33 protein-coding genes (2 of these 33 cut by a window edge) are annotated in these 57,671 nt (G+C 35.3%); 17 read left to right on the top strand and 16 right to left on the bottom strand.

The genetic code is table 11. The features are described from left to right. The 3 genes from C245_RS0111075 to C245_RS0111065 form a co-directional block, all read left to right on the top strand. Window positions 1-551, top strand: partial view of a cation:dicarboxylate symporter family transporter gene (locus C245_RS0111075; protein WP_017496667.1) — the end only. Its footprint begins 700 nt before the window's first position; 551 of the gene's 1,251 nt are visible here — the last part of the coding sequence; its start codon lies beyond the left edge, outside the window; its stop codon occupies window positions 549-551. Between the two features lie 127 nt (window positions 552-678). After that, the gene (locus C245_RS0111070) at window positions 679-1,596 is read left to right on the top strand and encodes a ketopantoate reductase family protein (RefSeq protein ID WP_017496666.1); all 918 of its coding nucleotides are present in this window, start codon (window positions 679-681) and stop codon (window positions 1,594-1,596) included. A gap of 135 nt (window positions 1,597-1,731) precedes the next feature. Next, complete coding sequence (locus tag C245_RS0111065) at window positions 1,732-2,277, top strand: DUF3575 domain-containing protein (RefSeq protein ID WP_017496665.1); 546 nt, start codon at window positions 1,732-1,734, stop codon at window positions 2,275-2,277. 30 nt (window positions 2,278-2,307) lie between these two features. Here C245_RS0111065 and C245_RS0111060 read toward each other — a convergent pair whose 3' ends face one another. After that, the gene (locus tag C245_RS0111060; protein WP_017496664.1) at window positions 2,308-2,997 is read right to left on the bottom strand and encodes a response regulator transcription factor; all 690 of its coding nucleotides are present in this window, start codon (window positions 2,995-2,997) and stop codon (window positions 2,308-2,310) included. A gap of 10 nt (window positions 2,998-3,007) precedes the next feature. Continuing rightward, window positions 3,008-4,366 (bottom strand): sensor histidine kinase KdpD, encoded by a 1,359-nt coding sequence (locus C245_RS0111055; protein ID WP_017496663.1) that lies wholly within the window; start codon window positions 4,364-4,366, stop codon window positions 3,008-3,010. 383 nt (window positions 4,367-4,749) lie between these two features. Between C245_RS0111055 and C245_RS0111050 the strand changes: the two genes are divergently transcribed. Continuing rightward, complete coding sequence (locus C245_RS0111050) at window positions 4,750-6,864, top strand: TonB-dependent receptor domain-containing protein (RefSeq protein ID WP_017496662.1); 2,115 nt, start codon at window positions 4,750-4,752, stop codon at window positions 6,862-6,864. Between the two features lie 89 nt (window positions 6,865-6,953). On the opposite strand, the gene C245_RS0111045 is transcribed toward C245_RS0111050, so the two are convergent. Further along, the gene (locus C245_RS0111045; protein ID WP_017496661.1) at window positions 6,954-7,559 is read right to left on the bottom strand and encodes an RsmD family RNA methyltransferase; all 606 of its coding nucleotides are present in this window, start codon (window positions 7,557-7,559) and stop codon (window positions 6,954-6,956) included. Further along, window positions 7,556-8,377 (bottom strand): DUF3822 family protein, encoded by an 822-nt coding sequence (locus C245_RS0111040; protein ID WP_017496660.1) that lies wholly within the window; start codon window positions 8,375-8,377, stop codon window positions 7,556-7,558. The genes C245_RS0111045 and C245_RS0111040 overlap by 4 nt, the downstream gene beginning before the upstream one ends. A gap of 245 nt (window positions 8,378-8,622) precedes the next feature. Here C245_RS0111040 and C245_RS0111035 point away from each other — a divergent pair, with 245 nt between their 5' ends. Together C245_RS0111035 and ygiD are read left to right on the top strand one after the other, a co-directional pair. Continuing rightward, window positions 8,623-10,047 (top strand): ATP-dependent RecD-like DNA helicase, encoded by a 1,425-nt coding sequence (locus C245_RS0111035; RefSeq protein WP_017496659.1) that lies wholly within the window; start codon window positions 8,623-8,625, stop codon window positions 10,045-10,047. Between the two features lie 82 nt (window positions 10,048-10,129). Beyond that, the gene (gene ygiD, locus C245_RS0111030; RefSeq protein WP_017496658.1) at window positions 10,130-10,960 is read left to right on the top strand and encodes a 4,5-DOPA dioxygenase extradiol; all 831 of its coding nucleotides are present in this window, start codon (window positions 10,130-10,132) and stop codon (window positions 10,958-10,960) included. A 275-nt stretch (window positions 10,961-11,235) separates the two neighbouring features. Here ygiD and C245_RS0111025 read toward each other — a convergent pair whose 3' ends face one another. Continuing rightward, window positions 11,236-12,573, bottom strand: a complete 1,338-nt coding sequence (locus tag C245_RS0111025; protein WP_017496657.1) for a PQQ-binding-like beta-propeller repeat protein — start codon at window positions 12,571-12,573, stop codon at window positions 11,236-11,238. A gap of 140 nt (window positions 12,574-12,713) precedes the next feature. Between C245_RS0111025 and kdsB the strand changes: the two genes are divergently transcribed. Next, complete coding sequence (kdsB, locus tag C245_RS0111020; protein WP_017496656.1) at window positions 12,714-13,448, top strand: 3-deoxy-manno-octulosonate cytidylyltransferase; 735 nt, start codon at window positions 12,714-12,716, stop codon at window positions 13,446-13,448. 243 nt (window positions 13,449-13,691) lie between these two features. Here kdsB and C245_RS0111015 read toward each other — a convergent pair whose 3' ends face one another. The 8 genes from C245_RS0111015 to C245_RS0110975 all read right to left on the bottom strand — a co-directional run bounded on the left by C245_RS0111015 (window position 13,692) and on the right by C245_RS0110975 (window position 28,875). Beyond that, complete coding sequence (locus C245_RS0111015) at window positions 13,692-16,103, bottom strand: thiamine pyrophosphate-dependent enzyme (RefSeq protein ID WP_017496655.1); 2,412 nt, start codon at window positions 16,101-16,103, stop codon at window positions 13,692-13,694. 188 nt (window positions 16,104-16,291) lie between these two features. Beyond that, window positions 16,292-19,042, bottom strand: coding sequence for an aminopeptidase N (locus C245_RS0111010; protein WP_017496654.1), 2,751 nt, complete (start codon window positions 19,040-19,042; stop codon window positions 16,292-16,294). 300 nt (window positions 19,043-19,342) lie between these two features. Further along, on the bottom strand, window positions 19,343-20,071 hold the full coding sequence (locus C245_RS0111005; protein ID WP_017496653.1) for a TIGR00730 family Rossman fold protein: 729 nt from the start codon (window positions 20,069-20,071) through the stop codon (window positions 19,343-19,345). Between the two features lie 668 nt (window positions 20,072-20,739). Continuing rightward, a complete protein-coding gene (uvrA, locus tag C245_RS0110995; RefSeq protein ID WP_017496651.1) occupies window positions 20,740-23,571 on the bottom strand; it encodes an excinuclease ABC subunit UvrA in 2,832 nt (943 codons plus the stop codon). A gap of 100 nt (window positions 23,572-23,671) precedes the next feature. Continuing rightward, window positions 23,672-24,625 carry a Fic family protein gene (locus tag C245_RS0110990; protein ID WP_017496650.1) on the bottom strand — a complete coding sequence of 318 codons (954 nt, stop codon included), beginning with the start codon at window positions 24,623-24,625 and terminating at the stop codon, window positions 23,672-23,674. Window positions 24,626-24,688: 63 nt separating this feature from the next. Next, complete coding sequence (locus C245_RS0110985; RefSeq protein WP_017496649.1) at window positions 24,689-26,473, bottom strand: chloride channel protein; 1,785 nt, start codon at window positions 26,471-26,473, stop codon at window positions 24,689-24,691. A 73-nt stretch (window positions 26,474-26,546) separates the two neighbouring features. Beyond that, window positions 26,547-28,232, bottom strand: a complete 1,686-nt coding sequence (gene ggt / locus C245_RS0110980) for a gamma-glutamyltransferase (protein ID WP_017496648.1) — start codon at window positions 28,230-28,232, stop codon at window positions 26,547-26,549. A gap of 55 nt (window positions 28,233-28,287) precedes the next feature. Next, a complete protein-coding gene (locus tag C245_RS0110975) occupies window positions 28,288-28,875 on the bottom strand; it encodes an ACP phosphodiesterase (protein WP_017496647.1) in 588 nt (195 codons plus the stop codon). 197 nt (window positions 28,876-29,072) lie between these two features. Between C245_RS0110975 and glmM the strand changes: the two genes are divergently transcribed. Further along, on the top strand, window positions 29,073-30,461 hold the full coding sequence (glmM, locus tag C245_RS0110970) for a phosphoglucosamine mutase (RefSeq protein WP_017496646.1): 1,389 nt from the start codon (window positions 29,073-29,075) through the stop codon (window positions 30,459-30,461). Window positions 30,462-30,609: 148 nt separating this feature from the next. Here glmM and C245_RS0110965 read toward each other — a convergent pair whose 3' ends face one another. After that, a complete protein-coding gene (locus tag C245_RS0110965) occupies window positions 30,610-31,482 on the bottom strand; it encodes a lysophospholipid acyltransferase family protein (protein ID WP_017496645.1) in 873 nt (290 codons plus the stop codon). Window positions 31,483-31,595: 113 nt separating this feature from the next. Between C245_RS0110965 and C245_RS0110960 the strand changes: the two genes are divergently transcribed. Both C245_RS0110960 and C245_RS0110955 read left to right on the top strand, forming a co-directional pair. Then, a complete protein-coding gene (locus tag C245_RS0110960; protein WP_017496644.1) occupies window positions 31,596-32,234 on the top strand; it encodes a rhomboid family intramembrane serine protease in 639 nt (212 codons plus the stop codon). A gap of 53 nt (window positions 32,235-32,287) precedes the next feature. Beyond that, the gene (locus C245_RS0110955; RefSeq protein WP_017496643.1) at window positions 32,288-32,980 is read left to right on the top strand and encodes an SIMPL domain-containing protein; all 693 of its coding nucleotides are present in this window, start codon (window positions 32,288-32,290) and stop codon (window positions 32,978-32,980) included. Window positions 32,981-33,307: 327 nt separating this feature from the next. Here C245_RS0110955 and C245_RS0110945 read toward each other — a convergent pair whose 3' ends face one another. Beyond that, window positions 33,308-33,724, bottom strand: coding sequence for a thioesterase family protein (locus C245_RS0110945; RefSeq protein ID WP_017496641.1), 417 nt, complete (start codon window positions 33,722-33,724; stop codon window positions 33,308-33,310). A gap of 429 nt (window positions 33,725-34,153) precedes the next feature. Between C245_RS0110945 and C245_RS24015 the strand changes: the two genes are divergently transcribed. Beyond that, window positions 34,154-38,662 (top strand): zinc-dependent metalloprotease, encoded by a 4,509-nt coding sequence (locus C245_RS24015; protein ID WP_081603533.1) that lies wholly within the window; start codon window positions 34,154-34,156, stop codon window positions 38,660-38,662. A 98-nt stretch (window positions 38,663-38,760) separates the two neighbouring features. Here the strand turns inward: C245_RS24015 and C245_RS0110935 are convergent, their stop codons facing one another. Then, complete coding sequence (locus tag C245_RS0110935) at window positions 38,761-39,429, bottom strand: response regulator (RefSeq protein WP_017496639.1); 669 nt, start codon at window positions 39,427-39,429, stop codon at window positions 38,761-38,763. A gap of 218 nt (window positions 39,430-39,647) precedes the next feature. Here C245_RS0110935 and C245_RS0110930 point away from each other — a divergent pair, with 218 nt between their 5' ends. From C245_RS0110930 to C245_RS0110905, 6 genes are all read left to right on the top strand, one after another. Continuing rightward, complete coding sequence (locus C245_RS0110930; RefSeq protein WP_017496638.1) at window positions 39,648-39,881, top strand: hypothetical protein; 234 nt, start codon at window positions 39,648-39,650, stop codon at window positions 39,879-39,881. A gap of 104 nt (window positions 39,882-39,985) precedes the next feature. Further along, entirely contained in the window at window positions 39,986-42,010 is a 2,025-nt protein-coding gene (locus C245_RS0110925) for a tetratricopeptide repeat-containing sensor histidine kinase (protein ID WP_232424352.1), read from the top strand. Window positions 42,011-42,414: 404 nt separating this feature from the next. Beyond that, window positions 42,415-42,924, top strand: a complete 510-nt coding sequence (locus C245_RS0110920; RefSeq protein WP_035746533.1) for a UpxY family transcription antiterminator — start codon at window positions 42,415-42,417, stop codon at window positions 42,922-42,924. 247 nt (window positions 42,925-43,171) lie between these two features. Then, complete coding sequence (locus C245_RS0110915; protein ID WP_017496635.1) at window positions 43,172-50,056, top strand: non-ribosomal peptide synthetase; 6,885 nt, start codon at window positions 43,172-43,174, stop codon at window positions 50,054-50,056. 70 nt (window positions 50,057-50,126) lie between these two features. Continuing rightward, on the top strand, window positions 50,127-55,850 hold the full coding sequence (locus C245_RS0110910; RefSeq protein WP_017496634.1) for a non-ribosomal peptide synthetase: 5,724 nt from the start codon (window positions 50,127-50,129) through the stop codon (window positions 55,848-55,850). Window positions 55,851-55,904: 54 nt separating this feature from the next. Further along, window positions 55,905-57,671, top strand: the 5' portion of a protein-coding gene (locus C245_RS0110905; protein ID WP_017496633.1) for a non-ribosomal peptide synthetase. 3,768 nt of this gene lie beyond the right edge of the window; the window shows 1,767 of its 5,535 coding nt (coding positions 1-1,767); it begins with the start codon at window positions 55,905-55,907; its stop codon lies off the right edge, out of view.

Below are 57,671 nucleotides of genomic sequence, written 5' to 3'. Positions count from 1 at the left end.
TTTTTCTGATTTTGGGAAGCATTCTGAGATATTATAAAATCAGGATTCTCTCTGTTTTGAAATATATTAAGGAAGAGCTTTTACTGGTACTCGGGACTTCCTCTTCTGAGGCAGCTTTACCGAGTATAATGGTGAAACTGGAACAAATGGGATGCAGTAAATCGGTTGTGGGATTGGTGATTCCTACGGGGTATTCTTTTAATTTGGATGGGACTTCAATTTATTTGTCGATGTCGGTGATATTTCTGGCGCAATTGTATGATGTGCATTTGAGTTTCTTTGAGATTTTAAGTGTTATCGGAATTTTGATGATTACCTCAAAAGGCGCTGCCGGAGTAACCGGAAGCGGATTTATTGTGCTGGCTTCGACTTTAACGGCTCTACATAAAATTCCGGTTGAAGGTCTGGCTTTTTTACTGGGAGTCGATAAGTTTATGAGCGAAGCGAGAGCGATTACCAATTTGATAGGGAATACAGTGGCAACGATTATCATTTCGAAAACAGAACGTGATTTTACAGAGTTGAACCTGGATCCTGTTGTAGAGGAATAGTATTGTGAGACGTGAGATGTGAAATGTGAGATGTGCAACCTGAAACTTAAAACTTAAAACTTGAAACTTGAAACTTGGAATTTGGGATTTGAAGTTTGAAACTTAGAATTTGTTAAATTGAATTTTTATGAAAAGAATTGGAATTTTAGGACTTGGTGGAGTAGGTGGTTATTTCGGCGGACTTTTGGCGAAAGCTTATTATAAATCTGATGAAGTCGAAGTAATTTTTATTGCTCGTGGCGCCACACAAAAAGCTATTTCTGATAGCGGATTGAAAATAGTAACCGATGAATCAGAAATGATTGTGCATCCAAAACTGGTTTCAAATAATCCGGAGGAAATAGGTGAACTGGATTATTTAATTTGTGCTACCAAAACCTATGACATTGAGGAAAGTTTGCTTTCGCTTCAAAGTTGTATTGTGGCTAGAACGGTTATTCTTCCATTGTATAATGGAGTCGATGCTCCGGAACGCATTCAGAAAATATATCCTCAGAATGATATTTTGCAAGGCTGTGTTTATATCATTTCGATGATTATTTTACCCGGAACCATCCGAAAAATGGGTTTTTATGAAAAGCTGTTTTTTGGTTCTAAGACAGTTTCTTCTTCAAAATTAGAAGAATTACAAGGAATTTTTCAGCAGGCCAGAATTGAAAGTTATTGGGTAGAAAACATTGAAGAGACAGTATGGGAGAAGTTTATTTTTATTTCGGCATTGGCCTCGGCGACTTCCTATCTTAATTTGCATATTGGCGAAATTATTGACAGCCCGGAGGCGATGGCAGTTTATGTAGAACTCGTACAGGAAATTGATGCGGTTGCCAAAGCAAAAGGATTAAAACTGCCGGACGATATTGTAAACCAGACTATAGGTAAGTTAGAAAAATCACCACGTGAAGCTACATCGTCGATGCACAGAGATCTATTGGCAGGCAAGAATACCGAAGCCCTTTCACTTACTAAGTTTGTGTTGAATGAAGGGGTTAAATATGACGTAAAAACGCCGCTGTACGAAAAAATATCTAACGTATTACTGCCATAGACCTTGTTGTTTATAGTACTGGCTTAGTTGTTAATGAGTTAGAAGTTGATTTAATTGTAGGAAAATATTTTCTTTTTATCGGTTTGATTCTATGGTTTTTATGCTACTTTTGGCAAAATTAATTTAAAAGCCAAAATGAAGAAAAATTATTTGCTCTTATTGTTATCCGTTTTTATTGTCAATGTGATTCAGGCACAAGATGAAGTACCGTCAGTAGAAAAAAATCAATTCAAAATAAACATGATCTCTCCCGGATTCGTTTATGAGCACGGTTTTACAACTAAAAACACCCTTTATTCAGAAATTAGCGTAGGAGTTGGTTACAGTTATAACAGTTTTTATAACGAGTCAAACGTCTATTTTTCCCCGTTAATCAGTGAGCAATTTCGCCATTATTACAATTTAGAAAAGAGAGCTAAAAAAGGAAAAAGAACAGCTCATAACTCGGCTAATTTTTTTGCTCTAAATGCCCAGTATAATTTTCGAAGTATTTCTACCAACGAGCGATATCGAGAATATGTACCATCAACAACCATTGCAGTACTTTGGGGATTGCAACGTACTTACAAACGAAAATTCAATATGGAATTTAATCTGGGGCCTGGAATAAATATTGATCAATACAATACAGAGTTTGTTCCGGTAGCTAATTTTACATTAGGTTGGGTTATTGGAAAATAAGAACAAAAAAATAGAAAAACCTTGGCTTGGTCAAGGTTTTTCTATTTTAAATTCCAATCCAATATTTCGGGTGCTTTCAATGCTGATTTTCGGATCGGAATTAAAGTATTTTCTAAGTCTGCTAATGAAAACATCCATGCTTCGGCCTGAGAAATAATCATCTTTTTTCCAGACCGACATTAAAATTTGGTCCCTCTTTAATAACTGGTTGTGATTCAGATATAAATACTCAATAAGAGAAGCTTCCATTTCTGTAAGCTGCTGGACATGATTTTTGTTATTTAGGGTTAGTCTTTCGTTATCAAAAATATAAGAACCAATTTCGATTATATTGTTTCCATCCAGACTCCTTTTTTGTTCGATTCTTTTTAGAATATTCTGCAAACGCAGAATGAGTTCGTCTACTTCAAATGGTTTTATGATATAATCGTCCGCACCTAATTTTAATCCGATGATTTTATCTTCTTTTAACTTTCGTGCAGTTAGAAAAATAAATGGAATCTCAGGGTTGATTGTAATTATTTTTTCGGCCAGTGAAAATCCGTCTAATTTTGGCATCATGACATCCAAAATACAAATATCAAAAGTATGATTTGAAAAATAGTCTAAAGCTATTTCTCCATTTTCTGCCCAGATGACTTCGAATTGATGCAATTCTAGGTATTGTTTTAAAATTGCAGCAAAATCAAAATCGTCCTCGGCTAAAAGTAATTTTTTCAAAATAAGGGAATTAAACTTTTAATAAAATAGTAAACTGAGTTCCTTTTCCAAGATCACTCACCACGCTAACAGTGCCCTGATGCGCTTTTATAATTTGATCAACATAATACAATCCTAAACCTAAGCCTTTTGTATTGTGAAGATTTCCTTGTTCTACGCGATAGAATTTTTCAAAAAGAAGAGATTGTTTGCTCTTTTCAATTCCAATTCCGTCATCTTCAACACTAATCGAAAATTGATTTTGATTCAGTTTTGTTTTTAATGTAATGGAGTTCGAACCATATTTTACCGCATTTTCCAGAACATTCAGAAGAGCAGTAGTCAAATAGAATTTATCCAGAAGCAAGTTTGTTTTCTGTGTCTGAAAATTGGTTTTAATGTCGATTTTAGGATAGGTGATTTTAAAATCATTAACGATCGTCAATAGAAAATTTTCGGTTTCGATATTTTCTTTTTGCAATTCGATGCCGTTTTCTGCCAGCGAATTGGCCATAACCTGATCAATCAAATTCTGTAAACGATTGTTCTGACGTGAAATTGTATTGACGATCGCATTAAAGTTCTCGTCATTATCCCGAATGTCTTTTCGCTCTAATATTTTGGTCGAAATACCTAAAGTCGTCAAAGGAGTTTTAAGTTCGTGAGTAATATTATTGATGAAATCGGTTTTAACATCGTTGGCCTTCTTTTGTTTGATTAATGCTTTTATGGCAATAAAAAAAAGAGTTATTAGAGTTGCTATAGAAAGTAAAGATAAAATGAGAACGAAAGTCATTCGTTTTAAAATGATCATTTCCCAGTCAATTACAGAAACATACATCGAATCCTCAGTCAATAATTTGTAATTCTTATTTTCAAAAGTTCCGTTGGTTGTTCCAACATAATTCCGAACTAAAAAGGCATGGTTTAATGAGATCAGATTTCCATATAGTTTGTTTTGGATAAAAGGTTTTTCAGAGAAAATGGTGTCTGCTTTTGCGGGATTTTGGTACAGAACAAATTTATTAAGGACAATCGCAAAATTTATTTTTAACTCGGGTAAATCTCTTTTAAACTTGCTCTGAATTTTTTGTGTCAAAGCGTCGCTATATTCATTTTCCAAAATATACTTTTTGATTTCAAACTTGTTGTTTTTTCCCTCAATGTAATTTTCGGATAATTGCTGGAAAAGTGCTTCTTTTTTGGCGACTATTACCGAGTCTATGTCACTATAATCATTAGAGATACCAGCAATTTTATTTTTAATTTCAGTGTGAAACTGCGCTACTTTATAATCGTAGGTTGTTTTTACCAAATAACATTGCACTGTTGATAAAACAATCAGAGCGATAACAGAAAAAGCTATTAGTAAATTGATTCTTTGTTTCATGAGTTGTTTTTATTGCCACACTGATACGACAGATTAAACTGGTGTACACGGGTTTGTTTTGTTAACACATAGAAACATAGTTTTGTTTGCTTAAAAAAATACGTTTCGCTTATTTAAAATACGCATCGTTTATGTGAAAGAAAGATATTTCTTTTTTACCTTCTATAGGACAACTAAAAGCTATGTATTTATGTGTTTTATAATTTTTTAATGACTGCAATGTGATTTATTAAACGGGTATAAATCTCCGGGCCATTCTTCATTCAAAAATAATCCTTTTGTCAGACAATAATCACATTAACGCCGCATTAACCTTCAATTAACTTTCGCAATTCTTTTTTAGAAGCATTTTTGCAGGACTATAAACTAAAATCAAACCCAAAATGAACATTAACTTGCTGGTTAAACTTTTTTTAATTCTCTTTTTGTTCTTATTTTCTTTAGCGGGATATGCACAAAGCGAGACCCCAAAAGACAGTCTTTCGAATACGCTAAATGAAGTTGTGATTGCTCAGAATAAAAAGACTTTTATCAATACAAACGGAAATGTAAAAGTTGATGTTGCCAATTCTATTTATAACGTTATTCCTAATACAGTCGATTTGCTGGCAAAGTTACCAACTGTTCAAATCAGTTCAGATAGAGAAAGTATCTCTGTTGTGGGCAGAGGGAATCCTTTAATTTATATCGACAATCAAAAAGTAGGAATGAGTGATTTGAATGCTTTGGCTGTAGCCGATATTAAAACGATCGAAATTATTCAGAACCCATCTTCTAAATATGAGGCCGAAGGACGTGCTGTAATTTTGATTACAAGGAAATTTAGTAAAAAAGACCGTTTTAAAACGGAGATTTCTGAGGTTGCTTCTTTTAAAAAAAAGTACAATAATTATCTCGGATTTAATACCAGTTTTAAAAAGAACAAGCTGGAATGGAAGGCTAATTTTAATTACAATCAGCTACAACCTTGGGAAAATCACAGTATTGATTACCAAATTCCCGAAGCCGAAATTGTTTCTAAATATGATGTGGAGGCTTATTCTAAAAAAAGGCAGTTTGTTTTTGGTGGCAGTTTGTTTTATAAGATAAATGAAGATGATTATTTTTCGTTTAGTGTTAACAGTAAGCTTCAGAAAGATATTTTTCCTATTCATACCATAACTTATAATAAGAATAAAGAGATAGAAAATAACGTGTTAACCTACAGTGATAATGATACCCGAAAGAATTTTGTAAACTCTTTTTTGAATTATAATAAAAAAATAAAAGCTATTGATGCACAGGTTTTTACTGGCTTGCAGTGGTCTAATTTTGATCAGGCATTGTGGAGTAATGTTAAGAATAAGTACAACGAAACTCAATTTGAATGGGCACAGCTTCGTGATCAAAAATTTAAGGTGAATGTCTTTTCGGGTAGAATTGATGCTGAAAAGAAGTTTGAAAATGAGATGAAATTTGAAATTGGAGGATTGTATTCTTCTGCTGGTTCCAAATCAGATTTTGATTTGTTACATTATGAAAATGACGAAAGGGAGTTTAGTCATTATGATTTTAAAGAGCAAAATTTAGCAGGTTACAGTCAATTTTCGGGAAAAATTAAAGAAGTAGAATTCTCCGTTGGAGTAAGGGTTGAGAATACAAAGGTAGACGGGAAATTTAAAGCAGATTTGACACCTCTAATCCGTAAAAATTACACTAATTTTTTCCCTAAAGTACAGCTTTCATTTCCGATAGACAGCTTAAAGAGTGTTAGTGTTAATTATGCCAAAAGTATCTCGAGACCTAATTATTCTTCTTTAAGTCAGGGAACAACCTATATCAATCCGTACTTTTTATATGCCAGAAATATTAATTTAGATCCCACGATTGTCAATGAGATTTCGTCTACATTTCAATATCATGATAAATCGGTGAAGCTAACGTATTATCAAAATACAAACCCTGTTTATAATAGTTTTTTCTTTAATAAGGAACTCAATATCATGACTTTTAAAGATGTGAATTTTGAGAAAGAGTCCGCCTTGATTCTTGATTTTGAATTGCCTTTCACTTATAGATTCTGGACTACTACAAACTCTTTGGTTTTTGTTTCAGAGAAAATTGAAGACTCTTCGGCCGTATTCAGGTCTTCAAAACCTTATTTTTATTATTACTCCAATAACGAATTTAGACTTCCAAAAGATTATGTATTAGTGGTTGGTTTCAGGACAATTGCAAAGCAGTACAAAGGAGTTTTTGAAAGAAATGCAAGAACGGTCGTAGATGTGGCTGTTTCTAAAACGTTCTTTAAAAATTGGAGCTGTGCTCTAAGTTTTAATAATGTGTTTAAAAGTATAACGGAAGCGGAAGTTTTTACCATTAACAATATCAGTTCAAAATCAAGATATTTGATTGATGAACATGAGATTTCAGTTTCTGTAAAGTATTCTTTTGGAAAAGTAAAGGAATCCGAATTCAAAGGAAAAAGGATGGAGGAGAATTCAGATCGTATAAGATAAAAAAGAGTTGTGAAATTGTCTTTCTGAGCGAAGTTTTAAACTTAAAATGTCTGACTTCGCTCGATATGACAGTATTGGCAGAGCGAGGCTTATCCTTCGTCTTCTTCTGTTATTTTAGTCGATGAATCGTCTGGCAATTCTTCATCATCATCAGTGGAGTTCAATTCGAAGAAACTAAAGAAAGATCCGCCGTAACTTTTTTGAAAAGAAAAATTACTCAAATGATCCATTTTGGTATACTTAGAATGTTCGATAATCATCATACCGTCTTCGTGAAGTAATTCTCTTTCGAAAACCGTTACTACAATTTTCTCGAATGCTGCCTGGTCAAATCCATAAGGCGGATCGGCAAAAACAATGTCGTACGATGTTTTACAGTTTTCCAGAAATTTGTAAACGTCACTTTTAGTTGCCGCGATGTCAAAATCGTATTCTGATGAAACCTGCTTGATGAATTTTACGCATCCAAAATCACCATCTACTGAGGTAATCGGAGCACTTCCGCGGGAGGCGAATTCAAAACTGATGTTACCGGTCCCTGAAAATAAGTCCAAAACCTTTAAACTGTCAAAACTAAAATGATTGTTCAAAACATTAAACAATGCTTCTTTACTCATGTCGGTTGTTGGTCTTACAGGAAGGTTTTTTGGCGGAAAAATGCGGCGTCCTTTGTATTTCCCTGAAATAATTCTCATGATTGGAATAAGATATAATGTTTTTGATTTTCGGCTGTGGTGAAGCTATTTCTTTGCTGTAAGGTGCTTACATCCAAAAAGGATATATGACGAATGTATTTATATGCAATGGCATAAAACGCATCGTTTTGGTCGATTGTACCTAATAATTCAAGCGGAAAACTTTCAGGATTCAAACTTAATTGTTCGGCAGTAAAAAGCAAATAATAAATAAAATCTTCAGGTGTTTGATATTCAAATGAATTGAATAATAATAGTTTTTGATTCTGGACTACAATCACTTCAAAATGACCGGGGTTGAAATTAACGACCATTTTTTTATCGTCATTGTTTCTTGAAGCGTCCAGAATTTTTTCGACTAAAATACTGTTGGCATGTTTGTAATCAAAAGTGCCAAACTGATCGATGAAAAAATTGTTGATGTTAACATACGGTATATAAACCGCATTCATTTGGTATTTTGAAATCTGATCGTAAGCAAAAAAATCAGTTTCGAAAACTTTTGTATTGTATTGCAGGTAACTTCCAAGGTAGTTTTCATCAAACAAAGCCGTTGGAACAAAAGTGGAAAGATTGTTATTGTGAATCACTAAAACTTCATCGTAAGTTTCCGTTAGTTCCGGGTGATTTCTAAAAGCATCTCCAAACAATTCTTCAACTTTAGTCGTTTTGTGAAACGTATCGAAATGAATTTCTTTTAAAGAAGTAATCGTATTATTTAAAGTGTCAAAACAACAAAATGACAATCCGGTCAGAGAAACCTGAATAGAAAGCTTTTTGTAATTTTTTGAAGTGATGTTAGTGTTTTGTAATGACATATTGATTTACAATTCGTTACCTGTTTTACAAGAAGGAATTTTAGGCGACCACAAACTTACAAATTAAAAAGGAACAATAATAATTGCAATTTCAAAAAACAATTTCACATTCATTTTAAAAGAAAGTTAAGAAAAGTTTTTTTGTGAAAAATAAATTTAGGGTTCTTTATGAATTCTGCCGGGGTTAAAATTTTAAATTGGCATTGCCATTTAAAAAGACGAACTTTGTATCTTAAATTTACCCTATGAATTCAGCATTGTTTTACGGCGTTTTGCAAAAAAAGTTTCCATTTGCACCAACTTATAAGCAGGATATTTTTTTTCAAAAAATCGCTATTTTTTTAACCGAACCGGCTAACGACACCATTTTTGTTTTGAAAGGATACGCAGGAACGGGAAAAACAACTGTGATTTCAACCATAGTGAACAATTTAGGGGATATTAATAAAAAGTTTGTCTTGCTAGCACCAACGGGACGTGCAGCAAAGGTAATCGCCAGTTATTCGAATACACCCGCATTTACGATTCATAAAAAAATATATTTTCCGAAAAAATCTTCCGGTGGAGGTGTAGCTTTTACCAAACAGTTAAATAAACATAAAAACACCATTTTTATCGTCGATGAGGCCTCGATGATTTCTGATAATAATTCCGATTCAAAATTGTACGATAATGGATCACTGCTGGATGATTTGATTACCTATGTCTATTCAGGAACCAATTGTAAAATGATTCTTTTAGGAGATACTGCTCAGCTTCCTCCTGTAAATATGGATATTAGCCCGGCTTTGGATACGCATACTTTAGGGATTCACTATGGTAAAGAAGTCGAACATATCGAGCTGGATGAGGTAATGCGTCAGGAAGAAAGTTCTGGAATTTTGTTCAATGCAACAGAACTAAGAGAATTGCTGAAGGAAAGTTTTATTACCGAATTTAGGTTCAATGTTAGAGGATTCAAAGACATTGTTCGATTGACGGACGGGTATGACATTCAGGATGCTATCAATATGGCTTACAGTAATTATAGTATTGAAGATACTGCTTTTATTGTTCGCTCGAATAAAAGAGCCAATCAGTATAACGAGCAAATCCGAACCAGAATTTTATTTAAAGAAAGTGAACTGTCGGCAGGAGATTTTCTGATGGTGGTTAAGAATAATTATTTCTGGCTGAAAGAAACAGATGAGGCAGGATTTATTGCGAATGGAGATATTATCGAAGTTCTGGAGCTTTTTGGAATCAAAGAATTGTACGGATTTAATTTTGCAAAGGTGAAAATTAGAATGGTCGATTATCCGGACCAAAAGCCTTTTGAAACCGTATTGATTTTAGATACCATAAAAAGTGAATCTCCATCCTTAACCTACGAAGAATCCAATCGTCTGTATGAGGAAGTAATGAAAGATTATGAAGGTGAAAGTACCAAATACAAGAAGTTTCAGAAAGTAAAAGAAAACGAATATTTTAACGGTTTGCAAGTGAAATTCTCCTATGCGATTACCTGTCATAAATCGCAGGGTGGACAATGGAATACTGTTTTTATCGAACAGCCATATTTACCAAACGGAATTGACCGCGATTACATCAGATGGCTGTACACAGCTATGACACGTGCTAAAAATAAGTTATATTTGATAGGCTTTAAAGACGAGAGTTTCGAGGAATAAAATACGAATTTCACTAATTGTCACGAATTTTTTAGATTTAGTATTGGTAAGATCTGTGAAATTCGTGTTATTACCATTTACTATGACAACACTAAACGACTTACATTCGATTTCATCTTCGTTTTCGAATACTGATAAAATGCCGGTTTTGTTTTTGGGACACGGGAGTCCGATGAATGCAATTGAAGAAAATCAGTTTGTGACCGGTTTTCGAAATCTGGCAAAGACATTACCGCAGCCCAATGCTATTTTGTGTATTTCGGCTCACTGGTTTACCAACGGAACTAAAGTGACTGCGATGCAAATGCCCAGAACGATTCACGATTTCGGAGGATTTCCTCAAGCCCTTTTTGAGGTGCAGTATCCTGCAAAAGGAAGTCCGGAATTGGCTCAGGAGACAAAAAAAATATTAGAACCTGTGCTGGTAGATTTAGACGAGCACTGGGGACTGGATCATGGTGCCTGGAGCGTAATCAAACATCTGTATCCGGAAGCGAACGTTCCTGTGATTCAGTTGAGTATTGATTATACGAAGTCAGGACAATATCATTTTGAGTTGGCACAAAAGCTGCAATCGTTACGCCGCAAAGGAGTTTTGATTATTGGAAGCGGAAACATTGTTCATAATTTGCGATTGGTCGATTTCAGGAACTTTGATAAAGACAATTACGGTTACGATTGGGCAATTGAGGCGAGGGAAACCATCAATAGTTACTTATTAGACGATAATTTTCAGCCTTTGATTGACTTCGAAAAAATGAATAAAGCAACCCAATTGGCAATTCCTACTCCCGAGCATTATCTGCCATTACTGTATACTTTAGGATTAAAAGAAAAGTCGGAAGAACTTAGTTTGTTTAATGATAAACTATTGGCCGGTTCTTTGAGTATGACATCGGTAAAAATACTATAGTGTGATTTTACAAATCTCTGCTGGTTATTACGCAGAGATGCACAAAGATGCCACGGAGATTCGCTAAGATTCTTTTTCTTCTGTTTCTGAAGATAATATTGAAGAGTTTCACGCAGATTTTGCAGATCGAACAGATTTTTTTCATAGAATTCTGAATATATTCTGTTAAGTTTAATCTGCTGAATCTGCAAAATCTGCGTGAGAAAAATTACGCAGCGCAAAAAAAACTCTGCGAATCTCCGTGGCATCTTTGTGAATCTCTGTGGTATCCTAATTTATGATTCTTTTTCTAAGTTATACGCATACAGATAACCGTCGGCACTTCCGAAGTAGACCGTATTGTTGCTGATAAATGGCGAAGAAACAATCGATCCCAGTTTGTACAATTCATCCATTGCTTTTTTATTGTTTTCATATATAGAAAGGTCTGTATAGTGCGCAGCGTGACCAGAATCTAATAAATCATTTTTTAAGACAGAAGCAGCAAATTGCTTACGGTTCTCAGTACTTATGGTTTTAGATTTTTTCCCGTTAGAAAGAAGGTCCAGACTAAAGAAATTGCCTGTAAAATCACCAAAATAAATTGTACTTCCGGCTATAGCGGGAGAATCATAGATGTAGCCATTCGTTTTAAATCGATATTTTTCGGCGCCATTTCTGGCATCTAGAGCCAGTAGGGCATAGGTGTCTGAAGTTCCTACATAAACCGTATTATTCTGAATAACTGCAGTACTTAAAACCCAGGAATTTTCGGCATCGTATTTCCAAACCAATTTTCCGGTTTCGGCTTCAAGAGCAAAGAAGAATGGTTCTCTGGCTCCAAAAAAGACTTTTCCATCTGCAACAGCTGCCGACGATTGGATTCCTTTAAAACCTGGTTTTGTTCCTGTTGCAAAGCGCCAGATCTCCTTACCGGTTTCTATGTTTAAGGCGTATAGAACAGCATCCCAGCCGCCAACGTAAATTTTATTCTGATCGATTACCGGAGTTCCGTGTACAGGCCCGTTGGTTTTAAATTTCCATTTTAAACTTCCTGTTTTGGCATCCAGCGAATAAACATTCCCGTCACTACTGCCAAATAACACAACAGCTTGTTTTTCTTTTTTGTAAACTACAGGAGACGAAAGATAAAAACTCCATAAATCTTCCATGTATTGGGTTTCCGGCTTCAGTCCAAATATGCCTTTTTCTCCAAACCAATGTTCTCCACCGGTTTTAAATTTCCAGATTAATTTCCCGTTTTGAGTGTTTACCGCGTAATAATTTCCGTCAAAACTTCCAAAGAAAATAGTATTTTCAAAGATACCGGGAGTACTGTGGATAGCTCCGTTAGTTTTGAATTTCCACTTTGTTTTGCCTGAGTTTTCTTCAATAGCGTAAAGAAAACCATCTTCGCTGCCAATATAAACAATACCGTTTTTTGCAACCGGAGAGGAGAAAATTTTACCATCGGTTTTGAATTTCCATTTCAGGCTGGAAGTAGGCTGATACCCCTGTCCGTTGAAAATACGATCTGTAAAGGCATTGTTTATAGTAGATTTTTTTTGGCAGAAGGCCGAGGGAATAAAAGTTAAGTTTAACAAAAGCAAGGGCAAAATCAGGTGTTTTTTCATAGTGGTTTTTTCTGATAAATATAATATATTTTTTAAGGGGCTGTTCTTCAGATTTGTAAATTGCGACAATGAATATTTTTTTTAAACTTATTAGTTTTGAATAGTTACATTTGTTTAGAAGTTTATAAAAGAAAAATAAAATGAAGATTATAGCTGTAATTCCGGCACGATATGCATCAACACGTTTTCCTGCTAAACTAATGCAGGATTTAGGAGGAAAAACCGTGATTTTAAGAACGTATGAGGCAACCGTCGCTACAAAATTATTTGACGATGTATTTGTGGTAACTGATTCCGATTTAATTTATAATGAAATTGTAAATCAGGGCGGGAAAGCTATTAGGAGTATTAAAGAACATGAATCGGGAAGTGATCGAATTGCAGAAGCGGTTGCGGGTCTTGATGTTGATATTGTGGTAAATGTACAAGGAGATGAACCTTTTACTGAAGCCGGACCTTTAGAACAGGTTTTGTCTGTGTTTAAAGACGATAGAGAACGCAAAATAGATCTGGCATCTTTAATGCGTGAGATTACCGATGAAACTGAAATTAACAATCCGAATAATGTAAAAGTGGTGGTCGATCAGTCGCAGTTTGCTTTGTATTTTTCGAGATCAGTAATTCCGTATCCAAGAGATAAAGATGCTGGGGTACGTTATTTCCAACACATTGGAATTTATGCTTTTAGAAAACAGGCTTTATTGGATTTTTACAGTCTGCCGATGAAATCTTTAGAAGCTTCTGAAAAATTAGAACAATTACGTTATTTAGAATTCGGGAAACGTATTAAAATGGTAGAAACCACTCATGTCGGAATCGGAATTGATACTGCCGAGGATTTAGAAAAAGCAAGAGCTATTTTAAAGGATATTTGATCGAGGCGGGTTAAGCAGGAAGCTTGTGAAATGTGAGATGTAAAATGTGAGATGTGGAACCTGAAACTTCAAACCTGAAACCTGAAACCTGAAACCTGAAACCTGAAACTTGAAACCTGAAACTTGAAACCTGAAACTTCAAACCTGAAACTTGAAACTTGAAACTTCAAACCTGAAACTAAAAAAAAACTCCCCAAACGAAATATTTTCTTTTGGGGAGTTTTTGTATAATGAGCTAAATTCTTAGTATAAAGCTGGGTATTTAGAAGGGTTAACTTCGTGCATCATGCTGTAGACTTTTTCAAAAATATCTTCTGCAGAAGGTTTTGAGAAATAGTCACCATCAGTTCCGTAAGCCGGTCTGTGTTCTTTTGCAGCAAGCGTTTGCGGTTTACTGTCTAAATGGTGGTAGGCATCCTGTTCTTCCATAATTTGCTGTAAAATAAACGCTGAAGCTCCACCAGGAACATCTTCGTCAATTACAAGCAAACGGTTGGTTTTGGCGATACTTTTTACAATATCCTTATTGATGTCAAAAGGAAGAAGAGACTGAATGTCGATAACTTCACAGTCAATGCCTAAATCTAACAATTCAACAGCAGCCTGCTCTACTAATCTTAAAGTAGATCCGTAAGAAACAAGCGTAATATCTGAACCTTCTTTTAAGGTTTCAACTACACCGATCGGCGTTTTGAATTCACCAAAGTTTAAAGGTGTTTTTTCTTTTAAACGGTAACCGTTCAAACATTCGATTACTAAAGCCGGTTCATCACATTCTAAAAGGGTGTTGTAGAATCCTGCAGCCTGAGTCATGTTTCTTGGAACCAAAACGTGAATACCACGAATGGCATTAATAATCATTCCCATTGGAGAACCTGAATGCCAGATACCTTCTAAACGGTGTCCGCGGGTTCTGATGATTAACGGTGCTTTCTGCTTTCCTACCGTTCTGTATTGTAATGTTGCCAAATCATCGCTCATGATTTGGATGGCATATAGTAAATAATCTAAATATTGAATCTCAGCAATCGGACGCAGACCTCTTAAAGCCATTCCAATTCCCTGACCAATAATGGTAGCTTCACGGATTCCGATATCGGCAACACGAAGTTCTCCGTATTTTTCCTGCATACCTTCCAATCCCTGATTTACGTCACCAATGTTTCCAACATCCTCACCAAAAATCAAAGTCTCCGGATATTTGGTAAACAAGGCATCAAAGTTATCACGTAAAATCATTCTTCCGTCCAGGTCTGCTTTCGCGTCTTCGGCGTATTTTGGAAGTACTTTTTCAACTGAAAATACATTTAAATCAGAATCAGAGTATAAGTTACTGCTGAATCTTGGTTGTGTAATTTCAATATAATTTGTAATCCAGTTGGATAATAAAACCTTACTGTTTGGCACTTCAATAAAACGCAATATCTTTCTTGCTATGGCAAGCATTTCCTTTTTTAAAGGTGATTTGATAGCGCTTAATTCCGAAATATATTTTTGTATTCTTTCTTTATGATTGATGCTGGCTTCAGCAATTTGTCCTAATAAAGCCAACAGATTTTTCTGATCTTCAATAATTGGATTGATGAAAGAATTCCAAGCCTCTTTTTTAGCTTCAAGAACCTCTTTTTTCAAGTCAAAATCAATTTCAGCTAATTCTTCCGGAGATGCAATGTTGATGGCAATCATCCACAGACGCATTTGGCGGATACAGTCAAAATCTTTTTCCCAAGCCAGTCTCTCTGCGTTTTTATAACGTTCGTGTGAACCAGAAGTAGAATGTCCTTGCGGTTGTGTTAATTCGTTTACGTGAATTAAAACCGGAATATGTTCTTCACGTGCAATAGCACCGGCTCTTTCGTAGGTCGAAACCAATTCAGCATAATCCCAGCCTTTAACTCTGAAAATTTCATAACCTTTGGAATCCTCATCACGTTGGTATCCTTTTAAGATCTCAGAAATATTTTCTTTTGTGGTCTGATGTCTGGCGTGAACCGAAATTCCGTATTCATCATCCCAAACACTCATTACCATTGGAACTTGTAGAACTCCCGCAGCGTTTATAGTTTCAAAGAACAAGCCTTCAGATGTACTGGCATTTCCAATAGTTCCCCAGGCAACTTCATTTCCGTCTACTGTAAATTTATCTTTAATAGTAATTCCGTCAACATTTCTGTAGATTTTGGAAGCCTGAGCCAATCCTAATAACCTTGGCATTTGCCCGGCTGTAGGAGATATATCTGCGCTTGAATTTTTTTGTTTTGTTAAATCTTTCCAGGAGCCGTCTTCGTTTAAACTATGTGTTACAAAGTGTCCTCCCATTTGTCTTCCGGCAGACATTGGATCAAAATCTAAATCGGTATGACCGTATAAACCTGCGAAAAACTGTTTTGGAGTCAATTCGCCAATAGCCATCATAAAAGTCTGATCGCGGTAGTATCCGGAACGAAAATCTCCATTTTTGAAGGCTTTCGCCATAGCAAGTTGCGGAACTTCTTTACCGTCTCCAAATATTCCAAATTTGGCTTTCCCAGTCAATACCTCTTTACGTCCTAAAAGACTACATTCACGGCTCGTAACCGCAATTTTATAGTCGTTCATTACTTCAGTTTTGAAATCTTCGAAAGTAAGTGTAGTATTATTTTTTTCTTTAATCATAATCTCAAATGGGTAATGTTTCGGAGCAAAAATAATTAAAAAGTATCAATAATCATAATTCATTAAAGTAAATATAATTTAATTATATGTAATTAAATTGCTAAAACAGGGCGTGTTTTTTAAGTGATATTTAGTTTTTTTGTTTTTTTAGTGAGAATAATTTATGTTTTTATAACTAATTCATTCGATTAAAGCCATTTTCTAGTAAAAAGATTAAGTAATGTTTTTGGTGAAAATGTGACGATAAATCGTATTTTTTCACTGTATTTATTTTGCGAAATCTCCCATCCGTTATTAGAATAAACCGGAAAGTATAATTCAAAATAATCCGGAACTAAATTTAACCGGATACCACTATCATATCTAAAATTTTCACTTTGATGCTTGCTTCTCATTAAACCTACGTCTCCGTAAACCTCAATCCAGTTCCAAATAGCATAGCTCGCATTTAGGGTAGCCATCCATTGATTGGCATATCTTGGTGCTATTTTAGATTTAAAACCACCTTCGGCTATTATATATTGCTGACTGAAAATTCCGGTACTTTCTGATCTGCCGAAAAAATTGTAGTCAAACATATAATCAGACGGTCGGTCTAAACCAAAACTAAAATAATCAGAGTTTGTTCGATTGTATAAAAAACTTCCGGCGTACAATCTTAAATTTAGTTTGCGATTGTTTTCAAAAAGTCTTCTGTATTCAATTTCTGCAGCTACTTTTCCAAATTTTCCTGAGAACTGAACATCCGTCATAAAATTAAAATGATTTACCAGCTCCATTTTTGTGTTAACGTAACGGGCATTAAAAACAGAATAATTTGGAGTGGAATTGTCTTTGATGTAAGTACTTGCTTCGCGATTTACAATAACCTGCCTGAACATGATCAGTTGTTTTCGGTTATCTCTGAAATTTTCTTCACGTATTCTAAACTGTACCATCGGATTCAGCCTCAAATAGGTGGCATCAGGAGCGTAGTGGTAATAATTTTGGCTTAACGAATAGCGTACATTATATAAGGTGCTGTTTCGGTAGTATTGATTCCAGGAAAATGAGGAAGAACCGGAAAAAGTTTTCGCATTAATGGAATAAGCCGGTTCGATATCAAACGTAAAAGGTTTGTCTAAAATTGTTTTGTTGTGAAGACGCATACCGGGAGTCAGACCGTCGTAATAGTTATAATTTAGAGTCGGTATGTATAAAATTTGATTGTAATAAGGATCTTCGAGATCTTTGGCAAAATTAAATTTGATAGGACGATTAGTAATAACCAAACTTTTTATGGACCTCCAATTGTTTCTTTGGTTGTATTCCGGAACCTCATTGTCATAGTTGATGACAATTTTGTCAGCATTTTTTCTTTCAAAAATATAGGTTGAATCGGCAGTTTTAGGTTCGACCCATTCTTTAAAAACAACTTCATTTTTATTAATTCCATATATAGGAATAGGAGCATAGATACCGGTTCTGTTTTTAATTCGAAAAGCGACAGTGTCTTTCGTTCTAGAAACATGGGTGAACTTATAATCAATGATGTCACGTGATCCTATAATGGTGTTAAAAAACCAGTCAATCTTTTTTGGACTTTTTTTGGTTAGTATTTTTTCTAAATCGTATCGGTTAGTCTGTTCCGTTTTGTTTAAATCGTAGAATTCCTGCACACTTTCGGGTACAATATTGTGATTTAAATAATCATCTAAATAGCTAAGACTTAAACCTGCACGATATTTACTCGCAATTTGTTCGTTAAATTTTATTAAGGTATTTTTTGGATCTCCTAGCGGCTGATCCAGATTTTTACGAGCCATTAACATATAGTAATAGCTGTATTGCTCGTTGAAAGTCAAATTAGTGATGTTAAAACCAGAAAAGAGTTTCATGTCAGAGAGCCTTCCAAGCATTTTTTGATCCAGATGATTTTCTTCGATGTACTTCATCATCGCATAAATCTGAATCCCGTCATAAACCCAGTTGTCTTTTCTGGGGTCCAGACGCAGACTGTTTTTAAGGTAGTTATTCAGATAGGTTTTTAGGAATGTAATTTCAAAAACAAATTCGTCTGAAAACGGACTGATAAACGAAGGCAGCTGGTTCAGTCCGTAGAATGGATTTCGATCGTAATCTACCTGAGAAACAGTGATTCTTTGGTGTGGATACTTTCCAATAAAAGAGTTCGCAAAAGTGACTACTTTATTGATGATAATCGCACTCTGAATTTCGGTAAGTCTTTTGTTTTTAAGATTTGTAAGTACCTCAAGCGATCCGTTATCGTAACTTGTGAAACCATTTTGTTTTTCGATAAACAGACTGAAATCAGTTCTGTTTTTTCCTGAGAACTGGTACGTTTTAAAGGAAGAGTTAGTAGTATCTTCCGAAACCGGATTCAAATCAGTCGTTATAGCATACTGGTTGGGTATTTTTATTTCAAGTTCATAATCTGTACTTGCATTGGCAATATCGTCCAAATTGAAATTGTCGTATTTCATAAAACGGTGATTTTCAAAACGGGCAGGAGTTATGAACCAGTCTTTTAAATTCATTCCTCCATTTTGATCAAAACCATAACGAGTAAATTTGTCACTTGGAATTTTAGTAATATAAATTAAGTGCAAGTCAATTTTTTCACCCGGACGTAATTTTTTATTTAGTTTTACTACGATATAATCGGGATTTTTTCCAGTTCTTTCCCATTCAAGTGCGGAATTGTCTGAATCAGTAAGACTCAAAACAGTTGTGCTCCCTCTTTCAGAAGTTTTTGCTAAGTGGAAACCTCTGTAAAATTCATCAGAAAATCGTCTGGCTAATGGTGTGTTTTTATCAGAAAAAGCATTGTTCCAATCGTTAAGAACTATTGAAATCAAAGAATCATTTGAAGTGTTGTGATATGTGATATCCTGTTTGATATTCAGGGTTTTGAGTTCTATGTTAACAGCGACTTCCATCTTAGACTGATGTTGTGCATATTGTTTTATCGAGCTTAATAGAACAAAAAGATAGAATATAATTTTATAAAAAGATTTCAAGGATAGAGCAAATGATTAAAATTATAAATAAACTCACAAGTAAATAATGATTCTGGTTTTTTGTAAAAATAGTATAAAAAAAGCTGTTTAAAAAACAGCTTTTAATTTTTGTAGTATTTTATTTAACTGAATCATATACAGTACTATATTTGTCTCAGTTTTTAACGGCTAAGTGCGAAATTTAAATTTTCAAATTCGTTTAAAAGACAGATGTCTCTATTAGAAATTTGGGCTCAAATCGTACTTTTTGTAGAATTTATCCAATACATCAACTACTTCGTCTTCAGTATCTACAATTTTAAATAAGTTTAAATCTTCAGGGCTAACCGTGTGCATTTTTTCTACCAGTACAGTTTTAACCCATTCGATTAATCCTGACCAGAATTCAACTCCAACTAGTATAATTGGAAATTTTCCAATTTTTTTAGTTTGAATCAAAGTGATGGCTTCGAACATTTCATCAAGAGTTCCAAAACCTCCCGGCATTACCACAAAACCTTGAGAATATTTTACGAACATTACTTTTCTCACAAAGAAATAATCGAAATTAAGGTTTTTATCGTGGTCGATATAAGGATTGAAATGTTGCTCAAAAGGCAATTCGATGTTTAGTCCAACTGAAGTTCCACCTCCTAAGTGAGCTCCTTTGTTTCCAGCTTCCATGATTCCGGGACCACCTCCTGTGATTACTCCGTAACCTGCTTTGCTGATTTTATAAGCAATTTTCTCGGCTAATAAATAGTATTTGTCTTCTGGTTTTGTTCTTGCCGAACCGAAAATTGATACACATGGACCAATACGCCCCATACTTTCGTAACCGTTTACAAATTCAGCCATGATTTTAAAAATCGCCCAGCTGTCATTCGTTCTGATTTCATTCCACGTTTTTTGTTTTAAACGGTCCTGAATTACTTTATCCTCGTCATTATCAAAATCTTCTAATCTCATTTTAGGTATTTTATAATTTATATTTTTTTAAAATTGTTCTCTTTTTAGCATGGACAAAAGAGCGGTGCCTGTTTTTTACATATTTTCGATCGAGTGGTTGTTTTTCTATCAAAAAAAGCACTGTCAAAATTTGAGATTTTGACAAAAAGGCTAGCTAAATTAAGCCTTTTTTTGTGAATTGGGGCAAAAAATAAAATTTATTAATTTAAATATAGCATCTAAATAAAAGGGCTTGATAAGTTGTTGTTCATTATCAGTAAATTGAGAGAATTTTGTGGCTATTCTTTATCTTGTCTGGAAAGGTTTTGATTTACGGATAAATATATATCGTTCCGATGGAACTCTCTTCTGCGATGGTTTTTTTATTTCAACGAATTAAAATCTGTTGCATAAATTGGTCGTTCCTTTGGAACTTGTTTTGATGTGATTTTTTATTTCAACGAATTTAAATTCGTTGAAATAAAAATATAATTCCTGCGGAATTTCTTTTTCCACGCAAGTAGAGCCATCGGCTCGATCCATTTTGTAGAGACGGATTTTAATCCGTCATATAAATCAAACGAAATAATAGATAGAACCGTAGGTTCGGTCAATAGTATTTTCTGCAATTATATCAATTGATAAAAGAAAAATCATTGCCAAAGTTACAAACCCTGACAATGATTTTATTATTCTAATTCCTTTTTCAAAAATTTAGCGGTATAACTTTTCTTGCTTTTCGCAACTTCTTCCGGAGTTCCCTTGGCAATTAATTGTCCGCCGCCTTTTCCACCTTCAGGGCCAATATCTATAATATAATCGGCAAGTTTAATCACGTCCATATTGTGTTCGATTACCAGGATTGTATTTCCTTTGTCTACCAATTTATTAATCACGTCCATCAAAACACGAATGTCTTCAAAATGCAATCCAGTCGTAGGTTCGTCCAGAATATAAAAGGTGTTCCCAGTATCTTTTTTGGATAACTCACCAGCCAGTTTGATACGTTGTGCTTCTCCACCGGATAATGTTGTGCTTTGTTGTCCGAGTGTAATATATCCCAATCCAACATCCTGAATAGTTTTTACTTTTCGATAGATTTTGGGAATGTTTTCGAAAAATGGAACTGCCTCATCAACGGTCATGTTTAAAACATCTGAAATTGATTTTCCTTTGTATCGAATTTCCAGTGTTTCTCTGTTAAAACGCTTGCCCTGACAGGTTTCACATTCTACGTAGACATCTGGTAAAAAGTTCATTTCGATAGTTCTAACCCCAGATCCTTCGCAGGTTTCGCAGCGTCCGCCTTTTACGTTAAAACTAAAACGCCCTGCTTTATAACCACGAATCATACTTTCGGAAGTCATAGTAAACAGGTTTCTAATCTCTGTAAAAACTTCGGTATAGGTCGCCGGATTCGAACGCGGAGTTCTTCCAATCGGACTCTGGTCGATATCAATTACTTTATCGATATGTTCTAATCCCTCAATTTTTTTATACGGTTGTGGTTTTTTAACACCATTAAAATAGTAAGCGTTTAAAATAGGATAGAGTGTTTCGTTAATCAAAGTTGATTTTCCACTCCCTGAAACACCTGTCACGCAAATCAATTGTCCTAAAGGCAATTCGATAGAAACATTTTTCAGGTTGTTTCCGGTCGCTCCTGTAAGTTTTAGTGATTTACCGTTTCCTTTACGACGTTCCTTCGGAATCTCAAGTTTCATTTTACCGTTCAGGTATTGAGCGGTAATAGTATTAGATTTTAAGGTTTCTTTTGGAGTTCCAATGCTAATGATTTCACCACCATATTTACCAGCTTTTGGACCAATGTCAATTACATAATCGGCAGTTTCGATCATGTCTTTATCATGTTCAACCACAATAACCGAGTTCCCGATATCACGTAATTGTTCTAGTGATTTAATCAATTTTTCATTATCTCTCTGATGCAAACCAATACTTGGTTCATCCAGAATATACAAAACACCCACCAGTTGTGATCCAATTTGAGTTGCCAGACGGATACGCTGCGCTTCGCCTCCCGAAAGTGATTTTGAACTTCGGCTTAAAGCCAGATAATTCAAACCAACATTCATCAGGAAGTTTAAACGATCCTTGATTTCTTTAACGACTTCTGAAGCAATCAGAAGTTGTTTGTCAGTCAGATGTGTATGTAAATCAAGGAACCAGGTGGTTAAATCAGAAATATCCATATCACACAAATCGGTGATGTTTTTTTCATTAATCTTAAAAAACAGAGCTTCCTTTTTCAGACGGGATCCTTCGCAAACGGGACAATTAACTTCGTCCATGAAATCTTTTGCCCAACGTTTGATAGTGGTAGAGGCACTTTCGTCATACTGATTTTTGATGAAATGAGAAATTCCTTCAAAATCTATTTTATAATCACGGGTTACGCCAAGGTCTTTAGAATTTACGGTGAATTTCTCCTTTCCGCCATGTAGAATTGTATTCATGGCTTCTTCAGAAATTTTCTCAATAGGATCCGTTATTTTAAAACCATACTTTTCACCAATAACTTCTAATTGTTTAAATATCCAGGAAGATTTGTATTCGCCAAGCGGAGCAAAACCTCCCGCTTTAATTGATAATTTCGGATTTGGAATAATTTTTTTGACATTGATTTCGTGTACCGTTCCTAAGCCGTTACAATGTGGGCACGCTCCTTTCGGAGAGTTGAAGGAGAATAAATTAGGTTCGGGATTTTGATACGAAATACCCGTCGAAGGGCACATCAGGTTTCTACTGAAATAACGTACTTCATTAGTATCCTGATCCAAAATCATCAAGACGTTTTCTCCATGATGCATCGCCGTATTGATGCTTTCAGAAAGACGTTTCTGATTGTCTTCAGTATTTTCAATCAGCATTCTGTCGACTACAATTTCAATATCGTGCGTTTTGTAACGGTCTAGTTTCATTCCGGAAACTAAATCCTGAACTTCACCATTGACACGTACTTTTAGAAAACCTTGCTTGGTAATTTGCTGGAACAACTCTGCATAATGACCTTTTCTGGCCTTAATTACAGGAGCTAATATATTGATGCGTTTTCCGTTAAAATCCTGTATGATCAAATCTTTGATTTGCTCGTCAGAATAAGAAACCATTTTTTCTCCCGTATTGTAGCTGTACGCGTCGGCACCTCTGGCGTAAAGAAGTCTTAGGAAATCGTAGATTTCGGTAATAGTTCCAACAGTCGAGCGCGGACTTTTACTGGTTGTTTTTTGTTCAATAGCAATTACGGGTGAAAGTCCGTCGATTTTATCTACATCGGGACGCTCCAGGCCTCCAAGGAACTGTCTGGCATAAGCCGAAAAAGTTTCTACATAGCGACGCTGTCCTTCGGCATAAATAGTATCAAATGCCAAAGATGATTTTCCCGAGCCCGACAGACCGGTAATTACTACCAGTTTTTCACGCGGAATTGAAATGTCTATATTTTTTAGATTATGAACTCTTGCACCAAGAACTTCAATAGTGTTGTCTTTTTCTAACATAAATTTGAGCAAAAGGCAAAGTTACCACTTTGATTTGTTCTTTTTATACTGGATTGTAAAAGTTTATGTTACAAATAGTAACAAAAAACGCTAACCAAAGTTAGCGTTTTCTTTTGCGTGTAAGCATATATTCTTCGATGGCTTCTTTGGTAGTGTACCAGTTTCGGCCTTCTTTATAAGCATCTATTTTACCTGTTCTGGCAAGTAAACTTATATATTCCTGACCGTATGGAGTTTCAGGTTCGCTTACAATATCGGATATTTTTTGATAATCGTAATCGCTGCCCGGCATTGCATTTAGATAGATATTTAAAGTTCGTTCTAGAGCCTGACACATCAAAAGGGTTAATTTCTGATAATTGCCATTGTTTGCCTGATTAAGGGCTTCGTAATATTTCTTTCGGTCATTTTTTAGGATAATTGCCGGAGGAAAGCCACAACGCATTAGCAATAAATTCATACTTAAGCGCACTGTACGGCCATTTCCATCAAAAAAAGGATGAATCCAGACCAACTTATGATGATAAATCGTAGCCAATTCAATATCGTTGAGATCTAATGGATTTGTATTGATAAAATCAATTAATTCATCGAGATAATCTGAAACTTTGTTGGCATTGGGCGGCATAAAATTTGCACCGGAAATTCGAACTCCGCCATTGCGCAAACGGCCGGCAAAATCATCTTCAATAGAACGCAAAACCAATCCGTGAATCGACAAAATATCAATGCTTCGGAGTTTGTAGGTATCGTCGATAATTTCATACAGATAATCAATCGCCTTATCATGATTGTGGGTTTCAAAATGTTCCCGAAGCGATTTTCCTTTGATGGTAATACCTTCCTGAATGACCATTTGGGTTTCGCGAAGGCTCATCGTATTTCCTTCAATACTGTTTGAATTGTAGGTCCATTCTAAAGATAAACTTTCTCTGATTTTATGCAAAGCAATGTTGGGCAGTGGTCTGCTGTTTTGCAGATCAAGCCTTTTTTGATACAATCGATCAAAGGTAGATTGAAATTCAGTTCTATATGTTAAGTCGATATCCCACATTACCCAACAAAAGTACTTCTTAATATCGGATAATCCAAAATTTTAACCTATCCGATATTAAGACTACTCAATTGTCATAGAACGCAATTTGGTTCTATAGGCTTCAAGTGCTATCGATTTGGAAATGAATCCATAATATTTTTCGTTGCGGATAACGGGAAGAAAGGCTGTTTTGGATTGTTCAAATTTACTCATCACAATTTCCATACTGTCAGAAGAAGAAATAGTGACTAACGGTGTTTTCATTACATCTTTAATGGCAGTATATTTAACACGATAAGCATTAAAAATAATTTCACGTATATCATTAAAATGAACAATACCAACGAGCTCCTTCTCATTGTTTACCACGGCGAAGACCACTTGGTTGGAGTGTGAGATAAGATCGACCAATTTGCCTAAATTTTCATCCGGATGCACCGTTAGGTAATCGCATTGGATGATCGTATCAATATCTAAAGTCGATAATATATTGGAATCCTTATTACTTGTAAAAGCGTGCCCTTTTTTAGCTAATCCCTTAACATCTAAGGAATATTTTTCAAAACGTTTTGAAATGGCGAAACTGATCGAAGATACAATCATTAGGGGAATCATTAAACTGTAACCACCCGTAATTTCGGCAATTAAGAAAATGGCGGTTAGCGGGGCATGAAACAACCCACTTAAGATTCCGGCCATTCCAACCATTGTAAAATTACTAATAGGAAGTTTTGACAGACCAATTAGGCTAATGAACTTAGAGAAAAAGTACCCCAAATAGGACCCCAGAAATAGAGAGGGAGCAAAGTTACCACCATTTCCGCCGCTTCCGAGGGTAAGTGCCGAGGCAAAAACTTTGACCATCATGGTGCATCCTACAAACAACAGTAAAACCCACTGATTGTTTCTGAAATCTTCAAATAAAGTATTGTTTAGTATTTTCCCCGGATCCGTTTCAGATAGCGTTTTGATACTCTCGTAACCTTCACCAAACAATGTTGGAAAAATAAAAATAAGTAAGGCCAATAACGAGGAACCTATTAAGGCTTTTTTATAGGCTCCTATTTTTAGACTGGCAAAATAATGCTCGACTTTTTGAAAATTTCGGGCATAATAAACGGCCATGAAGCCAGTTAGTATTCCTAAAAGAACATAAAACGGAATATTATGATAATTAAAAGCTTCCTGTTTTTTGAAAGACAATAAAATGGTTTCGTCTAAAACGATAGCTGAAACTAAAGCGCCTGTTGCAGCCGAAATCATGATAGGAGTAAAGGCAGAAATGCTTACGTCTACCAGTAAAACTTCAATGGCAAAAAGAACTCCTGCAATAGGAGCATTAAAAGCCGCAGCAATTCCGGCAGCAACACCACAGCCAATGAGCAAAGTCCTATCCTTATAAGGGAGTCTGTAATTTTGGGCGAAATTTGATCCAAAAGCAGCTCCTGTAATCACAATAGGACTTTCCAAACCTGCAGAACCTCCCAGACCAACCGTTAACGAACTAGTAACGATTTGTGCATACATTTGTTTTCTGGGAATTATACTTGCTTTTTTTGCAACGGCATATAGTATTTGTGAAGTCCCTTTTTCGATGCTACCGTTCAAAACCCTTTTGATCACAAATACAGTAAGTACAATACCGATAATTGGCAGGATACTATTAATAAAGCTTAGTTTTAAAATTCCGTTGATATAAGTGGCAAATGAAAAAACACTATGGGCAAAAGTTTTTAAAACAATTACCGCCAAAGAGCAGGAAATACCAATTAAAACGCTTGACAGGAAAATAAATTGCTTCGGAGTCATTAACGATTGTCCTAAAGCGATAATGTTTTCTAGTTTTCTAAAATATTTTTTTAGCATGCCGTTTGTAAATGGTTAGGGAAATACAAATTTAGTCTATAATGTTATAAATAAATAAAAATAAGGAACTAAATTAAAAACCTACTGCAGTATCGTCTCCACGAAAATCAGCCCCGCCTTCAAGAGAATTGTCCGGAAGAACCAAAATACAATCCAGTTTACCAATTACGGGAGCATTTTTTTCATTGATCAGATATCCTTTTGCTTTTAGCTTGTCAATTGTAACGTTGCTAAAGGCACCAGGTTCAAATGTAATCAGATCCGGAAGCCACTGATGGTGAAAACGTGGAGCATTGACAGCTTCCTGCATGCTTAAATTATACTCATATACATTTAAAATTGCCTGTAATACCGATGTGATAATAGTCGATCCGCCCGGAGTACCTACCACCATAAACAGTTTGCCGTTTTTTTCGATAATTGTTGGAGTCATTGAGCTCAGCATTCTTTTTTGAGGTGCAATACTGTTGGCTTCATTTCCTACTAAACCAAACATATTAGGAGATCCCGGTTTTGCACTAAAATCGTCCATTTCATTGTTTAAAAAGAAACCTAATTCATCACAGTAGTATTTTGATCCAAAGGCATCATTTATAGTTGTGGTAGCGGCAACGGCATTTCCTTGTGCATCCACGATCGAATAATGAGTCGTTTCGGTACTTTCATTGTACGTTACTTTTCCTTCTTTAATTTCAGAGGATAAACTCGCTTTTTCAGCATTGAAACTCGACATTCTGTCTTTTAAATAGGTATCCGACAATAAAGCATTCATCGGAATTTTTACAAAATCCGGATCGCCTAAAAACTGACTTCTGTCCGCATAAGCTCTTCGTTCAGCTTCAACGATCACCTGAATAGATTCCGGAGTGTTGTGCCCCATTTTGGATAAATAAAAAGGACTAATCATTTTCATAATTTGAGCCAGACAAATTCCGCCGCTGCTTGGCGGCGCCATGGATGTTATTTTCAGTTCTTTATAATCAAACTGTAATGGTTTTCTCCATTTGGCTTCGTATTTTTCTAAATCTTTAAGAGTTATGATTCCTCCTTTTTTCTGGATATAATTTACTAAAGTTTTAGCAGTCTGACCTTTGTAAAATTCATCTTTTCCGTTCTTTTGAATACGCTTTAAAGTGCTGGCCAGAGCGGGATATTTGATTGTGTCATTTTCCTTAAATTTTCCTGCCATAAGCGTATTCGGGCCATTTACTTTTACAATAGCGTCATGATAAGCCTCCAATTGCTTTTGCTGTTTTAAGGTTACGATCACACCTTTTTCGGCAAGGGCAATAACAGGTTTTAAAATTTCAGACATCGGCAGAGATCCTAGTTTCTTATGAACCGCAAAAACTCCGGCAACAGTACCCGGAACACCAATCGCTAAAGCCGTTTCGGTGCTTTTTCCTTTAATGACATTTCCGTCTTTATCAAGAAACATGTCTTTTGTTGCAGCCAGTGGTGCTTTTTCACGATAATCCAATGATCCAACTTCACCATTGGCTTTTCGGTAAACCATAAAACCGCCACCGCCAATATTTCCTGCATACGGAAAAGCAACAGCCAGTGCCAGTTCGGTACCCACCATTGCGTCAAAGGCATTACCGCCTTTTTTCATGATATCTGCCCCAACTTTAGAAGCTTCTGCACGTGCCGAAACCACCATCGCTTTCGAAACTACAAGTCCGGTTGGCTTTATTGGGTTTTGCTGCGCAGTACAGCTAATGTAGATTAGCGTAAATAAGAAAGTTATTTTTTTCATGTTGATGTAAAATTAAAAGGTATTATTTGGTGCTTTTGTTTGGTGAAAAGCAGTATTATAGAGAAAGTAATTTTTGATTGGCCTGGGTTTTCATATCCTCAAAGAAGAGCGTGAACTCACGTTCAAATTCGGGATAGAATTCTTTTAGTTCAGCACTAGCAAATTGCATGTTGGATTGGTTTTTTGATCTCCTTCGGTCCATTTGGGTTAAAATCTGATGTATTCCTTCAACGGTCTGATAACTCAAAAGCCAGTTTTGTTTGATCATATACGGCATCATATCTTGTGTTTTTTCAGTCAGGATAGGATAGTTTTCATGCAGCGATCTGTAAAATTGGTTCACAAAACGATCTAGTTTTTCATCGGAATACTTTTCCCAGTTTTTGGCTAAAAAATGGTCGTAGACAATATCAACAATTACGCCTGCATAATGATGGTATTTCTCATGTAAACGTTTGGTGCTTTGTCTGAAAATATCATGAGAATCAGTATAAGTGTCTATAAAACGATGTAAAAGAATTCCTTTTTGAACATCTTCCGGAAAATGTTCAAACTGTTTACCGCGAATTCCATCGGCCATAAAGTTGCCAATTTTAATCAAATCATTTTCACCTGAAAGATAGATATGAGCTAGGAAATTCATGTGTTTTTAAAGTTTGTGAGGTTCTTAGTTGTGAAGACACTGCGTAATTTTAGTAAAAGTATAAAAACTTTTTGACATCGTTTTAATGAATGACAGATAGCTTCATGTTTAAAATCTGAAAACTTAGAATCTTAGCACCTTAGAATCTTAGTAACTTTTCTATATTTGTGATAAAAAAATAACCATAACTCACAAAAATGACTTTAATAAAATCTATTTCAGGAATACGAGGAACAATCGGTGGAAAAGTAGGAGATAACCTGACTCCTGTTGATGCTGTAAAATTTGCATCGGCATACGGTACTTTTTTGAAAAACAACACATCAAAAGAAAAATTAACGGTGGTGATTGGTCGTGACGCAAGAATTTCAGGACCAATGATTCACAATCTTGTAGTTAATACACTAATAGGTTTAGGAATTAATGTAATTGATTTAGGACTTTCTACAACACCAACAGTAGAAGTAGCTGTTCCGTTAGAAAAAGCAGACGGAGGAATTATTTTAACGGCTTCTCACAATCCGAAACAATGGAACGCTTTGAAATTGTTGAACGCAAAAGGGGAGTTTTTAAGCGGAGAAGAAGGTGCGAAAATTCTTGAAATCGCAGAAGCAGAGGCTTTTGATTTCTCAGATGTTGACAGCTTGGGTGAGATTACAATAAACGATGCTTATATGGATATTCATATCGACGAGGTTTTGAATTTGCCTTTGGTTGATGTTGAAGCTGTAAAAGCGGCAAAATTCAAAGTAGTTGTTGATGGTGTAAATTCATCAGGAGGAATTATTATTCCAAAATTATTGGAACAAATGGGTGTGGAGGTCGTAAAATTATACTGCGAACCAAACGGACATTTTCCTCACAATCCGGAACCATTAAAAGAACATTTAACGGATATTTCTGAATTAGTAGTGAAAGAGAAAGCGCATTTAGGAGTTGTTGTTGATCCGGACGTTGATCGTCTGGCTTTTATCTCTGAAGATGGGGAAATGTTTGGGGAAGAATATACTTTGGTAGCCTGCGCTGATTATGTGTTGAGTAAAACTCCGGGGAATACAGTTTCGAACATGTCATCATCCCGTGCTTTGCGCGATGTAACTGTTGCTCATGGTGGGAAATACGAAGCAAGTGCTGTAGGTGAAGTAAACGTGGTAGCGTTAATGAAGAAAAACAATGCTATTATTGGAGGTGAAGGTAACGGTGGAATTATTTATCCGGAATCTCATAACGGAAGAGATAGTTTGGTGGGAGTTGCTTTATTTTTAACCCATTTGGCAAATAAAAATATGTCAGTTTCGGCATTGCGTGCTTCTTACCCGGAATATTATATGAGTAAAAATAAAATTGAATTAACACCACAAATCGATGTTGATGCAATTTTAGAAGCCATGACCGAAAAATACAAAAACGAAGATATCAGTACAATTGATGGTGTGAAAATTGATTTTGCTACAGAATGGGTTCATTTAAGAAAATCAAACACAGAGCCGATCATCAGAATTTATACAGAAGCTCCTTCTCAGGAAAAAGCCGATGTATTGGCACTTCGAATTATTGATGAAATAAAAGCGATCGCAGGAATTTAATGCGCATTGTGATTACAAACAAAAAACACCTTTTTCATATTGAAAAAGGTGTTTTTTTATTTTGAAGACTCAAAAGTGAAAAAGTATTTTAGGTTTGAACATTAAAAACTCACAATTCACATTTTACATCTCACATTTCATAAAAAAATTACTCTATCCTGTGTTTCCATCTTTTGTGCGTCCATAAATAGAATTCAGGAGCTTCATAAATTTGTTTTTCTACTTCTCTTAAGTATTTCTCCGTAATGTCAAAATTTTTATAATCATTCGGATTATCGGCAATCGGTACAAAGGTAGCTTCGTAATACCCTCTGGCTACTTTTTTTACTTTTACAAAAATAACACTCAGATCGTATTTTTTGGCCAGCATTTCGGCACCTGTATGCACTGGAACTTCAATTCCCATAAATTTCATCGAATGGAAAATTCGGTCCAGTTTAGGCGATTGGTCGCTGGCTAAACCGTACATGCTTAAAATTCCGTTACGCTGGTTTTGAGCCATTGTTGGAATCGCTTTTCTGGTTTCGACTAGTTCCGTATCGTATTTAGAACGTATTTTTCGAACCAATTTATCAAAGTAGGGGTTGGCCACTTTTTTATAGACTGCTATACCCTGAAAAGCAATTTTAGTGTTCATGGTTAAAAGCCATTCATAACTGGCGTAGTGCGCAGCTACCAGAATGGTACTTTTACCTTTTTTCGCATACTCGTTTACAATCTCAATATTCGTAGTTTTAAATCTTCTTTCCATTTCTTCAGGTGAAATGCTCATCGTTTTGATCATTTCCAGAAACATGTCGCACATGTGGCTATAGAATTTCTTTTCGATTTCTTTTCGCTCAGCATCGTTTAAATGTGGTAAAGTAAGTTTTAAGTTTTCACGTACTACCTTTTTGCGATAGCCTACGATTCTGTAAATCAGAAAACAAACAAAATCAGAAAACCAGTAAAATATTCGGAATGGGAGAATAGAGATTAGCCATAGAAAAGGATAGGCTATTATATAAACGAGAAATTGCATGTATTGTTTTTTTTACAAATATAAAGCAAAAATGAATTACGAGCGATATTTTGAATTGATGCTAACATATGTTTAAGAATGATTATATTTACAATTCACATTAAAAGTTTTTTATGAATACCATTTTGATTGGAATTATAGTTGCCAATGTTTTGATTAGTTATCAGGGTTTCAACAATCTTGCTTTTTTTAGAAAATATGAGTTTCATGTAGGAAGTATTCGTTCGGGAGAACAAATAAGAATGCTTTCATCCGGTTTTTTACATGCCGATATGATGCATTTGCTTTTTAATATGCTTACACTTTGGTTTTTTGCTCCGGTGGTATTGCAATGGCTGGGTAATTTTTCTTTTCTGTTAATTTATTTCGGGAGTTTAATTTTCGGAAGCTTATTAACGATGCTGTTTCATAAAAACGATTATAGTTACCGTGCAGTAGGGGCGTCGGGTGCGGTGACAGGAGTTTTATACTCCGCCATATTGTTACAGCCGGATATGATGTTGGGAATCTTTTTTGTCATACCAATGCCGGCCTATTTATTTGGAATTTTGTATTTATTGTATTCGATATACGGAATGAAGGCTAAAAATGATAATATTGGACATACAGCACATTTTGGAGGTGCTATTGGCGGATATTTCATAACTTTGATCAAAGAGCCTTCTTTATTTGTAGATCATAGTTTAATGGTAATATTGTTGGCAATCCCTATTTTAATCCTTTTCGTAATGGCTAAATTGGGGAAATTGTAACAATGGCACAACTTTTGAAAGGTCACTAATCAAATAATTTAAATATAATAAAAATGAAGAAAGTAGTATTATTTTTAACCATCATGTTTATGTCTATGTCTTACGCACAAGAAGTCAAACAAATTCCTCAAATCAATGTAAGTGGTGAAGGAAAAGTAAAAATAGCACCAGATCAGGTTTGTATTTCAGCTACGGTGGAAACAAAAGGGAATAATGCTAAAGATGTCAAAAAACAAAACGACGAAAAAATTGACGCTGTTTTGAAATTTATTAAAAAAATGAATGTTCCTGTTGCTGATTACAAAACGAAACAAGTTTCGCTTAATCCGCAATACGATTACGAAAAAAAGAAAACAAGTTATAATGCTACTCAGACTGTAGAAATTGTATTGAAAGATTTATCTAAGTACGATGAAGTAATGGAAGGTTTGGTACAACAAGGAATCAATCGTATCGATAATGTTTCTTTTGAATCTTCTAAATTAGCACAACACCAATCAGAAGCTCGTAAATTAGCGATTAAAGATGCTAAGGCAAAAGCGGAAGACTACGTTTCAGTTTTAGGACAAAAAGTAGGTAAAGCAATTGCAATTTCAGACAATTCTCAAGTATACAATCCTAGACCGATGTATGCAGCTATGAAATCAATGGCTATGGATACCAACGGTGGTGCTGAACATGAAACGCTTGCAGTTGGAGAAATTGAAATTACAGCAAATGTAAATGTAAGCTTCGTTTTAGACTAGATCTGATAAAAGAATAAATTTCAAATCCCAAATTCCAATTTAAAACTGGAGTTTGGGATTTTTTGTTTTAACTACTCTCAGGTATCATAGCAAGATATTTTTCTATGCCGGGAGTTTTATAATTTAAAAAAGCTTTGTGGTAAAGGAAGTATTGCATAACCTGTTTAATACCATCTATCGCTCTGAAAGAGCCTTTGCACTAGCATAGTGCGAAGCACTATGAAAGGGATATTGATAATGATTGTTTTAGCCCTGAAAGGGCACAAGCCTAATTCCAAAGAAGAGAAATTGATTTATATTCTGTTTTCGGAAGAGATTTTTCTCTACTTATAGCTGTAATGAAGGTGCATCAACAAAATTACTTTTCAATTCTTCAGGCAAATAAGGTCGGCCTCCGGTAGCGGGAATACAGGTTCCTGTAAATACAGCCGTAGCCATTGTTTTTCCGTTTTTTATAATCGATTGTTTGAAATGCAAACGTGGTAATCCCTGAGCATCAGTATAAACAGCACAAGTAACATCAAAATTGTCGTCTTTTTTTAGCGAGCGGATAAATTTGATGCTGTATTCGGATAAAACCATAAACACACCATTTTGAGCCTGTTGCACAAAATCAAAACCTAAAACCTCACGAACAAAGTCATGACGGCATTCTTCCATATAAAAAGGGTAGTATAAACCGTCCATAATTCCTTGTATGTCTATGTGTGCATCCACAGCAGTGTAATTTTTTGAATATTCCATAATGTAATTAAAGTTAGAACTGTTTGAACGTATTTTCTTATTTTATATTGTTGTGTTTGAATCATTTTATCAGATTAGAATCCCGGATTTATAAAAGTGAAAATGCAAAGTATTCAAAACCAATTTGTAAACTTCATTTAAGGGCTTTTTTTAGCGTTTTTTATGAAAAAAACTTCTCAATTTTTAGACTGAACTTTAAAAAATAGAAGATAAGTTGTGTTAAAAAATCGTGTCGCCCTGAAAAACAATAATATAATATCATTTCATACTAATATAGCATAAAGATAACATTTGGGTTAAAGTTAGATTTGAAAAGTTAATTCATATAATAAGTGGAGTATCTTGATTTAAATCGTAATAAATTAAGATTTAAATTATGTGTGCTGTAAATAATTAACAAAATAACAAAACTAAACCAAAACAAGTATTATGAAAAAACAACTACTTTTATTAGTATTGTGTTGCCTCTGGAGTATGCAGGGAGTTAAAGCACAGGATCTAATCGAGCCTTCACACAGCTGTCGTACAAAAGAGGTCAATGAATTACAATTAAAGAACCACCCCGGTTCATTGAAAGAAAGTAAAGCGTTTAATTTTTTTAGTAAAGAATATGCTAAAAAGCTGAAAACCAATAAAAGTTCGGTAAATACTACTTATACCATACCGGTTGTTTTTCACGTGTATGGTACATCGTTTAATGGTAAAACAGTTACTCTTGAAAAAATACAAACAGCTTTAAAACATCTTAATGAGGATTTTCAGGGTTTGAATGATGACTTCAATACCGTAGAGCCCTTTTTTCAGGCAAGAAGGGGAACCTTAAATATTGAGTTTAAACTCGCACAGATAGATCCCAATGGAAAATGTACCACCGGTGTAATTTTTGAAAGAAAAAAAGACGGATATGGTAACGGGAGTGGGTACGATAGCCAAATTCAGGCAGATGCCTGGGACAATTACAAGTACATGAACGTTTACATTCAGAATGATTTGTATGCTGATGGAGCTACCAATAATTCAGGAGTTTGCTGGTATCCGGATTCGTGGATGTCCGATAATAAATTGGCAAGATGCGTTTATAACGGAGCTTATCTGGGAGAAAATACCAATAAAGAATTTGCATCGGTACTGACTCACGAGTTTGGTCATTTCCTGAATTTGATCCATACTTTTGATGGTGGCTGCACAGGGACTGATGAAGTGGATGATACTCCAAAAGAAGACGGAAAACATTCTTTAGGCTGTGTACCGGGAACGAATTGCGACGGTGACAAAGTAAATATCGAGAATTATATGGGGTACAATGCTGCACAAGGATGCAGTAAGATGTTTACACAAGGACAGGTAGCGAGAATGCTTGCCGCTTTACAACACGCTGCAAGAAAAACTTTATGGTCAGCACAAAATTTGATCGATACCGGTGTTAATTCTACCGGAAGCAGTGTAACCACAAATGTTACAAGTTTTAAAGAAGATATTGCTAATAACGGAACGGTTACTGGCAACGCTGTAATTACTTTAAATGGAACCGTCTTTTCGAAATCGTCGGGAGCTTTAACTTCCGGGGTAGATTTTAGTTCTAATCTGCCCGCTGGTTTAAGTGCTGCGGTTGTTATAAACAGTAGCAATCAGGCTACCGTTACTATAAGCGGAACGGCGACGAATCATAACGCCAGTAATACTGCCAGCGGTGGAATTACATTGTTAGCCCCTGCATTAAATGGTGGAGTGAGTGGTATGCTTTGTGATGGTTTGAGTTGGAATTTTAAGTTTAGAGATCCTTACGGTATTTTCTATGTGGATATACCCGATATGACAGTTACGCCAACGTCTACCTGGAAATATTTTGCGCTTGAAAAAGGAGATGATGTAAAATATGGTGCGTGGCGATTTGCAGCCAATCATTTAAAAGTTGAAACTTACGGAAAAAGACTGGTAACCAATACAGGAACTAATAATATTACTCCTCTCGGCTTTAATGCCGCAATTAATGCAACCAGTAATTTTACAGCGCCGGGAGCATATCCGAACCAATTAGATCTTAGAACCTCTTCTTATAAGGCATGGGATGGAAAAACGGATTATTTAGGTTTCGAATACACCATTGATGGAGAAAAATGTTACGGTTGGTTAAAAGCAGTTGTTGCTGCAGACGGTTCAGGATACAGTATTGTAGAATATGCTTATAATACACAACCGGGCGGAACCATTTATACCGGAATCACAGATAAAGTGGCGTTAAGCGTTTCTCCGGCTTCACTTTCGGAGAGTGCTGTTAATAATGGAAGCATTTCTCAAATTTCTTCTATTAAATTAACGACGAACAATGGAACTTTTGTCAAAAATTCAGGAGTACTAACTCCCGGAGTTGATTATACGATCACAGGTGTTCCGGCTGGTTTGACGGCTAAACTAAATGTAATAAGTACTACCGAAGTTCAATTGGCTTTTACAGGAAATGCTGCGGTGCATTTGAAAGAAAATAGTACTCAGGTAGCAGTAACCTTTTTAAATCCTGCTATTACAGGTGGGGTGGCAGTATTGTCAACTTCTGTTGCAGCTGTTAAAATTAATTTCAGAGATCCTTACGCGATTGTACATGTGAAAGATCTGAATTATACCGTGGATGCTGAAAATACATGGAAATTCTTCAGAATTACAGCGGATGCCGATCAACAGGATTATGGAGTTTTTGTGGATAAGGGTGATCTTAAATTAGAAACCTATACAAAGTCTATTGTTTGTGAGGGTAATTCTTTAAACATGAGTTTGATTGGAGCCAATCAACTTATTGATGGCAACAGTAATTTTATTGAAGGGGGCAGTTATCCTGATCTGCACAATTTAAGAAATGCGGGTTATAAATCATGGGATGGTAAGACGGGCTATATTGGTTTTAAATTTACAATAGCTGATGAACCATGTTATGGTTGGTTTAAGGTGAAAGTAAATGCTAAGGGAACTGCCTACACATTATTAGAATATGCTTACAATACAGAACCTCTGGCAGGTATACTTACGGAGGATATTCCGGCAGATCTTTCTGTTCATTTAGCCACCACACCGGATGAAATCAATGAAAATGCTGTAACTAATGATGGAAGTTTTGAAACAAAAATCACAATTCAGTTAACAACAAACGGTGGGACTTTTACAAAAAGTTCAGGCAATTTAGTTCAGGGAACAGATTTTACCGTTACAGGATTGCCAGCAGGTTTGACTCCTGTAATTACTTTATTAAACAGTACAACAGCTGAGTTGAGTTATACGGGTAAAGCGACGGCCAATGAAGCTTCAAATACAGTCACGGCGACTGTTACTTTCCTGAATCCTGCAATTACCGGAGGAGCTGCGATTCTTGATACGGATTATTTTACAACTAAGTTTATTTTTAAGAACGCTTATAAAATTATTTATGTTGATCTTCCAACTCCTTTAACAGTATCTGTTACAGGTTCTAAATGGAATCCGTTTAATATTACGGCAGATGCAGATCATACCAGCTACGGGTTATTTATTGACGGCAATGACTTAAAGTTAGAAAATTATGATAAGGATTTGGTTTGCGAATCAGGAATTAACAATATCTCGTACTTAGGCTATAACGTTACAATTGGTGCAGCAAGCAATTGGAACGGGACAAGAGTTCCTACTTTAAGAAGCAGTACTTATACAGTTTGGGACGGCAAAACAGGTTTTATAGGTTTTAAATATACGAAGAATGGAGTGCCTTATTATGGTTATTTTGAAACGGTTGTAAGTGCCGATGGCCAGAGTTATACGATCAGTAAATATGCCTATAATACAGCTCCTACAGCTTCAATTACTACGCCTCTCCAGTTGGGTGTGGTTAAGATGAGTACCAATCCGACAACAATCGCTGAAGATAAATTAACAAATAACGGAACTTTTACAACCACAGTAACGGTACAGCTGACAACAAATGGTGGAACTTTTACAAAAAGTTCAGGCAATTTAGTTCAGGGGACGGATTTTACTATAACAGGTTTACCATCGGGTTTAACTGCTAGTGTGAGTGTAGTAAATAACACTACGGTTCAGGTAAGTTATCAGGGCAAAGTCATTGTTAATGAGGCAGCCAATGCCACTACAGCTACAATTACCTTTTTAGATCCGGCTATTACCGGCGGATCAGCAGTTTTAGAAAATAAATCGTTCACTACTGATTTTACTTTTACAAATGCTTATGTGGTGGTTAAAGTAGATTTACCGACCCCGATAGTAGTTTCGGCTGCGAGTCCTTCGGGATCCTTTAGAATTACTGCCGAGGTAGATGGAAACGATACCGAATTTAAGCTGCAGTATGGCGAAGAGGGCGTGAAATTTTTGACCAATAACGGTTTAGTAAGTGAAACAGGAACAAGTTCAATTAGTTTTATTGGAACCAATCAGACAATTGGAGGAAGCAACAACTGGAATTCGTCAGGAGATGCAATGATTAGCAGTCCTGCTTATAATAACTGGAATGGAAAAACGGGATTCATTGGATTTACATTTGTTAAAAACGGCATTCCTTATTATGGTTATTTTGAAGCAGCCGTAAGTACAGACGGAAAAAGTTTTGCAGTAATACGATATGCCTACAGTGCAGGACCGCAAGCTTTAATTACAACGCCCGCTACAGTTAATCCTTTTACTTTTCCTACTTTGGGCAGTGTTGATTTTGAAAACAAAGTAGCTTTTAAAGCTTATCCAAATCCGTTTAATGATGTCATAAACATTAGTTCTGATTCATTTTCAGGGAAAAAAGTAGAGGTGTTAATTTATAACAGTTTAGGACAGAAGATGTTTGTTAAATCATACGATGCCAATGATGACACTATAACTGTAGATGGCAGTAATCTTACCAACGGTTTCTACTTTTTGAAGGTGAAAGTAGACGGTGTGGCACAGCCAGATAAAAAGATAATAAAATAGTCGATTTTAAATAGAAATTGATTGAATGGAAGGCTGTCTGAAAGGACAGCCTCCTTTGTTTTGTGTCTTTAAATAAAATAAGGAGAATACTGACCTTGTTATAATAATCCCAGCGTTTTAGCCTTTTCAATTAGATCTTTGTCGCTCCCTTTTCCTTTTAATAACTGATCTTTTATGTTGGCTTTCCTTTTTTCTATAGCGCTCATTGAAAGAGGGATATATTCCGGAAGATTTACTGTTTTTACGCCTTCAGAGATTAGAATTAAAATTTGATTGTCGTGATTGTCCCAATTTATATTTTTCTTAAACAGTTCTCTTTGAGATTCAACAATGGTATCACTTCTGAATATTTCGCCCTTAATAATGTTTTTACAAATTACAGGGAACTGTTCAAAATTGATGTCACTTTTGGATATAAAACCTTCAGGCCGAATTCCTTTTATTATTTTGTCGACAGTCAAAGGTTCACTACGCATAGTAAGGAGTACTATTTTGCAATTCGGAAATTTTTCCTTGATTAAATAGGCCAGATCTATACCGTCATTAATATTTGATTGTTTGTAGGGCGGCAGATTAATATCAAGTAAAGCAAAATCTATATTAATATTTTGCTTGTGATGAAGAATGATTTTATTGTAAGCATCTTCACAATTATGACTTTTAATAAAATTTGGTAAATTTTGCTGAAACTCACCATCAGATAAGAGATTGATATAGCTGTCCACCGTCATTGGATGGTCGTCGACGATCAAAATATTAAGATTCATAATTTGTTTAATTCTATTGGAAACAAATGTAAGAAAAACTACGGTTTTTCCGTAATGGAATTTTGATTGTTTTACAACTTAAGAGATTAGTTGAATGACTGATAATTAGTGTAAGTCCCAATTTTAACATGAATTAAATGAAATATTACGGATTTACCGTACATTTTAATCCGGAGTTTAGTGTTTTTTTGTTTTAATAATCAATTAAAGTTATTTTTATGAAAACGAAGTTATTTATTCCGGGATTGCTAATTGCTGTAGCATTGTTAACTTTTTCATGTACAAATGATGATTACGAAACGCCGAAAACTCAGAGTAGTCAATCAAAAAAATTGCATGAAAAACTGGATCCAAAAGCAAATAATATGGTAAATGGAACGACTAATTCGGATATTGACTTGTTAAATACTGAGGGTGATCCCGAAATTACAAGACCAACCAGAAAAGACTAAATGTTTTTGTGTTTATAAAAAAGACTATTTGATTTATTTTTAAATCTTATAGTCTTTTTATTTCAAAACCCTATATTTGAAATTGTAAAATAATACTTAAACTTTTGACGACACCTTTTAAAATAGTTTGCTTATTACTTGTGCTGACTTTTTTTTCCTGCAGGAAAAATGAATTCGCGAATGCTAATGATAAAATCACTATTTCCTTTGATGGTAAGCATTTAAATGGTAAGGAGAAAGAAAAATATTTAGATTCCATATTTAATTTATTAAAGGATCAGAATAATGATTCTGTTACCAGAAATCTTCATTTTAAGCTGTCTACAGAATATTACTACAATAAAAACCCAAAGAAATCTTTAGCAGCCAGTTTAGAGGTTTTGAGGTTATCTAAAGAGGTTGATGACAAAGAAGGAATCGCAAAAGCATTTTATTATATTGGCGACAGCTATGGAAATGTAAAAAAGGACAGCGCTTATTTTTATTATTTGCAAGCCGAAAAAGTATATTCTACATTATCGGATTACGATAATACGGGACGGATGTTATTTAACAAAGCTTATGTTTTGTTTTATGACGGAAATTATATCGAATGCGAAGTCGAAATCTCTAAAGCTTTACAGTATTTAAAAGAATCTAAAGATCAACAGTTGCTCTATTGCTGTAATGCCTTAATGGGGAATTGCCTGGAAAAGCTGGTCAATTATGATAAAGCATTGTGGTACCATCGTATGGCTTTGAATAATCTGGAAAAGATAAAGCTGAATCATATTGACAAAGATGAAATAACCAATTACAATGTTACCGCTACGATTAATATTTGTAATCTGTATGATTTAAAAGGAGAATATTTAAAGTCTATAGCAAAGCTGCAAGGTTTACTTTCAAGTGATTTAGAGAAAAATTGGCCTCGTCTGTATGCTAATGTTCTGAGTAATCTGGCTTATTCTAAAATGAAAATCGGGGAATACGACAATGTTTATGAAATGTTCTCCAAATCATTAGAGATTTTGAAAAATAAAGGAGATGAAGCAGATATTTTATATAAAAAGATCCGCATTGGAGAGTATTTCCTCACACAAAAAGATACTGCTAAAGCAATAGAAGTTTTAAAAGAAGCCAATTTGTTAGCTACGCGAATTAAGAACAGTAATGAAATTTTAACGTCATTAAAACTGCTTTCTACTCTGGATAAGAAAAATAGCCTCTATTATGCAAATGAGTACATTAATTTGAGTGATAGTATCAATATTGTTCAAAAAAATGCACATAATAAATATGCAAGAATTGAGTATGAAACTTCCAGAATTGAAGACGAAAATAAGATTCTGACGAAGAAAAATTTCTATATTTTAATCCTCTCATTTGCGTCAATTTTTGTATTGCTGATTGTTGTTATTTTAAGATATTCCAAGTATAAAAATAAAGAATTTCAGTTCCTTAAAAAGCAAAAGTCTGCAAACGAGGAAATCTATTTATTGCTGATGGAACAGCATGAAAAAATAAACAATGCAAGAGATAATGAAAAATCTAAAATTGCAAAAGAACTTCATGACGGAATTATGAATAGAATTTATGGAGTCCGAATGAATCTGGGCTTTTTTAATTCTAAGGTAGAGAAGGAGATAATTGAAAAAAGAAAGGAATATATTTTTGAACTGCAAAATATAGAAAATGAGGTTAGAATGGTATCACATGATCTGAGCCATAGTTCTTTTTTAGATGGTAATGACTTCAATGTTTTACTGTTAAGTTTAATCGAAGGTCAAAAGGGTATTAGTGATACTGAATTTAGCTATACAACCGACGAAAATTTTGAATGGTCGGCTATTCAAAACATTTATAAGATTAATTTATACCGCATTATTCAGGAAGCGATTTTAAATATCAACAAGTATGCGAATGCCACAAAATGTGAAATTAAAATTCAGTTTGAGGCTAATAGTATTCTAAGAATGTCAATTACAGACAATGGTCAGGGATTTGATACTTCAACTAAAAAAGAGGGTATTGGTTTGAGCAATATGAAAGAAAGAACCAGTTCGCTAAAAGGTAAATTTAGTATTGAATCACAAATTGGAGAAGGAACCAAAATTGAAGTCCAGTTTAATATTCGGGAGCTGACTTGATGCCGGAAAACGACTAATTTTTGACTTATATCGTGAAATATAAACCCGACAGGTTTTCAAAACTTGTCGGGTTTGTTTTTTTTAAAACAAAATACTTCTCCGTCCTCCGATTTTTTTTTAACCAAAATGTTTAAATCGACTTTTTCTTAGTGGTTGGTTTTTAGAGGATTATAATCGTTTTCGCTTTCCACACAGAAACAACGAGTATTTGATTTATTATCAGTGTTTGACGCATTTTAATATGAAAGCCCGTAGTTTTTATTTAAAAAGTCCGTAATTTTTATATATAGACTACTACTATTTTAGCCGTAAATAAAATGTGTTTTAATTTTTCAAATCCGCATTAAGAAGAGTATCCTCGTAACCGAGGACAGCGAAGCTATTAAAAAAATGGAGTGTTATTTATGAAGTCAATTCACAATGGTTGGTACGTTTTATATGTTAAATGTCATCATGAAAGAAAAGTATTTGATATGCTTGGATATCTGTCTATTAAAGCTTTTTTGCCAACCATTCACGTACAGAGTGCACGTACGGACAGAAAAAAGAGTATTCAGAAATTGCTTTTCCCTTCTTATGTTTTTGTAAAGATAAATTCTTCATTAGATTTTTATAAAACGCTTTCCGTTAATGGGGCCTGCATGTACATCCGTTTTGGAATGGAGTATGCCAAAGTCAGTGATGAAGAAATGCGAAAAATTGAACTTTTGCTTTTAAATAATGACGTTACTGAGGTCGAAACGCATGTTGAAGAATTTAGTGTTGGAGATTTTAAAACGATCTCTTACGGTTCCTTAAAAGGATTAGAATGTGAAGTACTAAATACAAACAACACCAATAAAATTGTGGTTAGAATTGATTCGCTGCAGAAAAATATCACCGCTACAATTCCATCCTATTATTTGCAAAATTAACATTATGGAGCGTAAAAAGCCCGGCTTTCGATTATGATGGAGTTAAACTCTGAATAAGAACGAGCTTTTTCCTGCTGAAGAGTAATAGTTTAAATATCTATAGTATCCATATAATTAATAGAACTATAGCCGGTAATGATTTAGATCTATTTTATTAAAAGACAGTTTTTATAACTAAACAGAATTCTTATACTTTTTTCATCACATTTTGAAGAAGTAAATGTCCATCAAATTATTAGAGTTTTAAATGACAACCATCGAACAAAAAAGTATTTCGAACTATTGGGTAACAAAAGTTAAGAATAACCCCGTGATTAATAGTATTAAGGCGGAAAATGGGAATAGTAAGAAGATACAAGTTGATACCAACAATCTTTCGTTTTTTAAAAAACTTACCGGTGAGAATGCAATAGCAGAACTAACTGTTTTAATTGCGGTTTACACTGCTTTACTGCAACGTTATTTTGAAGTGGAGAGTTTCATTTTTATGTCGAAACCTACTGATGCTGAAACTGCATTATTGTTTAAAAGTATTTCCGCATCTGGTCAATCATTTAAAGATTATTTAGGGGAAGTTAAAAAGGAACTACAGGAAGTTTATAAACATTCGGATTACGACGATACGTTACAGGAAAAATATCCTTTTGCTGAATATGCGCTTTTTGGCTTTTTCTACAATTCAAAATCAGCTCACACAAAAAATAACTTTCCGTTTTCATTATCAGTAAACAAAAACGATACAGAATTGGAGCTATCTCTTTCCTACGATGTTTCGTTTGTGGAGGATCATGTGGCAGCTCATTTTTTAAGTATTTATGCAAACTGGCTGTTGCAACTTGAGCATTGTATGAATGATTCGGTTGATCAAATACCGGTTGTTACTCCGTTGGAAAAAGAAGAATTGTTAGACTCTTTTAATCCTTCTGTAAAAAAATATCCGACTAAAACGCTGGTTGAGTTATTTGAGGAACAGGCAGCAAAAACACCAACTTACACAGCTGTTATTTTTAAGGACAGGGAATTAACTTATAACGATCTGAATCAGCATGCGAATCAGTTGGCCCATTATCTCAGACAAGAGTATGATATTCAGCCTAATGATTTAGTTGGAATAAAGCTCGAACGAAACGAATTTATAGCAGTAGTTGTATTAGGGATTCTTAAATCCGGTGCAGCTTATGTGCCTGTCGATGTTAATTATCCTGAAGAGCGAATCAAATACATCGAAAAGGACAGTCAGTGTAAAGTGGTTATAGATGAAAATGAATTTAGAAATTTTCTCAGTCGTAAAGACAATTATAAAACAGACAATCCTGAAAGACTAAATCAGTCCACTGATTTAGCGTATATCATTTATACTTCGGGAACTACCGGAAATCCGAAAGGGGTTATGATTACGCATCATAATGCAGTTGTTTTACTTTATTGGTCTCGGGAGGAGTTTAATGCTGCTGCTTTTGATGTGGTTTATGCGGCAACTTCTTATTGCTTTGATCTTTCGGTATACGAATTGTTTTATCCTTTATCTATTGGAAAAAAAATAAGAATTCTGGACAATGCACTCGAAATTGGAGAAGCACTTCAGTACGATAAAAAGGTATTGATCAATACCGTGCCGTCGAGCATTCGTAATACTATAGAAAGCGGATACCGTTTAGAAAATGCCGCGATAATAAATCTGGCAGGCGAGCCTTTTCCGGTTGATATTGCTAAGAAATTATTACAGACTAATGCCGAGATACGAAATTTATACGGGCCATCTGAAGATACAACGTACAGTACAGTTTATAGATTATCAGCGCAAAAAGAGTACACGGCTTCAGTTTCGATAGGGAAGCCGCTGGCGAATACTCAGGTTTACTTACTGGATAAAAAATTAGAATTGGTTCCTGTTGGTGTAGCCGGAAAATTGTACATCTCGGGTGATGGATTGTCAAAAGGATATTTGAATCGTCCTGAACTAACTGCTGAAAAATTCATACCGAATCCGTTTAAAGAGAAATCTTTAATGTACGATACCGGAGACATGGCCAAATGGCTTCCGGATGGAACTATTGATTTCCTGGGAAGAAAAGATTATCAGGTAAAATTAAGAGGATACCGCATCGAATTGGGAGAAATTGAAAACGCAGTGCTCTCTTTTTCAGAAAATATTACACAAGCCGTTGCTCTGGTATTACAAAAAAACGGAGTGCAAAGTTTGGTGGTCTATTTCACTAAAACTAAAGTGACAGATCACGAAATTTTAAAAAATTACCTTAAGGAAAAGCTTCCGGTTTTTATGATACCGCATTATTTGATTGGCGTGGACAAAATTCCGTTGACACCAAACGGAAAAATTGATCGTAAGGTTCTTGAAAATTTGCCATTGAATCAGGTATCCAATGCAAATTATGTAGCCCCGAAAAGTGAAACAGAAAAAGCACTGACTATTATTTGGCAGGAAATTTTAGGGATCGAAAAAGTAGGTGTCGAAGACAACTTTTTCGATTTGGGAGGACACAGTTTAATGATCGGTCAGGTGATCAATCTTATTTACAAACAGTTGGAGGGATCTATTTCTTATAAAGAGTTTTTCTTAACTCCTACTATTGCACAGATAAGTCAAAAAATACAAAAAGGAGGTTATAAGGTAATTCCCAAAGCGAAAGCGCAGGAATATTACCCGTTAACCTCTTCACAACATAAAATTTGGGTACTGAGTCAGTTCGAAGGCGGTAATAGTGCGTACAACATGCACGGAGCCTTAAAATTTAGAGGAGATTTGGAAGTTTCAAAACTCGAAAAAGCTTTCCGTCTTTTAATCGCTAAATATGAAATTTTAAGAACGTATTTTAAAGCGGGCTATGATGGCGAAATAAGTCAGTACATTTTAGAAGAAGGCGAATGGAATTTTGCCCTTACTCACGAAAATTATCTGAATAAGAGCACAGAAGAGATTTCTCAATATTTAAAGGAACAACAAGCGGCTATTTTTGATTTAACGAAAGCACCATTATTAAAAGCAGCACTATTAAAAACAGAAGAGAACGAACATATTCTGTCATTGGTGGTGCAGCATACCATAAGTGATGGCTGGTCGTTAGAGCTTATGTTTGCTGAGATTGTAGCTGCTTATAATAATTTGGTTCAGGAAAAACCGATTGATTTTTCACCTGCGGCAATTCAGTTTAAAGATTATGCGATATGGTTACAGTCACAGGAAAACGAAGAAGCAGTTTTAGATTCAGAAAATTATTGGTTGTCTGTATTTAAAGAAGATATTCCTGTTTTGGAATTGCCAAGTTACAGAAGCCGTCCGGTCAGACAAACTTATAATGGTAATACACTTTCGTATCAATTTTCGGAGGCCTTTTTATCAAAATTAAAACATTTTTCCAAGACGAATAATGTGACCCCGTTCATGACGCTAATGGCCGGAATCAACGCTTTGTTGTACCGCTATACAAATCAGAATACGATCGTTCTGGGGACTCCGATAGCCGGAAGGGAGCACCCGGATCTGGAAAACCAGCTGGGATTATTTTTAAATACGTTAGCGATTAAAACCGAAATAAACGGAACGAATAGTTTTTCGACCTTACTAGAGCTGCAAAGAAAGATCTTAATCGAGGCTTATGAACATCAAAATTATTCCTTCAGTACTTTAGTCAACAAACTTAATTTAAAAAGAGACGCTTCAAGATCGGCCTTGTTTGATGTGTTGGTCATACTGCAAAATCAGGCACAATTAAACACCCTATCGACTAATGTTCCAATGCTGGGAGTTGAGATAGAGCCTTATGAAGTGAAACGAAATACTGCTCAGTTTGATCTTAGTTTTATTTTTACGGAGCAGGAGGAAAGGTTGTTATTAAGTCTGGAATACAATACCGATTTATACGATGCCTTTTGGATTAAGGCAATCTTCAAACATTTCGAGAATTTGTTAACGACTGTATTCAATGATGCAAACGTTACGATTGATGCGATTGAATATTTAGAGGAAACAGAAAAGGAATTGTTACTGAAAACATTCAATGCTACTGAAATATACTTTCCGAAAGAAGCTACTATTGTTGACCTCCTTGAATCTCAGGCAGCTAAAACGCCAAATAATTGCGCCCTTATCTTTAATGATGTACAGTTGACTTATAAAGAACTCCACGAGCAATCCAATCAATTGGGGGAATATCTGAGAGAAAATTATACGATCAGCCGCAACGATTTAGTCGGTGTTCGTTTAAAAAGAGACGAGCGTTTGCTCATAACCATTTTAGGAGTGCTTAAATCAGGAGCAGCTTATGTTCCGATGGATGTTAATTATCCTGAGGATCGCATAAAATATATTGTAGAAGATAGTAATTGCAAAGTTGTAATTGACGAAAACGAATGGAGTAAATTTCAGGTAAAGAAACAACACTATAGTATCGAAAATCTTCCAAAAATAAACAGAGCCGGAGATTTGGCTTATGTTATTTATACTTCGGGAACAACAGGTAAACCAAAAGGAGTTCTGATAACCAATAAAAATGTTACAGCACTCTTGTACTGGGCTAAAAAAGAATTCAATACAGAACGTTTTGATTTGGTCTATGCCGTAACCTCACATTGTTTTGATCTTTCGGCCTATGAAATGTTTTTTACGTTATCTGTTGGTAAGACTATAAAACTCCTTAGCAATGCTTTGGAGATAAGTAAAGAATTAAAAACTGATAAAAAAGTTTTACTGAATACCGTTCCTTCCAGTATACGAAGTCTGATGGAGGAAGATTTTTCTTCATTAGAAAATGTCAGTATCATCAATTTAGCAGGTGAACCATTTCCGGTAGATATCGCCAGAGAATTGCTGCGCACTACAGCAGAAATCAGAAACCTGTACGGACCTTCTGAGGATACGACTTATAGTACGTATTACCAGTTAGAAAAAGGAAAGGCCTACAAAACAATCCCGGTTGGAAAACCTATTTCCAATACACAGGCTTATGTATTAGACAAAAATCTACAGCTTACGCCACTGGGTATTGTTGGAAAACTTTATCTAGCCGGCGAAGGAGTAGCTCTGGGATATTTGAATAAAGAAGAACTTACGGCCGCTAAATTTATCAAAAATCCATTTGTTGAAGGAAGTGTTTTATACGATACGGGCGATATGGTTAAATGGTTTCCGGACGGGAATATTGAATTCCTGGGCAGAAAAGACCATCAGGTAAAATTAAGAGGTTATCGAATAGAGCTGGACGAAATAGAAAATGGTCTCCTGCAATTTTCAGAAGATCTAAAACAAGTTGTGGTGGCGGTAAAACCGTTTAAAGGCGCTGATACTTTAGTGGCATATTACACAACTGTTAATGCTATTTCTAAAGATGATTTAAAAGCCTATCTACAAAGCAAACTGCCTGCTTATATGGTGCCACAATACTATGTTGAGGTTCCTTTTATTCCGTTATCTCCAAATGGAAAAACAGACAAAGAAGCACTTCCGAATATCGATGAAACTAACGAGACGAATAGTGGTTATGTGGAGCCAAAAGGAAGGATTGAAAAAATAGTAGCACTTATCTGGAAAGATATTTTAGCAGTAGAGACCATCAGTGCGACCGATGATTTTTTTAATCTGGGAGGACACAGTCTCAAGCTGGGACAGTTGATTAATAAAATAAACGAACAGTTACAGGTTACCGTTCCTTTTGAAAAGCTGTTTGAATATTCCGTTTTAAGAGATCAGGCCGAACTCATAAAGAGATCGTTCTCTAATAATTTTGAACCTATTACAGCAGTTCCTGCGGCGGCTTCATACGAGATGTCGTATGCACAAAAAAGCCTTTGGATGGTAAGTCAGTTTAAAGGGAATGAAGTGGCTTATAATATTCCGGCGGTATATCATTTTCATGGAACGCTTGACATTATTGCGTTTAAAGAAGCTTTCTATCGGGTTATCAAAAAGCATGAAATCCTGAGAACTGTTTTTAAAGAAGATGACGAAAAAAGTATCAGACAGTTCATTACACCATCTGAAGAGTTTAAACTTTCGATTGGATGCGAAGATTTTAGCGACTTTAATGACAAAGAGCTGTTACTACAGCAGGAAATTAAGCAAATAAGCAATTTTGAATTTGATTTGTTCAAAGGGTCTTTATTCAAGGCAAAATTAGTTCGTATCGATTCCCAACACCATGTTTTGTTATTTGTAATTCATCATATCATATCCGATGCCTGGTCATTGCAGCTTCTGATAGAAGAGATCAGTAGTAATTACAATTCAATATTGAAAAAAGAGGCGGTTCTGCCTTCTTCTAAATTAGACATTCAGTACAAAGAATACAGTCAGTGGCTGAAAACTCAGATTGAAACAAACGCCATAACCAATGCTTATTGGATGAAGGAGCTGCAGGGGCATTTAAAACCGCTCCATTATAAATATGAGTATCTGCTTCCGGATGATATTGAAAATCAAGACAATAAAATTGATTTTTCCCTGAATGCCGAGGTCAATTCAGCCATAAAGAAGATCGCTAAAAAGCTTAATGTCACTGAATTTTCATTTCACTTAGCCGCATTTTTCAGTTTCCTGCATTTACAAACAGAGCAATCGGATATTGTATTAGGAGTTCCGTTTGCCGGAAGGGCTCATGCCCATCTCGAAGATCAGCTGGGGTACTATGTTAACCTGCTGCCCATACGAGTTAAACTTCATCAAAATGAAAATTTCGAAACCATAATCAGAGGGGTTCAGCACAAATTGTCAAAAGCTTTTGAGCACCAAATGTACCCAATCGATTTAATTCTGAGAGATTTAGAATTTGAAAGAGGAGACAGAGGAACCAATTTTATCAATACCGGTTTTACCTGGAATGAGCTTACTCACGATGAATTTACAATCAATGAAAATCTTAAGGCAAAAGCGCAAAGTGTAGCTACAGAACAGGTTAAATATGACTTGTGGGTGATTTCAAACGGTTCCAATTTCACTCTTGAATACAGAAAAGAGGTTTTTAGCAAAGACACCATAGCTCTTTTTACCGAACGTTATCTGGTATTTCTCGAAGAATTGTCAAAAGGCATAGAACATGAAATAGGAGACTACAGTTTTAAAACCGAACGTGAAAAACAACTGGAAGCTTCCAGAATCAATATCGAAATCAATTTTTAGTGATCCTGTAAAATCAATACAACATTCAAATAAACCTTTTGTAATCCCTACAATATAATCAGACTACAGCATGAAAGATAAAAAAATCATACAAGATTATTGGTTGAACAAAATAAAGCAATACAGTAACGACAGCAGTTATTTACTGAGCAGATATGGGCAAGTTCCTTCCAGTCAGTATAGCCTTTTATTAAAAAAGAGCAGTCTGGATAAGATTGCTAAATTATCAGGAGGGAATGCCATTGCTGCAGCGACTATTTATTTGTCTGTTTTTAATACACTATTAAAAAGATATACTAATAACGAAAGTATCTGGGTAGCTTCGTCCCCTTTCAATTTGGAAGGAGTACAGCCGGAAAAAGATACCTTACTGTTTTATCATACCGCTATATCCAATGTTTCTTCACTAAGAGATGCGATAAACGCAACCAAAAAAGAAATTGAAGATACTCTGCTTTATGATACTATTGATTTTGAATTAATTGAAAAAGAATTTCTAAATATTGAACTGACTTCTGAAGATTATCTTCAATATGGTTTTGTATATCAGAAATTAAATCACAGAAATAATCTATTGGCTCAGGCCAAACTTTGTCTGGAAATAGAAGACACCACTGCGGGTAAGGAATCAATTACCATACATTTTGATGCTGCGAAATACGATGCACTTTTCATTCAAAATATGGTGGAGCATTTTACGTATATACTTGAAAATAGTAGTGAGCTGATTGATACTAAGGTTGATGATATTGAATTCATTACGGCCTCTGAAAAACAGCAGTTACAGGAGTTTTCAGGTGAATCTGATAAGAAGATCAACGCAAGTGTTATCGGGATTTTTGAACAGCAGGTAAAAGCAACACCTGAGAACATTGCTTTAGTTTATAAAGAAAAAAAATACACCTACACAGCCGTAAACCGAAAAGTGAATCATCTGGCGAGTTTATTGCAAAAAGAGTACGGAATTACATCCGGGGATATTATCGGGATCATGACTGATTATTCGGACAATACCATTTTCTCTTTTGCTGCGGCATTAAAACTGGGGGCTACTTATTTGCCTCTGGATTATAATCTTACAACAGAAAGACTTGATTATATCTTGTCGGACACACAGCCCAAAGTGATCATCACTCAAATCGAGTATCTGAACGACCTGCTTCATTACGATATTCCGTTATTTAGTATAGACGTAATGCTTAATGAAGAAAATATTTCCGATGTAAACTGGGAAAACAATAGTAAAGGAGATATCGCTTACATCATGTATACTTCAGGATCAACCGGAGTGCCTAAAGGTGTTGTGGTAAAAGACAAAAGTATCGTACGCTTGGTGAAAGAAACCAATTATATCGAAATTAATCCTCAGGACCGTATTCTGGCCATCTCAAATTCTTCTTTCGACGGTTCTACTTTTGATATTTGGGGAGCATTATTAAATGGAGCAACTTTACACATTCCGGAAAAAGATTTAGTGCTCAATTTTGAATTGTTGTTTCAGGCCATTACGGCAAATGAAATTTCGGTTGTTTTTATGACAACGGCTTTGTTCAACTCCATGGTGGATACTGACATTGACAGTCTTAAAAATTTGAGAAAAATTCTTTTTGGCGGAGAGATGGTTTCCGTTTCTCATGTGCGAAAGTTTGTCAATCATTTCGGAAGCGGAAGACTGGTACACGTTTATGGCCCAACCGAGAATACTACTTTTTCGACCTTTTACCCTGTTGAAGAAGTTTCAGAAGAAGCATCAGGAATTCCGATTGGAAAACCAATTTCCTATACCCAATGTTACATTCTTAACGAGAGTATGAAATTACAGCCTGTTGGTATTGCAGGAGAGTTGTATGTTTCTGGCGAAGGCGTTGCAGCGGGCTACTTAAACCAAGAAGAACTTACCTCAAAAAGTTTTGTTGAAAATCCTTATCAGGAAAACGTTTTGTTGTATAAAACCGGAGACATCTGTAAATGGCTGCCTGACGGTACCATAGAAATTTTAGGAAGAAGAGACAGTCAGGTGAAAATTCGTGGTTTCAGAATTGAATTAGGTGAAATCGAACGAAAGATAACGAGTTTCAATAGTATTACCGAAGCTGTAATTCTTGTAAACAAAGACAGCCATGATGTGAAATTTTTAGCAGCGTTTTTTGTTGCCGATGTTACTATTAATACTGAAGAGCTTCGTTCTTTCCTGACACAAAAACTGCCTAATTATATGGTTCCGGCTCATATTACTCAGGTGCCACAAATTCCATTAAACAGAAACGGCAAAGTTGATCAGAAAGAATTAAACAAACTGGCAAAATCAAATACGGAAACGACCAGAGAGCTTGTTTTACCAACAACCGAAATCCAAATAGCCCTGCACAACATCTGGAAAGAACTGTTTGATAAAGAAGACATCAGTATAACCGATGACTTTTTCGACATTGGCGGACACAGTATCAAGGCAATGAATCTGGTGTCGACCATTCATAAAAACTTAAATATAAAAATAGATATCGGAAACGTTTTTGAAGACCGAAACATTAAAGCGCTCTCAGAAACGATACTGCGGGCTCAGGAGAATGTATTTCAGGAAATAGAAGCCCTGACAGAGCAGTCAAATTATGCAGTGTCATCATCGCAACAGCGCTTTTGGGCATTGAGTCAGTTTCAGGAAGCCAACAAAGCCTACACAATTCCAAGTATCTACACCTTGACGGGAGATCTGGATCAAACGGCCTTAGCTTTTGCTTTTAAAACGATAACTAAACGACACGAAAGTTTCAGAACCACTTTTAAAGAAGATGAAAATCAGGAATTAAGACAATTTATTTTGCCTGAATCGGAAAGTAATTTTGAGATTGATTTCGTTGATTTTTACCATCGTTCAGAAAAGGAATTAGAAGAGACCATTAACAACCTCATTCAGGTAGTATTTAATTTATCGGAAGGACCGCTTTTAAAAGTAAGTGTATTGCAGGTAGAAGAATCCAAAGCGATACTGGTAGCAGTGATGCATCATATTATTAGCGACGGACTGTCTATGGAGGTCTTTATTGAAGAGCTGCTGCATTTGTACAAAGCCCATAAAAATAAACTTGCTTTAGATTTTAAACCGCTCAGAATACAATACAAAGATTTTGCTGCCTGGCAGAATGAACAACTGGAGAATGAATCGTTGCAGGTTCATAAAGCCTACTGGACGGAGAAATTCTCAGGAGAGCTTCCGGTGCTCAACCTTCAAAAAAGTAAAATTCGTCCTAAAATTAAATCCTATAACGGCGAAACAATTACCATAAATATTGATAACAGAACATTAAAACATTTTAAAAATATACTGGATCAGGAAAACCTGACTTTGTTCATGGGGTTGCTAACCGTGACAAATGTTCTGATTTATAAATATACCAATCAGGAAGATATTATACTGGGAACTACAATTAGCGGTAGAAATCATATTGATTTAGACGGGCAAATCGGTTGTTTCATTAACGTATTGCCATTGCGCAGTCAGTTTTCACACAAAGATTCCATAATTGATTTATTCCGAAAGGTAAAAAAAGGAACACAGGAAGCTTACGAACATCAGATTTATCCTTTTGAACAATTAATTGGTGATTTGAATCTGACACATGATATCAGCAGAAATCCTTTATTTGATGCTACAGTTGTTTTACAAAATGCCGATTTAGATCAAAAATTAGAAGTTCTCAATACTGAAGGCCTTGAAATAGCCCTCTATGAAAAAATAAAAGCAACGGTAAGCCGATTTGACATTTCATTCAATTTTGTAGAAACGGTAAAGGGACTGGAATTTAGCTTAGTCTACAATACGGACATTTTTGATACCATTTTTATTCGTCAAATTCAGAAACATTTTCACAACCTGCTGAATGCCGTAATTGCAAATCCGCATAATTCTATTGCTTCCCTGCCTTATTTATCAGTAGGCGAGATACAGCTTTTTACATCAGATTTTAGTGCCGGAACCTTTAATTCTCAGGTTTGTCTGGACATTGTCGAAGCCTTTCAGTATCAGGTTAGAAAAACGCCTGCACAAATAGCCGTTGTATATAAAAACCAACAATTGACTTACGAGGAATTAGATCGTAATGCAAACAAAATTGCACATTTGTTAATCACAGAGTATGGAGTGACTAGTGGAGAAAAAGTAGGAATCATTTTAGATAAATCAGAACTTTTGATCAGTACCATACTCGGGATTTTAAAAGCCGGCGGAGTATATGTTCCAATCGATGTGGAAAGTCCTAAGATCAGAAAAGAATTTATTGTCAATGATATCGGCGCAAAAGTCATCATTACCCAGATGGATTATATGTTTGATCTTGACTTTTTTGAAGGAAGTATTATCGCCATTGATGTTCAGTTAGACGCTTTAGAAAATCATTCTCCAGCCCCGCAAATAACGAACAGTCCCGATGCTCCGGCATACATCATGTACACTTCCGGCTCTACCGGAAATCCAAAAGGCGTTTTAGTACCGCATAAAGGGGTTACCAGACTGGTTAAAAACACCAATTACATCGATTTTGATAGGGTACACGCTATCTTGTCTACAGGTTCTGTTTCTTTTGATGCCTCGACGTTTGAGTTTTGGGGAGCATTGCTTAATGGTGGAAAATTGGTTTTATGCGACAAAGAAGATTTGTTAAACACAACTAAACTTGCTTCGCTAATAAAAACAGAAAAAGTAGATACCATGTGGTTTACATCGGGACTGCTAAACCAGTTTACTGATCAGGACGTATCCCTTTTTGAAGGATTAATCAATGTACTGGCAGGAGGTGAAAAATTATCAGCTAAACACATCCGTAAATTACTGGAAGCCTACCCGGAACTGAACCTTATTAACGGTTACGGACCTACAGAAAACACTACGTTTTCGGCAACCTATAAAATTACAGCACCGGTAGAAGAGGATATTCCGATTGGTAAACCGATCAACAATTCGAAGGCTTACATCTTAGATCAAAACTTAGAGCTGTGTCCGCTGGGAGTTGTTGGAGAAATATACCTGGCAGGTGACGGACTTTCATTAGGCTACTTAAATGCAGAAGAATTAAATGCCGAAAAGTTTCTGAATCCGAGGAGTTTGAATAGAGAACGAGTTTATAAAACCGGTGATTTAGGATTGTGGTTGCCGAATGGAAATATCAAATTTTTTGGAAGAAAAGACAGTCAGATCAAACTTCGCGGTTACCGAATTGAACTCAACGATATTGAAAAAACTTTAGATGCACACCCAGATATCAATGGGGCTGTGGTGGTATTGAAACAATTATCAGAGGCAGCAGACGAAAAATTTATTGTGGCTTATGTTAAGTCCAATCAGGTTATGAATCAAAAGGAGTTAAAGGCTTATCTGGCAGAAAGACTTCCTTTTTATATGATTCCAACTTATTTTATCGAAGTGGAAGATTTCATTTTGAATAAAAATGGAAAGATTGACAAAGACCTTCTTCCTGAAATTGATTTGTCGCAATTAGAAAGAGAATACATATCCTACCGAAATGAAACAGAGAAAACCCTCTCTGAGATTTGGAGTGAAATATTGTTGATCGAAAAGATCAGTGTAACCGATGATTTTTTTGAAATAGGAGGACACAGTTTGAGAGCCGTAAAATTAGCCAATATGATTCAGGAAAGCTTTGGCGTTGAAGTGAGTATCGGACATGTATTTCAATTCAGAACTATCGAAACGATGGCCGAACAGCTCAGGTTTATTCAAAAACAAGAAGAGCTGACAGCAAACAAAAAAGACCTTCAGGAAATCGATATCGACTTATAATAAGACTGCTTTACTTTAATAATTGAAATATCCTCTGAAAATTAAAATAAACCAATGAAAGACTTAATTGATAAACTACAGGGAGAAGGAATTTTACTTGAACTCATAGATAATAAACTGAAGGTTTTTGCCGAAAAATCTACTATTGCTCCCGGTTTAATTGAAGAAATAAAAAAGAACAGAGAAGAGTTGACTCTTTTTTTACTGAACAGTCAAAAGCTGCAGGCATCAAAACCTGTATGGCCAGAAATACTAAAAACAGCCGATTTAGAGTATTATCCATTATCTTCTTCACAATACAGAATGTGGGTTTTAAGTCAAATGGAAGAATCTAGTAAAGCCTATAATGTTCCGGCTTTATACTCTTTTGAAGGGAATCTGAATGTTAAAACATTGGAGCATGCTTTTCAGTTGATTATCGAACGTCATGAAATTCTAAGAACCAGGTTTGTCAATAAGGAGAATACCGTTGCACAAAAAATAATCCCGGCCGCAGCAATACAATTTAAGGTAGAAGAAATAGATCTAAGAAATCAAACAACGAGCGCAGAAGAACTAATTAGCAAAGAAATGTCTTATTCTTTTGATTTAGAAAAAGAGCTGTTGCTAAAAAGTACCGTTTATCAAATAGAAGATCAGAAGTGGATATTCTTCTTTATGATTCATCACATCATCAGTGACGGCTGGTCGATGGGAGTACTTATAAATGAGTTATTAGAAAACTACACAGCATTAGAAAAAGGCGTAAATGTTGCTAAAGAACCCTTAACGATACAATACAAAGAATACGCAGTTTGGCAGCAAAAATTATGGAGTGATGATTATTTTGCAGCGCACAAAGAATATTGGCTGTCGCAGATTTCAGGTGAAATCCCTAAAGTACAGCTTCCTTTCAGTAAAACAAGACCGGTTTTAAAAAACTATAATGGTGATACCGTTTACAGAACCATAAGTAAAGAAATAAGTACGAAGTTCAGGAGAGTTTGTCTGGACAACGAGAGTACTTTATTCATGGGATTGTTGGCCACTTTAAAAATAGTACTTTACAAATATACCAACCAGACAGATTTAATTGTGGGTTCGCCAATAGCAGGGCGTGAGTTACAGGTACTTCACAATCAGTTGGGACTGTATTTAAATACCATTGCTTTAAGAGGAGTGATGAATCCGAAAGACAGTTTCGAATCTTTTCTTAAGGACATTAAAGAAAGCACTTTAAAAGCTTATCACTATCAATCGTATCCTTTTGACAAACTGATAGAAGAAGCACAGTTGGAGAGCGATTTAAGCAGAAATCCATTGTTTGATATCTTCCTGATTTTACAAAACAACGAAAGTACGAACGTAAAAAACATCGGAGATCAATTAACTGTTCAGGCTTTAGAGACAGAAAACAAAACCAGTAAGTTTGATTTGCTTTTCAATTTTGTTGAGGTAGATGAAAATTTAGAATTGAGTATTGTTTATAATACCGATTTGTATGACACGTTTTTTATAGAACAAATCACGGTACATTTTGAGCATTTATTAAACTTAGTAAGCAACACTCCGTCAGAAACAATAGAGAGCCTTTCTCTGGTAACTGAGAGCGAAAAGAAAAAATTGGTTTTAGATTTCAATGCTACACAATTCGATAATCAGGGATGTGTTCCGTTGAATGTTTTATTCGAAGAACAAGTAGAGAAATTTGCCAATCACACAGCACTTCGTTTCAAAGAGAAAGAATTTACTTTTCAGGAACTGAATGAAAAAGTGAATCAGCTGGCTCATTATTTACGGGAAGAAAAAAACATCAAACAAGGTGATTTTGTAGTCGTAAAA

Source organism: Flavobacterium sp. WG21, assembly GCF_000335775.1.
GTDB lineage: Bacteria > Bacteroidota > Bacteroidia > Flavobacteriales > Flavobacteriaceae > Flavobacterium > Flavobacterium tructae.
Note: the sequence above shows the minus strand (reverse complement) of the source record. Positions and strands in the feature narration are given on the sequence as shown.

What these genes read in the sequence shown, in the direction of transcription:
- C245_RS0110945 (WP_017496641.1), bottom strand. Translation starts at nt 33,724, where the DNA reads ATGGAATATTCAAAAAATTACACTGCTGTGGATGCACACATAGACATA.
- C245_RS0111045 (WP_017496661.1), bottom strand. Translation starts at nt 7,559, where the DNA reads ATGAGAATTATTTCAGGGAAATACAAAGGACGCCGCATTTTTCCGCCA.
- C245_RS0110915 (WP_017496635.1), top strand. Translation starts at nt 43,172, where the DNA reads ATGACAACCATCGAACAAAAAAGTATTTCGAACTATTGGGTAACAAAA.
- C245_RS0111010 (WP_017496654.1), bottom strand. Translation starts at nt 19,042, where the DNA reads ATGGAAGTCGCTGTTAACATAGAACTCAAAACCCTGAATATCAAACAG.
- ggt (WP_017496648.1), bottom strand. Translation starts at nt 28,232, where the DNA reads ATGAAAAAAATAACTTTCTTATTTACGCTAATCTACATTAGCTGTACT.
- C245_RS0111050 (WP_017496662.1), top strand. Translation starts at nt 4,750, where the DNA reads ATGAACATTAACTTGCTGGTTAAACTTTTTTTAATTCTCTTTTTGTTC.
- kdsB (WP_017496656.1), top strand. Translation starts at nt 12,714, where the DNA reads ATGAAGATTATAGCTGTAATTCCGGCACGATATGCATCAACACGTTTT.
- C245_RS0110955 (WP_017496643.1), top strand. Translation starts at nt 32,288, where the DNA reads ATGAAGAAAGTAGTATTATTTTTAACCATCATGTTTATGTCTATGTCT.
- C245_RS0110935 (WP_017496639.1), bottom strand. Translation starts at nt 39,429, where the DNA reads ATGAATCTTAATATTTTGATCGTCGACGACCATCCAATGACGGTGGAC.
- C245_RS0111065 (WP_017496665.1), top strand. Translation starts at nt 1,732, where the DNA reads ATGAAGAAAAATTATTTGCTCTTATTGTTATCCGTTTTTATTGTCAAT.
- C245_RS0111015 (WP_017496655.1), bottom strand. Translation starts at nt 16,103, where the DNA reads ATGATTAAAGAAAAAAATAATACTACACTTACTTTCGAAGATTTCAAA.
- C245_RS0110975 (WP_017496647.1), bottom strand. Translation starts at nt 28,875, where the DNA reads ATGAATTTCCTAGCTCATATCTATCTTTCAGGTGAAAATGATTTGATT.
- C245_RS0110930 (WP_017496638.1), top strand. Translation starts at nt 39,648, where the DNA reads ATGAAAACGAAGTTATTTATTCCGGGATTGCTAATTGCTGTAGCATTG.
- C245_RS0110990 (WP_017496650.1), bottom strand. Translation starts at nt 24,625, where the DNA reads ATGTGGGATATCGACTTAACATATAGAACTGAATTTCAATCTACCTTT.
- C245_RS0111025 (WP_017496657.1), bottom strand. Translation starts at nt 12,573, where the DNA reads ATGAAAAAACACCTGATTTTGCCCTTGCTTTTGTTAAACTTAACTTTT.
- C245_RS0110985 (WP_017496649.1), bottom strand. Translation starts at nt 26,473, where the DNA reads ATGCTAAAAAAATATTTTAGAAAACTAGAAAACATTATCGCTTTAGGA.
- C245_RS0111070 (WP_017496666.1), top strand. Translation starts at nt 679, where the DNA reads ATGAAAAGAATTGGAATTTTAGGACTTGGTGGAGTAGGTGGTTATTTC.
- C245_RS0110965 (WP_017496645.1), bottom strand. Translation starts at nt 31,482, where the DNA reads ATGCAATTTCTCGTTTATATAATAGCCTATCCTTTTCTATGGCTAATC.
- C245_RS24015 (WP_081603533.1), top strand. Translation starts at nt 34,154, where the DNA reads ATGAAAAAACAACTACTTTTATTAGTATTGTGTTGCCTCTGGAGTATG.
- C245_RS0111035 (WP_017496659.1), top strand. Translation starts at nt 8,623, where the DNA reads ATGAATTCAGCATTGTTTTACGGCGTTTTGCAAAAAAAGTTTCCATTT.
- glmM (WP_017496646.1), top strand. Translation starts at nt 29,073, where the DNA reads ATGACTTTAATAAAATCTATTTCAGGAATACGAGGAACAATCGGTGGA.
- C245_RS0110920 (WP_035746533.1), top strand. Translation starts at nt 42,415, where the DNA reads ATGAAGTCAATTCACAATGGTTGGTACGTTTTATATGTTAAATGTCAT.
- C245_RS0111005 (WP_017496653.1), bottom strand. Translation starts at nt 20,071, where the DNA reads ATGAGATTAGAAGATTTTGATAATGACGAGGATAAAGTAATTCAGGAC.
- C245_RS0110960 (WP_017496644.1), top strand. Translation starts at nt 31,596, where the DNA reads ATGAATACCATTTTGATTGGAATTATAGTTGCCAATGTTTTGATTAGT.
- C245_RS0111055 (WP_017496663.1), bottom strand. Translation starts at nt 4,366, where the DNA reads ATGAAACAAAGAATCAATTTACTAATAGCTTTTTCTGTTATCGCTCTG.
- ygiD (WP_017496658.1), top strand. Translation starts at nt 10,130, where the DNA reads ATGACAACACTAAACGACTTACATTCGATTTCATCTTCGTTTTCGAAT.
- uvrA (WP_017496651.1), bottom strand. Translation starts at nt 23,571, where the DNA reads ATGTTAGAAAAAGACAACACTATTGAAGTTCTTGGTGCAAGAGTTCAT.
- C245_RS0111040 (WP_017496660.1), bottom strand. Translation starts at nt 8,377, where the DNA reads ATGTCATTACAAAACACTAACATCACTTCAAAAAATTACAAAAAGCTT.
- C245_RS0110910 (WP_017496634.1), top strand. Translation starts at nt 50,127, where the DNA reads ATGAAAGATAAAAAAATCATACAAGATTATTGGTTGAACAAAATAAAG.